Genomic DNA, 57,671 nt, shown 5'->3' with positions numbered 1-57,671 from the left:
TCTCCAAAATTGATCTGTAGGGGCGTGATTGATCACGCCCACCCGAAGGCGCAATGAATGGCGCCCTTCAAAATACAAAACACCTTGGGGCGCTCTCCCACGTTACCAACGGACAATCTCTCCGCCATCAAACACCTGACCGCTCCGGGCCTGCCGAACGTTGATGAAGATGTTGTTCTCCAGAATCCCCACCCGCTGGGCGATGCTGGCGGCGACGCACTTCAACATCTTCTCGATTGTCTCGGGCGGGTTGAAATCAGGGACCAGCAGATCGACGAGAAGGGGATGGGACTCTTTCGGCTGATTCGGTGCGGTCAGGCCGCCCGCCGCGTAGTGCCACGACTCAAGATATTCCCATGTGACCGTGACATGCGCGATCTCGATCCCCACCTGTTCCGAAAAATCCCGGCTCACCGCCGCCAAGAGGGAGGACATCTCCAGGTCTTCCTCAAAGGGAAGCGATTTGATGTGGATGAACGGCATGGTCGTTTCCAGTGGGATAATCCGGACCGGATCTCGCTTATTAGGAATTCTCTAAATTCAAATTGCCGTCGATGTATTTGAGATTAAACTTGATCAGGTCGATCTGCCAGCGGGCGCCTCTTTTTTCCAGATGGAAATCATAACTGCCGACGAATATCCGGGTGTTCCGGCCGGTTTTGTTCGGAAGATAGTGCATCGCGATTCCATAACAGAAGGCGGTCGCTTCTTTATCGGTGACCCTGACGATGAAATTCCCCGATTGATGATGAATCGCCTTGAGCGGCTTCAGCCCTTTTTTCCAAATGTCGGCAATCTCCTTCGGCGTCATCATCGCCGGCTCGCCCCCGGTCAAGGAGGTTATATCGAAGCGGACCCGCGGCGCAAAACATTTTTTCACCCAAACCCAGTCCCGCTGATCGGTCCCAATGAAGAGGCCGTTGATGGTCTCGATGATCTTTTCTTTTTCAAGAAGGGTTTGTAGGTCGTCCTGCATTGCCTAACTTCTCATTAGTGTGTGGCTCAACCTTAAATGAGTTCGCTATTACGAAGTTCGATCCCATGATCAGCACCTGAGGTGAACCGGATATTGGTCTCCCTTCTAACGTAGTCGTTACAATGCCGCACTCTGATAAGGTTGGAAGAATCCCATTAACAAGGGTCAGAGGTCCAGCTAACAAGAGGCCGGAACCTGTTCTGAGAATTTCCGCCGCATCAAAACTTGTATTCGAGTACTGATTTATCGAACGCCAGCCTTTAGTGAGATCGGAAACTATTTCGGAGAGTCTTGCAACCAAGACTTCCGCATCCGTCGTGGCAGAAGAGATATAGATGCTTCGCCATTCCTCAAGGTAATCCATCAGTAAGGGGTGATCATCATATACTGCTAAACTTTGGAACTCTTCAGCATAGAATGAAGATTCTTGCTTACCATTGAAATGGATACGGCACAGATTAGAGTCAGAAACAACAACATCCCAAAGTAGTTTGTCGCCGGACAATTCTTCCGGAGGCACCCAACGAGAATTTTTCGGGCAGACTATCCACAAATCACTTCTCCTCCAGCTCCTAGAGTTCCATCTGGTTTCCCTTCGGAGTCCATGATCCACGGAGAACCAATCGTACTCATATTCCATTTAAAGAAGACGCCGCCGATTCCGGTCACTCGGTTCATATCAATGCGCCTCAGCCCAATTGGCCGCCACGCCGATATCCACTGTCAACGGCGCCTTCAGCTGAATCACCCCCTCCATCTTCTCTTTCACCTTCTCCTTCATCAGCGGGATTTCGCTTTCGGGAACCTCGAAGATCAATTCATCATGCACCTGCAAGATCATCCGGCTTTTCACCTCGGCTTCCTGCATCCAGCGATAAATGTCGATCATCGCCTTTTTGATGATGTCGGCGGCGGTCCCTTGGAGTGGGGTGTTGACGGCGAGGCGTTCGCCAAGACCGCGGGTTTGGGTGTTGCGGCTGGAAAGCTCGGCGATGTGGCGGCGGCGGCCGAAGAGGGTGGTGACGTAACCCTGCTGGGTGGCGGTCTCCAGCATCTGGTCGATGAAGCGCTGGACCCCTTGGTAGTTTTCAAAGTAGCGGTCGATGTAGCGCTTTGCCTCGGTCTGCGAAACGCCGAGATTCGAGGCCAGACCGAACGGGCTGATCCCGTAAATAATTCCGAAGTTGACCGTCTTCGCGACACGCCGCATCTCGGAGCTGATCTCTTGTTTCGGAAGACCGAAAAGCTGAACCGCCGTCCGGGTGTGGACATCTTCGCCGGTCCGGAACGATTCGATCAACACCGGGTCCTCCGACATATGGGCCAAGAGGCGCAGCTCGATCTGGTTGTAGTCGGCGGAGAGGAGTTGATGCCCTGGCTCGGCGATGAAGGCCTGCCGGATGCGGCGGCCAAGCTCCCCTTTGATCGGGATGTTCTGGAGGTTCGGGTCTTTGGAAGAGAGACGGCCGGTGGCGGCGATCGTCTGGTTGAGCTGCGTGTGGACCCGGCCGGTCTCGGGGTGGATCAATTTGGGAAGGGCGTCGACGTAGGTCGATCTGAGCTTCATAAGCTGCCGGCTGTTTAAGATCTCCGCCGGCAGCTCGTGACGGACCGCGAGCTGAGTGAGCACTTCTTCATCGGTCGAGTAGCCGGTCTTGGTCTTTCGGATCGGCGGGAGGCCCAGCTTCACAAAGAGGATCTCGGCCAGCTGTTTGGGAGAGCCGATGTTGAACTCCTCTCCGGCCAGCCGATAGATCCGCTCGGTCAGATCAACGAGCTTCGCGTCGAGCTCCTTGGAGATCTCCGAAAGAAGATCGGCATCAATCTTCACCCCGTTGCGCTCAATCTCGGCCAGCACCGGGACCAGCGGCATCTCCAGATCGTTGAAAAGCGGGGTGAGCCCCTGCCCATCCAAAAGAGACGGAAGCAGGTCGGCCAGCTTGAGAATGGCATCGGCCCGTTGGCAAAGATAGGGGGCGATCCGCGAAGGCTGCGCTTCGATAAGAGGATGCGCTTTCGCCTCCTTGTCCCCGCCGGCCGCCTCGGTGGCGGTGGTCAGCCGCTCTTTGAGGTATTCGAAGGCGACCGTCTCCAGCGTGTGATCGCGGCGTCCGGGGTTCAGAAGATACGAGGCGATCATCGTATCGAAGGAAGCGTTTCGAAGGACGATCCCGCGCCGGCCCAAGACAATCTCGGCCAACTTCAGATCATGCCCGACCTTGATGATCGACGCCGACTCCAAGATCGTTTTGATCTCCGGCGGGAGCTGCTTTCGATCCTCCAGCGGAATGTAAAAGGCCTCCCCTTTCTCCGGGCAGAAAGCGATTCCGACCCACTCGGCCCGCATCGGCTCCTCGGAAGTAAGGAGCATGTCGACGGCGACCCGCGCTTTCTTTTGAACGGCGTCGATCTCTTTTCCCGCCTCGGTGAGAAGAAGAATCCGGTAACCGTCGGCCATCGTCGGCGGCGGGAGGGTCAGCCCCTTGAGGATGTTCGAAAACTCCATCTCATTGCAGAGGGGAATCAAGCGCTCAAAGTCGGGCGATTGCATTTGAAACCGCGCCGGATCGAACTCGATCGGGCAATCGGTGTCGATCAGGGCAAGCGAGCGGGAAAGGCGCGCCGTCTCCGCCTCCGCCTCCAGCGTCTGGCGAAGCTTCGGCTTCTTCACCTGATCGAGGTTTGCAAGAAGATGTTCGATCGTTCCGAACTGTTGGACCAGCTGAACGGCCGTCTTCTCGCCGATCCCGTTGACGCCGGGAATGTTGTCGACCGAATCGCCCATCAACCCCATGATCTCGACGACCTGGGCCGGCGTCGTTCCGAATTTTTCCAAAATCTCCTTCTCGGTGTAGTGCTTCTCCTTCATCGTGTCGTAGACGGAAACACCGGGGGAGATCAGCTGGAACATATCTTTATCGCCGGTCACCACGACCACCCGATATCCCTGGGCCTCCCCCTTTTTCGCCAAGGTGCCGATGAGATCGTCGGCCTCGAAGCCGTCCCCCATGATCACCGGAATGCGGAACGCCTCGACCATCCGGTGGATGTAGGGGATCTGAAGCGCGAGCGGATCGGGCATCTCCGGACGATGGATTTTATAGTCCTGGTAGGCGGTGTGGCGGAAGGTGGGACCCTTCGTGTCGAAGGCAATGGCAAGGTAGTCGGGCTTTTTGTCCTTGATGATCTTGAGCAACATTTGGGTGAAACCATACACTGCATTCGTCGGAAATCCGGTTGAGGTTGAGAGCTCCCGGATTGCAAAATAGGCTCGGTAAATATAGGAACTTCCGTCGATGATATAGAATGTTTTCTTTGCCATGGAAATCCTTCGGGAAAAAGTTCCACCTATCTTACAACGGCGGTGTGGAGGTGTCAATTTAAGCCGGGTACGTTTATCCGCGGCTCGATCTAATCCAAACGGCGTAGGCGCGCTCCTCCATTGGTAGCATTGACGCTTCCTCTCTTAATTCCTTAATCTAAATATAAAGAGTGTTTTTTGAGTTTCGGACCACTTAATCAGCGAAGGGCCTCTCGACGCGGTGAAGGACAGAACCTAACGCGATGAGGAGGTTGTTCTACCGACGTTTTGGGGTCCTTCGTTCCTCCGTTGTGAATCGATTCGGGCCATCCATTCACTTGAAGCCAAGGAGACCCCCATGAATCCAGCCAGGGTGACGATTCCAAATGAGCCGATCTCCCTTCACGAAGCAACGCTCCCCGGAGTTTTCTGCGGTCTGATCGGGGCCGCTTCAATGGCCGCAGTGGCAATGCTATTTGCCCTTTTTTTTCAGGGCGACCTCTGGCGCCCGATGAAGCTGGCGGCGGCAACATTCCTCGGCGAAGGGGCGATCGGCCCCGGTTTTCAATTCGGACCGGTCTTCCTCGGTCTGGCGCTTCACCTGACCCTGTCGGTGGCGCTGGGAGTCTTCTTTGTCTGGCTAGGAGGTTACCTGAGCGTCGGGGGGGCGATCGCCTGGGGGGTGATCTTCTCCCTTTCCATCTGGGTCATCATGCAATTCGGACTGCTTCCTGTGATGAATCCTTGGCTGGCCGCCGCGCCGCCGATCCCGTTTGCGTTGGCCCATATCGCGTTTGGAATCAGCTTGGGAATCTATCCCCGTTTTCTGAAAGCGGCGGCCGAGGCCCCGGCGGTTCGGCGCAAGGCGGCATGATTTTCGGTTCTATATAAATAAAGGTGGCGGTAGAAATGGTCAAAGGGGTGATTGCAGATGTAGATGGAACGCTGGTCGACAGCAACGACGCCCATGCGAGCGCCTGGCAGGAGGCGTTTCAGGAATTCGGAATCCAAGTTAAATGGGAAGAGATCCGTTGCGAAATCGGGAAAGGGGCCGATCAGCTCCTTCCCCGCTTTCTCACCCCGGAGCAGATCTCCGAGCTTGGAACCAAGATCCATAAGCGGAAGAAAGAGATTTTCAAGAATAAGTATTTCGACCAGATCCGGCCCCTTCCCGGCGTGATCCCCCTCTTCGAGCGGCTTCATCAAGACAAGAAAACCATTGTCCTCGCCACTTCCAGCGGGGGGAGCGAGGTCCAGCACTATATCCGTCTTCTTGGAATCGACCGCTGGGTGCGGGATGTCCTCTCAGGCGATGATGTCGCCCGATCCAAACCGTATCCCGACCTGTTTCATCTCACCCTCGATCGTTTTCATTGGAAATCCTCCGACGCGGTGGTCCTCGGCGACACACCGTATGATGTGGCGGCCGCCAAAGAGATCGGTCTCCCGACGATTGCGGTTTTGACGGGGGGATTTTCGGAGGAGACGCTTCGGAAAGCGGGGGCGGACGAGATCTATCCCGATCTCCCCGCTCTGTTAAAAAATTATGAATCGTCGATATTGGGTGTAAAAAATCGTTCAGCAGCGTAGTTCTTAAGGAGGTATTTTCGATGGCGCGCGCATTTGGAAGAAGGTCGATTATCCCGTCGGTGTTGCCTTCCCGCACCACCATGTTGTTAGCCGGTCTCACCCTCGGCATCCTGTTCGCACCGCGAAACGGCCGGAGCACCCGGACCCTGATCGCTCAGAGATATCATGACTGGATGGATCGAATCAGTGTGTGGCTTGAGAGTCTTGCCAAGAAGACGCGACAGCAGAGCACCCGCGTTCAGGGGGTGGTCTACCAGATGCGGGAGAGGGCGATTCCCGAGGAGATGATCGTCAGCGATGAAATCCTGGCGCAACGGGTCCGAAGCGAGCTGGGGCGCTTTTTCAATACGGCGATCATCGACATCGCCACACAGGAGGGGACGGTGACCCTTCGGGGGAGCATTCCCAGCGATCAGGAAAAACAAGACATCATCGATATGGCCCGAAGGGTCCGCGGGGTCCGCGATGTGATCAACCTCTTTTCATAAGACCGGCCGCCTCCTCCGCCGCTTTGGAAGGACCGATTCTCCTCTCTCCGTCGCGCTATTTGCGCATTGCACTTCAACCCCGGGTCTGCTAAAATGGCTTCCTTCAAGGCGGCGTACCCAAGTGGTTAAGGGAGCAGTCTGCAAAACTGCGATTCAGCGGTTCAAATCCGCTCGCCGCCTCCACTTTTTCCTCAGCCATTTCCGCTGTTCAAAGCTTCCTTCCTCTCCTCCTACAGACCGTTTCCTAATCGCGTCACGGTTCCAAAAGGCCGATCTCTCCGATCATCCGCCGCTATCGCCTTGGGAGGCGTTCACTTAGTTGACAGCCCCCCTTTTTATGCTACGATTTCACAATGAAGAAGAAGCGGAAGAAAGCGCCGAGCGTTCTGATCGCCGATGACAGCGCCTTCGAAGTTGATCAGATCAAGATCATGTTTGAGAAGATGGGCTTCGAGGTCTCCTGGACCTATACCGGCGGCGATGCGATCAAGCAGGCCCGGCGAAACCCTCCCGATCTGATTCTTCTCGACGTGGTTCTCCCCGATATCACCGGACACGATGTCTGCCGGCTGCTGCGCGCCAGCCCCGAGACGATGAACATTCCCCTCATCATGATCACCGTCCGGGATAAAACGGAGGATCTGGTCCTCGGTTTCGAGCAAGGGGCGAACGATTACATCACCAAGCCGTTCGATGCGCGCGAGCTCAAAGCGCGCGTCAACGCCTGCCTCCGGATGAAACAGCTTCAGGACGACCTGACACAGAAGAACGAGGAATATAAGATCCTTCTCAAGAACGTTCAGGAGCTCGCGATGACCGATCCGGTCACCGGCCTCTTCAACCGCCGTTATTTCAGAGAAGTCTTACAGCAGGAGTTCTCCCGCGCGCAACGATACGGCACCCTCTTTTCCTGCTTCATGATCGACGTCGATCACTTTAAACCGATCAATGACACCTATGGTCATGAGTCGGGAGACCGGGTCTTAAACGAAGTGGCGCGCTTGCTTCAGGTCCAACTGCGCGATGTCGATCTGATCGCCCGTTATGGCGGCGACGAATTTGCCGTTCTCCTTCCCGAGTCGGCCCGGGAGAAGTCCCGTCAGGTCGCGGAGCGGATCCGCGAAGCCGCCTACAGTCAAATCCACTCCTTTCTTCCCAAGCGGCATTCAGTGACCCTCAGCATCGGCATCTCCGGATTGCCCGATCCCGGCCTCCAACACCCCTCTCAGGTCATCGCGACCGCCGACTTTGCCCTCTACCGTGCGAAGCGCGCCGGAAAAAATCGAGTCGATATGGCCACCTTTCAGGAGATGGGAAGCCAACCTTCTCCCGAAGAGGAAGAAAAGCTGGATCAGCCCCACTAAAGGTCCCCTTTATTGACTTCACTCCCCTCTTCCGGTTATTTTCTCAACTCAAATGCACAAAGAATGTCGATCCGTTCAGCCGTTCGGGCAGGTTGCAAAAAGAGATCGGTTATGCTATAAATTACGGAAACTACGGGAAAAAATATGTCTATTTTAAAAGTCGCCAAACTGGGAAACCCCATCCTTCGGAGGGTCGCAGCGCCCGTAACCCCGGCCGATTGTCAAGATCCGAACTTCCAAAATTTTCTTGAGGATATGGTCGAAACGATGCGGAAACTCGACGGCGTCGGACTGGCCGCGCCGCAGGTCTTCGAATCGAAACAGATTGTCGTCATCGAAGCCAATGCCAACCCTCGTTATCCGGCTGCCCCCGATCTTTCACTTTTGATCCTTCTCAACCCGACCTTTACGCATCTGTCCGAAGAGAAAGTTGAAGGATGGGAAGGCTGCTTGAGCGTGGAAAACCTTCGGGGCAAAGTGCTTCGCTCGGCGCGGGTCGGCTTGAAGGCATTCAATCGCGACATGCAGCCGGTCGAAATGGAAGCCGAGGGCTTCCTCGCCATTGTCCTCCAGCATGAAATCGACCACTTAAACGGAAAGGTTTATCTCGACCGGATGAAAGATTTCTCCACATTGACCCATCTGGCTGAATTTGAGCGTTACTGGGTGAGAGATCCGGCGGAAGTCGGATAACCATGATCATTTTCTCCCCTTTGTTTTAATCTCCTGTCTCACCGATTCACCGGCAATCACGCAATCATTAATATCATCGAGTAGAATGCGCGTTAAACTGACGGTCCAAAAATTTAACCCCGACGTCGATCCGAAGCCTTACAAAAAGGACTACTTCGTCGAGGCCAGCCGGGGGATGACCCTGCTGACCGCCCTCTTAAAGATCAAGGCCGAGACCGACGGCACCCTCACCTTCCGCGCCTCCTGCCGGGCGGCGATCTGCGGCTCCTGCCTGATGCAGGTCAATGGAAGCCAAAAGCTCGCCTGCAAGCTCCCCCTCAAAGAAGAGCTCGAACACCATGGGAAAATCGAGGTCGGACCGATGGCGAACATGCCGGTGATCAAAGACATGGTCGTTCAGATGACCCCCTTCTGGGAGAAGATCAAGGCGGTCGATCCCTTCCTGATGACGAAGAACGGGGCGGAGGTTCCGACCGAAGCGTTGAAGGATATTCACGAGAAACTGCACAATGCCGACGGCTGCATAATGTGCGGGGCGTGCGTTTCGGCCTGCACCAGTTTCGAAGTCTCCCGCGGATTTCTCGGTCCGGCCGCATTGGCCAAAGCCTACCGCTTTCAGGCCGATCCGAGAGACCAAGCACATCTCCCTCGTCTGGAGGCGCTTCAGGGACCCGACGGAATTTGGGACTGCGTCCGGTGCAACTTCTGCGTGCAGGTCTGCCCGAAAGATGTCCGACCGATGGAGCAGATCGTGCGCCTTCGGCGATTGTCGATCGACGCCGGGTTCTCCGAATCGGTGGAGGCCAGACACATTACCGAGTTTGCCAAAGTGGTCGGTGAGGAGGGTCGGCTGAACGAGACGCGCCTGCCGATCTTAATGACGTGGGGAAATATCCGAAAGATGCTCCGAATCATTCCGCTCGGGATCAAGATGTTCTTGCACGGGAAGACGCCGTTTCCCTTCAAGCGCGTCCCGGGACGTGATGAAGTCCGGGCCATCTTCAAACGTTGGGAGAAAACGAAATGAAGTACGCCCTCTTCCCAGGATGCGCCTCCAAGGGAGCCACCCCCGAGCTCTACACCTCCACCATGAAAGTGGTCGGACGCCTCGGTCTCGACATCGTTGAGCTTGAAGCGTTTAACTGCTGCGGGGCCGGCGTGATCAGCGAAGCCGACCCGGATCTCGCCTACACCCTCAATGCCCGGACCCTCGCCACCGCCGAGAAGATGGGGATCAACAATGTCATGACGATCTGCGGAACCTGCCAGGGGATCCTGGGCGGGGCGAACAAGAACTTGCAAGAAGACGAGGTCCTGCGCGAACGGATCAACCGGGCGCTCAAGGACGCCACCGGGCTGGAGTACCACGGAACCGTCGAAGTGAAACATCTTCAGTGGATTTTGATCAAAGATTTCGGCTTGGACGAGCTGAGCAAGTTTATTACCCATCCTTTGAACGTATCGATCGCGCCGTTCTACGGCTGCTATATTTTGCGCCCTTCTCGCGCCACCGGCTTTGACGATTGGGAAAATCCGACCTCGCTCGAGAAATTGATCCGAGCTGTCGGTGCCTATCCGGTCGAATACGACGGCCGGACAAAGTGCTGCGGCTTCCCCGTGCTCCTGGAGAAAGATCAGATTGCGCTGAGCATGGTCGCGAAGAACGTCGGCGAGGCGAAGGAAAAAGGAAGCGACGCGATGGTCACCCCCTGCCCCCTCTGCCACATGAGCCTCGATATCTATCAGGACCACGCCGAAGACCGGCTTCAGCAAACCCGTCCGGACGAGACGCTCGGTGTTCCGATCCTCCACCTTCCTCAACTCCTCGGCCTGGCAATGGGCTTCTCACCCAAAGAGCTCGGGATGAAGCGACACCTTGTTTCCACCGCACCTCTGATTGAAAAAATACAGTAACAAGGCAGATTGATGGCGAGAACACAAATTCCGGATTGGGTTCCCCTTTTTCCCCTCCCGAATGTGGTCTTCTTTCCAAAGACCTATCTTCCCCTCCATATTTTCGAACCACGTTACCGCGAGATGGTCGAAGATGCCTTGGGCGGGGATCGGATGATCGGAATGGTCCTCTTGAAAGAGGGCTGGGAAATCAATTATGATGGGAACCCGCCGATCCATGAGACCGGCTCGGTCGGGCGGATCATTCGATCCCAACGGCTCGACGACGGACGATACAACATCATTCTCTATGGCCTGAAGAAATGTCTGATTCGGGGCGAACGTCACGACCGGAGTTACCGGCAGGGGCGAATCGAGACCGTTGAGGAGCCTCAGACCGAGTTACTCCTCGCGCCGCTCAAAGAAAAGTTGGTCGATCTGACGATGCGCTACCGCCAGAAGATGCCGGGGGCCGAGGCGTTGGAGTCGATTTTGGAAATCGGGCTTGAAGACGATGTCTTGGTGGCGACCCTCTCGGCGGGGCTTCCGCTGACGGTCTTGGAAAAACAGTTTTTGCTGGAAGCCGGAGACCTCTCACAACGGGCAAAACGTTTGGCGGAATTGATGGAGATGGGTCTTCATACCATTGGACAAACGGATGGACAAACGGAGGGATAGGTGACTTCAGAACTGAAACCGGGAGATGACGCTCCCCTTTTTATTCTCCCCTCCTCGGACGGGAAGAAGGTCGATCTGACCGCGTACCGGGGAAAGCGCCATGTCATCCTCTACTTTTATCCGAAGGATGATACCCCCGGCTGCACCAAGGAGGCGTGTGCTTTCCGAGATTCTTTCGCCGAACTGAAGAAGGCGAAGGCCGTGATCTTGGGGGTCAGTCTCGATCCGCTCGCCTCGCATCAAAAATTCGTTGAGAAGTATACCCTCCCTTTTTTGCTCTTGAGCGATACGGATGCCGCCGTTTCGAAAGCCTACGGCGTTTACAAGCTGAAGAATATGTATGGCCGGAAATTCTGGGGAATCGAGCGATCGACCTTTCTGATCGACCCGAAGGGGAAGGTCACCCATCTCTTCCGCCGTGTGAAAGTAGACGCCCATCTGGACGAGGTCCTCTCGGCGCTGAAGGAACTAAAAAGGGTTTGACATGCCGCGAAGACGCATGATATAGTTCGAAAATCATTTTCTTTTAACGCAACAAGGAGGTAGCCCTACCATGGCACTTTTGATCACCAGTGAATGCATCGCCTGCGCAGCCTGTCTGCCTGAGTGTCCGAACGAAGCGATCTTCGAGAACCGAAGCGACTGCGAATCAAAGGGATATAAATTGACCGGGGAAGACGGAGGCGGCCAGCTCGCTCACGCCACCAGCGACAACATCTACGTCATCACCTACGAACGCTGCACCGAATGTGTGGGCCACTTTGATGAGCCCCAGTGCGCGGCGGTTTGTCCGGTGTCCGACTGCTGCATCTCCGATCCGACCTATCCCGAAAAGGCCGATGTCCTTCTGGCAAAAGCCAAGTCACTGAATCCGGACAAGGAAATCGATCCGGCGCGTGTCTGGAGCGGAGTTCGGAACTAACGCACCGACGTTCGAGCGCAGCCTCTTAACTGAAAAAGGGAAGGCCCGATTAAAACCGGCCTTCCCTTTTTTTAGGCTCCATCCCCGCCGGGACGATTTACAATCGGTTCTTAAAGCAGATCACCAAATCGCGCACCGAGATGATCCCGACGATCTTTCCCTTGTCGGTCACGGCCAGGTGCCGCACCCCCTTCGTCGCCATCAGGTCGTTCGCCTCTTTGGCGGTCTTGTCGATATCGATCCCGATGACCGGCTGACTCATGATTCTTTCCACGGGAGTGGTGTCGGGATTGAGGCCGTCGGCGAGCGCCTTTCGGACAAAATCGGTCTCGCTCACAATCCCGATCCGCTCCATCCCCTCGCTGACCAGGAGGGAGCCGATTCGTTTATCCCGCATCTGTTTTGCCGCATCCCGTACCGTGGTCTTTGGGGAAATTTCCTGAAGATCCCGATGCATCAAAAGGGCCAATGGTGTCATCTTCTCCTCCCTAACGAATCGAAATGATTCTAATGGTTGGCATGAATCAATTGGGGAACAACCTCCGAGGCGCGCCCGATCAGAAGCAGATCCCGGTCTGCAATTTCCGAATCCACCATATTGATCTCGATCGTGAACGCCCCATGCTCCTTGGCGATCGATGCGAATGAAGCGGCGGGCTGAACGATTCCGGACGTTCCGATCACCAAGAAAACCCCTCCTCCTTGGCATGCCTCCAGACTCTTTTTCAGATGGAGCGTGTTAATCGCCTCTCCAAACCAGACCACATCGGGACGGAGCAATGAATGACAAAGATCGCAATGGGGAAGCCGGGGAAGCTCGAGGGAGCGGTTTTCCGTGATCCGACCGCAGCGCATGCAACGCATCCGCCAAAGGCTTCCATGCAACTCGATGATCTTCCGGCTCCCGGCCAGTGGATGAAGCCCGTCGACATTTTGAGTGATCAACGTGAAACCCGGACAGGCGTTCTCAAGTGAGACCAACGCTTCGTGCGCCGGGTTGGGACGTTTTTCCGAGATGATTTGACGCCGCCAGTGATACCACTCCCAGACAATCTCAGGATGTGATTCAAACGCCTCGGGCGTGGCAAGCTCTTCCGCCCGAAACTGCTTCCAGAGCCCCCCCTCTCCCCTGAACGTGGGAACCCCGCTGTCGGCTGAAATCCCGGCGCCGCTTAAAACGGTGATCGAATGGGCGGAGGCGATCCGATCCCGCGCTGTTTTGATTAGGCTTTCGGTGAGGATAGATCCTCCTCAAATGAATGGGTTGAGTATACCGAATCGTCTCCATGAAAACAATAAAATCAGATTTCTATTGACATCAAGGAGAATTCCTAAGTATTCTAAGCCCTTTGAGTGCCAAGAAAATATGGGGAGGAAAAATGAAACGAGGCCTGCTTCTGGTCAAGAAGGAGAGAGGACAACGGCGAAAAATGAGGGAAGCCCTTAAAGAGGGCCCGACCGCCTACCGGATCTATGAAGCGGAGACCCTCCGGCAGGGGCTTCGCATTCTCTCCAAGGAGAAGGTCGATCTGATCATCTACGACGATCCGGCCTCCACCCATCCCCCCGAAATGGATCTCTCCCCTCTCTCCTCTTTTGTCGATCAAAGAGTCGCCCAAGAGATTCCCCTTTTGCTGATCGGATCTCCCCACGATGCGCTTCAAAAACAGAAAGCGCTCGACAACGGCGCGTGGGATTACATCACCCGCCCCTACCGGATTCAGGATCTGGTCCTACGCGCCGAAGTCCTCTTGCGGATCAAAGCGACACAGGATAAACTCAAGCAGCGTATCCGGCAATTGGAACGTCTGTCGATCATCGATCCTTTAACCGGGCTTTACAATCGTAAATATCTGAAAGAATTTCTGCAGCGGGAGATTCGGCGGGCGGAACGGCAAAAGGGACAGATCTTCTGCATGATGATGGATGTCGATCATTTTAAGCGAATCAACGACGACTTAGGCCATCTCAACGGAGATCGGGTTTTGCAGGAGATCGGGACGATTCTCCGAGACCTTCTTCGGGGATACGACTTCGCCGCGCGATACGGCGGAGACGAATTCACCATCGTGCTGCCTCAGCGGATGGAAGAGAAGGCGGCGTTGGAGGTGGCCGAACGAATCCGCCGAACGATTGCAGATCATGTTTTCGGTTTACGAAAAGGAAAGAAGGGAGGGACCCGATTTACCGTGAGCATCGGCCTGGCGACCTTCCCTTCCCCCGGTATCGATACCGAAGAGACCCTCATTGCGGCTGCAGACGATGCCCTCTATGGCGCCAAGCGTTCCGGGAAGAACTGCGCCCTCATTCATCAACCAAATGAGCCGAATGAATTCGCCTGAAAATGACCGCACCCTTGACGCATTGATCCGACTGTTGGGAGAGGAAGCTGCCCACTTCGAGATCATCCGCCGACGATTGGTCGAGATAGGCTCCCCCGCCCTCCCCGCGCTGGAGCGGTGCGTGAGGGAAGGCGCTCCATTGATATCGGAGCGGGCCGTCCAGATTATCGAGTCAATCCGGCTTGAAGCGTTGGATGAGGAGTGGCAACGTTATGCCGAGAAAGAACCCTGCTCCCTGGAAGAGGGGGTCTTTCTCCTCGCTCGATTCGCCTACCCGGAGATGAATTCGGAAATTTATCGGACAAAGATCGATCGGATGGCCGAGGTCCTCCGGAGGAGGATTCAACCCGACTCGTCTCCCCCCGCGGTGATCCGGACCCTGAATCAGTATCTCTTCGAAGAGCTTCTCTTCTCAGGAAATCGCGAGAACTACTACCTCCCGGAAAACAGCTATATCAATACCGTCCTCGACACAAAGAAGGGGATTCCGATCAGCTTATCGGTGGTGATGCTCCTTCTTGCAGAGAGGCTGAGTCTCCCTCTCCACGGAATCGGGATGCCGGGTCACTTCCTGGTTTCCTGGTCGGATGAACGAGACGAAATTTACATCGATCCCTACCATGAAGGCCGGATGCTGACCCGCGGGGAGATTGAATCGCAACTCCCAGGAGACGAAAAAGGGCTCATCGCTCAATACCTCCGAAAGGTTTCCACACGCCAGATCATTACAAGGATGATCCGCAATCTCATTCACATTTATACTGAAGGGGGAGAAACGGAAAAAGGTTCCTGGTTGGAGCGGTTCCACAAACGGGTTCATTCGACTTAGTGGACGGCGCGAGGGAAAGAATCTTGCGCTAAAACGACGGAAATCTTAGGAGGGTTCTTCGTCGGGAAGATCTTCTTCCAAGGAGAGGTTCCAGTAAAGATAATCACGCCAGCTTTCCGGCGTCTTTTTAATCCCGATGGTGATCGTTAAGGAAGGGCTCCAGCTCGGCTTCTCCGGCTTCTTGATCAGCCGCATGTTCGCCTCGTCGGGGGTGCGTCCGCTTTTCCGATTATTACACCGGATACAGGCGGTCACGATGTTGGTCCAGGTTTTCTTCCCTCCCTTGGCGATCGGGACGACATGATCAAAGGTCAGCTCATCGGCCCGGAAGCGCTGGCCGCAATATTGGCAAGAATGTTTGTCCCTTGCGAAGATATTTCCCCGGGAAAACTTGACGACCCGCTGGTTTTTCTTGATTTTGACGAGTTCGAGAAGACGCAGCACGGAAGGAAGTCGGAAGGAAATAGAAACGCCTCGGATCTCCCGATCGTAAACCTCCAGAACCTCTACTTTCCCCTGGCACAAGAGAAGAATCGCTTTTTTCCAAGGGATGACCCGCAAAGGCTCGTAGGTTGCGTTTAATAGAAGGGTCATTTCCATACTGCCTCTTTAGAAATTATACCATGTTTACCCCGATGCACTCAGAGTAAAGCACTCTAAGGAAGAAATGCGGATAACGGACTGAGGATTGGAAAGTAAGAGGTGGGTTAAGATCTTCCGAACGGTACACAAGGAGGTCATCCGAACGAAGGTGAACCATCATTGGAGTGTTGGTGCCGAAGGGGGGATTTGAACCCCCACGGGTTGCCCCACACGCCCCTCAAACGTGCGTGTCTACCAGTTCCACCACTTCGGCAAATTTCGGCCATTATAATGACTCCGCATTATCCTGTCAAGCAATCCGCGATGAAAACGCCGTCATCAGTAATGAAAAAACGATGCGCCCTTTGATCGATCATAGCGTTGACTTGGGAAATGCTTTCTGATACCCTAAGCCCCGCTTATGGAAAACGGAACGATCGAACAGCTTCAAAAGAAAGCCACGCTCCTTCGGCGAGACATCGTGGAGATGATCACCGCCGCCGCCTCCGGACATCCCGGAGGGTCCCTCTCGGCGGCCGATCTGATCACGGCCCTCTATTTTAAGCTCCTCCGCCACAAACCGTCCGATCCGGAATGGGCAGACCGCGATCGATTCATTCTGAGCAAGGGGCACGGCGCCCCCGCCCTTTATGCAGCGTTGGCGCGGACCGGTTATTTTCCGGTTGAAGCGCTGAAAACCCTCCGGAAGCTCGGCAGCCCCCTTCAGGGCCACCCTGAAAAAGGAAAGCTCGCCGGCGTTGAAGCCTCCACTGGATCGCTGGGCCAGGGGGTCTCGATCGGGGCGGGAATGGCGCTGGCGGGACGGCTCGACCGGAAAGATTATCGCGTTTATGTCTTGATGGGGGACGGCGAAGCGAACGAGGGACAGGTCTGGGAGGCCGCTATGTTCGCCGCCCATTACAAGATCGATCATCTGACCGTGATCCTCGATTGCAATCGCCAGCAGTTGGACGGTTGGACGACCGAGATCCTCGACATCGAGCCGCTCGCGGACAAATGGCGGGCCTTCGGCTGGCATGTGATCGATTTCAACGGACATGACTTCGGCCAAATCTTAAACGCTTTCGACGAGGCTCAACGCACCGTCGGAAAACCGACGCTTCTCCTTGCCCGCACCATCAAGGGAAAGGGGGTCTCCTTCATGGAGAACAATCTCGAATTCCATGGCGTGGCGCCGACCACAGATCAGCTTCAGGCCTCCCTCAAGGAGCTCGACCGATGAATGCCAAGAGTCCTTCCGAAATGAAATCAGCCGTCCAGCGTGAGAAAAAGCTCGGCCTCGCAACGCGCGACGCCTACGGTCAGGTGCTGGTAGAGCTCGGCAAGGCCGATCCCCGGATCGTGGCGGTCGATGCCGACCTTTCAAAATCAACCAAGAGCGGTCTCTTCGGAAAAGCCTTTCCCGACCGCTTCTTCAACTGCGGCATCGCCGAAGCGAACATGGTCTCCGTGGCGGCGGGACTCGCCTCCTGCGGGAAAATCCCTTTCGCTTCTAGCTTCGCTTCCTTCCTTCTCTGCAAGTCGTTCGATCAACTCCGGATGTCGGTCGCGAATCCCTCGTTGAATGTGAAAATCGTCGGCTCCCACGGCGGGATCAGCTTGGGAGAAGACGGCGCATCGCAGCAGAGCGTCGAAGATTTCGCCCTTGCCTGCGCCCTGCCGAAATTTACCGTCCTCTCGCCGGCGGATGAGATCTCCTGCAGAGCGCTCGTCCGGCTGGCGGCGGAACATGTCGGCCCGGTCTACATCCGGACCGGACGGCCGAAGGCGCCGATTCTCTACACCGGATCAGAACATTTTCAGTTGGGACGCGCCAACAAGATTGTCGCAGGAGAGGATGTGACGATTATCGCCAATGGGCTTCTGGTGTGGGAGGCGTTGGTCGCTTCCGACATCTGCCGGGAGCGGGGGATCTCTGTCGCCGTGCTCGACCTGCATACCCTCAAGCCGATCGATGAGGCTGCCGTTATCGCCGCCGCCGAGGAAACCGGCGCGATCGTCACGGCGGAGGAGCATCTTCTCTCGGGAGGGGTCGCAAGCCGCGTCGCTCAGGTGGTCGCAGAGCACCATCCGGTGCCGATGGCCTCGGTCGGAATCGCCGACACCTATGCGGAATCCGGCACCCCGACGGAGCTGATGGAGAAATACGGCTTGACCGCGAAACACATCGTCCAAGCGGTCGAGTCGGTCCTGAAGCGGAAGAAATAAACCGTCTCGTCTTTCCCCAAATCCTCACACAAACCGGTCCGATTAATAAACCACTTCATAGATTTGAACCGGATGGCTCTTCCCTTTGAGCATGACCGGCTCAAGCGGGATCGTTTTCATCTCCCCTTGGACCGCCTTGAACGTTTCCGGGCAGATGAGGATCTTTTGCTTTCCGCTCTTCGATTGGATTCGGGCGGCGAGATTGACCTCATCCCCGATGACCGAATACTCCATCCGCTTCTCGGAGCCGATGTTTCCCGCGACCACATCTCCCGTCGCGATTCCGATGCCGATATAAATCGCCTCCGCCCCCCGCCGATCCCGCTCTTCATTCAACTCCAGCAGGGCCCGCTGCATATCGACGGCGGTCCGCACCGCCCGGAGTGGATCATCCGGGTGACGCAGCGGCGCGCCGAAAATCGCCATCATCGCATCCCCGATAAACTTATCGAGATTCCCTTCATGGGTAATGATGATGTCGACCATCACCGTGAAATACTCATTGAGCATGCTGACGATCTCTTCCGGCGCCAGCCGTTCCGACATCGAGGTAAAACCCCGAATATCGGCGAAGAGAATGCTGGCGCGCCGGCGCTCCCCGGTCAGGACGATATCCTTGGCCCCCAGCACCTTTTCCGCAACCTGGGAAGAAACAAACCGTTGAAAGGTCCCTTTAATTCTGTCCCGCTCCCGCAGTCCGGCGATCATGAAATTAAATGAGTTGGCCAACGCGCCGATCTCATCTTTATTCGGGATTTCAACATCCGCCGCGAGGTTCCCCTTGCGAACTTCCTCCATCCCTCGAACCAGCACCTGGATCGGCTGTGTAATCGACGAAGCGACCGCCACCGCCACCACCCCCCCCAGGACGACGAAACCGAGGGTCAGGCCGAGCGCCGTCCGCCTCGAAGAAGAGACCTCCCGCTCCACTTCTTCGAGGGAAAAGCCGACGACAACCTTTCCCCGCCCGTCGGGCTGAAGCCCAACCTCCACCGGAAGAAGGGATCCCCATCGGGATGGACCCGAACGCTCCTCCTTGATCGCCCGCGCGTCGGTCACTTCCGAGATTAACTCTTTTTCAGCAGACGCAATCTCTTCTTGTTTTAATAATCCTTTCAGCAGGGACTGATTGATCGAAGCGGCCTGCACCTTCCCAAGCTCGTCGAAGACAACGATGTAAAGCACATTCGGGTCGAGTTGGGGAACGAGGGGGACAAAACTTTTAGAGAGCGTCCAAGAGGGAACCCCGGGAAGGGGAATCAGGCTCATTGTTCCGGCCGTCTGCGCGATCCTCACCGCCCGCCTTTTCATCTCGCTTCTCAAGGTTTGCTCATGGCGCAGGCCGAAGAGAAAAGAGATCGAAAACATAATGACCAGAATGAGAAAGACAACCGGAAGGGTGAGTTTCAGCCGAAGACCGATCTGGAGAGGAAAAAGCTTCATCCGAACCTACCTGGTAAAAAGAACGCGGTGAGAAACCGAATTTTCCGGGAGCGCGCCGGACGAGGAGACCGCAGGGTCATCAACTGTCCCTCTCCGTAAAGGCTTAAAACAGATAACTCAGGAGGATTAAATAAGAGTAATCATAACCCAGCGTGAAATCGTTGATCAGAGCAATCCGAGCCGCGGTGGAGAAGAGGAACTTCTCTTGAAACTCCACTTTGAATCCGGGAATGACATCGACGCTCTTCTGTGTAGGGGTGTCGTTTTCGGAATCAAAAGAGCCTCCCCCCTGTCGGTAGGTCAGCTCCGTAAAAAAGGTGAAGTTCTCACCGAAGGAGCGGGCCAAGGCGGTATTCACGACGAGAAGGTCGGTCGGATCGACGTCAAACCTGTCCTTGAAGGTATATTGATAACCTGCCTGAACATGGAGATCTGTCATTCCCCAAAGAGAGACGGAATAAGCAAAGTCAAGCGCCACAACGGGATTCTCAGACCCTGCCTCATAACCCGATGGAAGACCCAGAGTACCGCGGACGGAAATGTTGGGATTACGAATCAGCGTGTACTTCGCTGAGAAGGAAGGGTTCGCAAGACCCCCGGTCTCTTTTTTGTCCGGAAAAAGATCGCTATCCAGACCAATGTGGAATCGATTGGTATCTTGAGAGAAAACGGCCGCCACCGAAAATCGATCGGTTACGCCGTAACCGACCAGGAAAACCTTTGAGACCAATTCGGCTGCGAAGTCGGGGCCGAATTGGTCTTCAATTTTATCTCCCTCGAACCGTGTGATCCGGGTGTTCTGATAAGCGAAGCTGAGGTTTCCTTCCCCCTCGTTGAAGCTGGGACTCCCGGTCATCGTAAAGAGCGGGGAAGCCTCATTGGTCTCCCCTCCCGAGATCCCCCCGATCCCGCCGATCGCCCCGAGCTGCGCAAGCGCTTGCCGCGATGATCCGAACGTGAGCATGCCAACCCAGATGATCAGGACGAGATAAGCAAATAACCGGTTTCGGATCTCTCTCCGTCGCGCCATGTCTTCCTCCAAAGAAGATTGATAACAGGAATGGATCGAAAGGACTCGCTTCCCATCCCATCAAGGAATGGTCAACATGGCACTCAAGTATAGCAAAAGATTCCGGATTGGCAATTTTTGGCAATTCGAGAGGACAAACCTGGAATGACAAAAGGGGGGCGTTTACAAGGATTCTTCCGGAGCGATGGATCTATCGGGGGGGGAAAGGTTGAAAGGATGCCTTCTCGCTGCTTCGGATCTGGATGGAGAGGCGATTGGTGATAATTTCACCGGTCCAGATATCTTTCCCCTTCTTCTCGACCCCCGCCGGCTTTTCTTTGTTGGCATAGGTGAGGCGAAGCCCATAGAGCCCTCGCTTCAGCGGATGGGGGGTCAGCTCGGAGAGGGGCGGGAGTTTCTTTCGAATCTCCTCCTCCGGTTTCAATTCAATAAAGTCGTCGACGGTCAACGGCTTCGGCGGATTGGTTTTAGTCTGCAGGAATCCGTGCGGCTCGGCAAAAAGCTCCCACTGAAGATCGCTGAACGGATCAAGCCGCTGGTTGACGACCAGGGGGCGGGTCGTGTTGTTCTTAAGCCGGATCGTGAGGCGGATCGGCTCGCCGAATTTGTAGATCGGTTTATCGGCATGGATATAAATCTCCAAATTCCCGTCTCGCCCGGACTCGTCCCCCGTCGCCGTCTCGCTTGCGAACAGAAGACTCAACCCGACGAGGAAAAATCGAACCCACCGAACTTGAAACGATGACATGATGTCTCTCCTGATCATTCGGCCGCCGAGTGAAACAATCCGTGGCGCCGGCTTCTTACGGGGAGGGCTGCATTCCTCTCCAAGCCTCTTCGCTCTTGGAGCGGTTCAACATCCGGTAGACGCGGCAGGGGATCGTCAGAAACACCCGATCAAGCCGGGCCATCATCCGCACCGCCGTATCGACGGCATACCGCTTCTCCGCCGGCAGCGGTTCGGTGACAACCCCTCCGATCGCCACCCCCTCCGCTCCCTTCAGGACCGACACCGGGATTCCTCCCCGGTCATAAACCGCCGAATACCCGACGAACCGGCTCCGCACCGCATAGGGATAGAGAAAGGGGAGAGGAGAATCAAACGGTCCGCAGAGGCCCGCATAGGCGACCGGCACCCCGAACGATTCCGCCAGCCGCTTCGGAAGGAGCTCCGGCATCCGGCTGATGCTTCGATTGACCGCCGTTTTGGCGAAGAGAAAACCACCCGCGGTGAAGTCCGGCCAAGCCGACGAAACAATCAGAAGGTTCACCTTGTTCCGAAACCGCTCCCAGATCTTCTGATCGAGCAGATCGGCGCAGATCCCGAAGCCGATCCGGCCGAGGGGGGTCTCGACCAGCAACGGCTCATCCCCTTTGGTGAAATAGCACTTCTCCTGAAGGGGAAGGCAGCGCTTCCGGTAAGAGGCAAGACGGCCTTGCGGACTGGTCAGCAAGAGGGTGTTGTAATGATTGCCGCCGTCCCGCTCGATCATTCCGCCGATCAGATAGATCCCTAATCCCTTTGCAAGACTTCGAAACCATCGGGCGGTCCGGCCGGAGAGATCTTCCCCGACCTTTAGGTTCTTCCAATCATAGCAATATCCGGTATTGAACAGCTCCGGTAAGACAATGATGCGGGCGCCGCGCGAGGCCGCTTCCCGAACCATCCGATCGGCCTTATTCAGGTTTTCCTCGACGTGATACGGAATCGAGGCCATCTGAATGGCGGCGATCGTTAAACGCTCGGGACCATTTTCCATCGAGGGCTCCTTTTGACAGAAAGCGCCGTCCATCAAATTCTCCCCTCTTCGTCATGATTTGAAGTGGAAAGCGCGTCTTTGCCGGTGTCCGACTGAGGCGGTTTTTGCGACGGTTGTTTTATGCGGTCCAAAAGAATCAGGATCGTGCGCGGGGAGGAGTTCCTTCCGGGAAGTTGCTTCAGATCCAATTCCGTGACGCGCTCGTCCCCCTCTCCCAGGTTTTCGCAAACATAGGCCGTCCGGTTCTCGATCCCCCGCGCCAGGAGCGCCTTGGCCAATGCGGCCGGGGTATTTTCCGCGTCGGTCAAAATGCCCGCCTTAACGGCATGCCGGACCGGTTCAATGACCCCTTCGATCGGCCGGTTCCGGACCGAGCCGAGATAGGCCTCTTCCCAGCTCTCTTTGATCCGGGCGAAGGCCAACTGCATGGCACTGACATTGGGGAGGATCTCCACCGCCTCTTTCCCAAGCTGCGCTACCAACCCTTGTGCGATTCCGTAAAAATTAGGATCCCCGGAGGCAAGGACCGCCATTTGGCGCCGGCCGAGATTCGATTGAATCATCTCGGCGATTTTTTTGAGGTCGGATTGAATCGGAATTTTCTTGGCATCGTGATTGGGAAAGAAGGCCAAAAGTCGCTCGGGGCCGAAGATCCACTCGGCATCCTGAAGCAGCCGCATCGCTTTGAGATTCATCGAGAGAACGCCGTCCTCCCCCACGCCGAAAACATGGACTTTCTCTTTTAGCGGATCACCCATCTGTAAGACGCATCCCTTCGGTGCAGGGTAGTCTATGCCGCACCGGCGATAAAAGTCAAGCGCCGGGGCGACGCGACGGGTCGTCCCGGCCTCTTCCTTGCCTTGAAAAGGGGAAAAGTTTGTGCTAACTTATCGTGCGAGGGAGGAGCCGATGGAAGAGGACGAAAAAGGGTTTCAGATCAGAGACCGCCGCGCTTACTTGAAGGAGACCGACCAGGATAAGCGGCCGGAGAAAGAGCATACGGAAAAACCGGCCTCCGCTCCGGACAAAGAGGCCCATGCAGCGTCTCCGAGCCGGGAGGAACACATTCATCCAGCAGAGGGCTCTTTTCCGGTTCATTTTTCCTCATTCATTCTTTCTCTCGCAACATCTGCGCTGATTCACCTGGGACAGGAGGCCAATCCCGCGACCGGAGAGAGGTCGGTGGAGCTGCCGGCGGCACGCCAAGTGATTGATCTGATCACCCTTCTCGAAGAGAAAACCAAAGGGAACCTGACCCCGGATGAGGAAAATCTCCTTCGACAGATCCTCTTCACCCTGCGCTTGAAGTTCGTCGAGGTAGAAAAAAAACGCCACCCCTGATTCGCCCTCCTTGTGAAGAGGTCAGGAAGGTCTCCCCCTTCCGTCGCCTCGGATTCGCTTCAATGTAAGGAGCTCCGTTTGTCAAAAAAGTGGATCCTTTTTCTTTTCGCGACCCTCTTCCTTTTGTTTTTTACCGTTCAGCTTGTCCTCCAAAGCGGTCTCTTCTCAGAGAAGGCGAAGGCCTATGCCGAAAAGGGGTTGGAGCGGTTGCTGGGACGCCCGATCCAAATCGGGGAGGTCGAACTTCGTTCTCTCTCCGCCTCGGTGGTGCTCAAGGGGGTCTCCGCCCGCCCCATCGGCGATGTCTCCCCTTTTTCGGCCCAAGAGATTCGGGTTTACTTCAGTCCTTGGTCTCTGCTGACCCAGTCGTTTTTCATCCGACAGATCGTGATCGAGTCTCCCTCGATCGCGCTGACGCCGGCGTTACTCTCTCAGCCCCCCTCCTCCTCGCGGGAGCAACGGGAGGAAGGCCCTCCGGCGGTCGTCGTTCGGACCGTTCGAATCAAAAACGGATCGCTTTCTTATCAGGGAGCCGGCCTGCTCCGCTCCCTCTCGCTTCAGGAGATCGAGGCGGAGATCCGGCCCGATCTGAGAATGACCCGATTCGAGATCGATCTCTCGGCGGAAACGGGGCGGCTTTCAACCGAGAAGGAGGAGAGAGCGATCGACCGGTTGGAGACGAAGGTCGCCTTGACTCCCGGAGCGGTCGAAATCCGGCAGGGCTCGCTTCTCTCGGGACGGGCGCACCTTCTGACCGAAGGGAAGGTCCATACGGGAGAGGACAATCGGCTCGACCTTCAGATCGACCTCCGTTTTCCCCTGGAGGAGGCGCCCGTTTCTCTCATCGCCGAAAGAAAACTCTCCGGCGAGGCGATCGTACAGGGGCACCTCACCGGCGCCTATCCCAATCTCTCCGCCGCGGGGAAGATCGCCCTTCCACAGCTTTCATCGGAAGGGACCGAGATCGGCTCCCTCCTCTCGGAAATCTCCTACCGGGATCGAAAGATCGTGATCTCTTCCTTCTCCGGCGAGCTGTTCAAGGGGACCTTCAGCGGGGAGGCGGAGGGCGATTTCATAAAGGAGACGCCCGCCTTCCGCGCCTCGCTTCAATACGGACGACTTCCTTTGGACAAGATGCGAAAACTTCTGTTGAATCTTCCGTCGGAAGTGGACCGGGCGCTGGAAGGGATTTTTCTCGACGGCGATTTCACTCTTTCAGGAAAGGGAGCATCCCCGGCCGATTGGGCGGGAGGAGGCCGTCTGGAAGCAAAACGGCTTCCCCTCTTCTCCCCTCCGTTTCGCGCCGAGGCGGGACGCCCGGAGAAATTGATTGCCCTGCTTCAAGAGGGAGAGATCCGATGGCGATGGTCGGAGAGTCGGCTGTCGGTCGATCAGGGGGAGCTCGCCTTCCCGAATGCGGAAGCGATCTTTCACGGAAATTGGAGCCAACAGCAGGGCCTCTCGATCGAGGTGGCCGCCCTGTCGGAAGAGGTCCAGGGATTGACCCGGGCCCTCGACCTTCCCTTCACCGGAGCGCTCCAGATCGAAGGCGCCCTCTCCGGAAAGATCGATCATCCCCGGATCGAAGGGACCGTTCTCCTCGATCGATGGACCCTTCAGCGTAAAACGATGGGGACCTTGATCTCTCACTTTATTCTCCAGGACCGGCGGCTTCAGTTAAAGGAGGGATCTCTGGAATCTCCGCCCGCCGCCGGGAAAAAGGCTTCCCCGGCTCCCTATCGGTTCAACGGCAGCATTCAGTGGGCCGATCCGAACGAACCGATGTTCGACCTTCAGACCAAGATCACCGCCGGCGATCCCCAGGCGGTTTTTGATTTCTTTCAACTCTCCATTCCCCTTCGGACCGCCGCGACCGGGACCCTTTCCATCAAAGGAAGTCCCCAGGCCTTCGCGGTCAAGGGGCCGCTGAGCTTGGCGCGGGGCTCGCTTTACGGCGAGCGCTTCGACCGGGGAAGGCTCGACCTGACGGTCACCGGGAAAGAAGCCCTCCTTCGCAAGATCTCCTTGGAGCGGGGCCCGGCCCGCGTCGAGGGTGAAGGAGAGATCCGATTCAACGGGACCTACCGGATGGCGGTGAAAGGAACCGATCTCCCCATTCATGAAATCGAGCTGATCCAGGCCCGGGCGCCGCTCCTTTCCGGAAAGATGGCGTTGGAGGTGGCCGGGGAGGGAAGTTTTAAGAAGCCGAACCTGGCGATTGTCGCCTCCGTCCAGGAGCTCCGATATGCCGATACGGAAGGAGACACCGGGACCGTTAAAGCCAATTGGGACCAGGGGGTCATCCGCCTGGAAGGAACGTTTCCCAAGAAAAACTTTTCCGCGAAGGGGGAGATCCAGCTGACCCCTTCGTACCCCTTTTCTTTCCAGGGCCGCTTTGCGCAACTTCGGATCGATCCTTTCATCCGGCAGTTTTTCTCGACCCCTCTCGCCGGGATCACCCTTCAGATGACGGGAGAGCTGGAAGGAGGCGGACAGCTCGCCAAGATGGACCAGGTCAATCTGACCGGAACGCTGACAGAGATCGCCGCCGACTTCGGCGGATACGCCGTCGGGAACGACGGGCCGATCGCCGTCAGATCGGAGCGAGGGGTCTTTGCCTTCGAGAACGCCCGGCTGAAGGGAGAAAATACCGCCCTAGAGTTCAATGGCGCGCTGACCCCTCTTCAATCGTGGGATCTCTTCGTGAAAGGAGAGGCCGATCTGAATCTGCTCACCTTTTTTTCCAGGACGATTACTTCCGGAAAAGGGAAGGCAACCCTCGACGTGCGGATCTCCGATCAGTGGAAATCGCCCCGTATTCTCGGCCAGCTCGCCCTTCAAGACGGCACGGTGCGAACGGTCCTCTTTCCCCAGTCGGTTCATGTCTCTTCTCTTTCGGTCGTCTTCAACGAACGGGTCCTTCTCCTGGAGACGTTCGAGGGAGAAATGGGCCGGGGACGGTTCCAGGCAAACGGGAAGGCCGATCTGGCCGGTTTCGGCGTCGGCCCGTTCGGGTTTCTTCTGGAGGTCGCCGACACCCGAATCAACCTTGCCAAAGATCTGACGGCGACGGTCGACGGCGAACTCCTCTTCCAGCGGGAGGGATCGGTCCAGACCCTCAAGGGTGAGATGGTCGTGAAGCGGGCGATCTACGATAAACGGGCCGATTTAAAATCAATGGCGGTCGAGTGGGTGCAGAAAACGGAGGAGACCTTCAGGGAAGAGACCCCTCTCTTCGGCGCCACGAAAATGAATATCCATCTCTACGGACAAGAAAACATCTGGGTCGACAACAATATTGCGAAAATTCCGCTCGAAATCGACCTTTTCTTGAAGGGATCGATCGACCGGCCGCTCTTAATCGGCCGGATCATGGTTCCGCGCGGTTTAATCTACTTCCGGAACAACGAATTCAAGGTCACCTCCGGCTCGGTCGAATTTTTGGATCCCCAAAAGATCGACCCTCGATTTGATCTGAAAGCGAGAACGGTGGTGAAGATGCCCGACAGCAAAGTGAGCCTCGATAAAGAGTACGCGATCGATCTCGGTCTTACCGGAAACCTCTCCAGGTTCACCTTGGCCCTCTCCTCCTCTCCCCCCCTTTCGGAGACCGATATCCTCGCTCTCCTCACCTTCGGAGTGACCACGGAGGAGTTCGCCCAAAGACAGGGGGGGGCCGCCAGCAGCGAGGCGACCAGCCTGATTCTTTCGGAGCTTCTGGAGGGAGCGGTTCCGAAAACAGGGGTGGTCGATCGAATCCAGGTCGACCCCTTTACCGGGGGGGCAAAGTCGTCGAGCGGCCCTCGGCTGACGGCTGAAAAACGGCTTCTGGAAGACCGGCTCTTGGTCACCTATTCGGCCACCCTCGATCCTTCCGAGGAGCAGCTGATCCGGATGATTTATGAGCTCGGCAAGAATGTGTCTCTGGTGGGGGAACGAGATCAAGACGGGCAGATGGGAGGGGATGTTCGATTCAGATTCGAGTTCCGATAATCGCGACAATCTGTCTTCTCATCGCCCCCCTTTTTGTTCATGCCCATTCTTGGGAAGGGAAGGTCATCCACCAGGTCAGCATCGATTTATCCGAGCGCTCCTCCGAGCCGGAGGTCTTCGAACAGATCGAACTTCGACCGGGACAGCGCTACCAGACCCGCCTCATTCGAAAAGCCATCGAGCGCCTCTACGCAACCGGCCGCTACCGCGACATCTGGGTGGAGGTCGAACCGGCGGGAGAGGAGGTCACCGTCAAATTCATCCTCATCGAGCGGCGGCTTCTCTCCTCGATCGACCTCTCCGGAAATTACTTTGTTTCCGAGGAGGAGATTCTCGGTGTGATCGGGATGAAGCCGGGGGACGAGTTTACGGAGGCCCGCTGGGAAAAAGCGCTCTCCGACGTGAGCTCGCTCTATCGAAGAAAGGGATACTTCCAAACCCGCTTCGCGACCGGCATCAAACGAGCCCCTCGCGATCGGAGAAGCGTTGATCTCTCACTCGACATTCGTGAGGGCGATCCGGCCAAAATCAGAAACCTCCGTTTGACCGGACAGAAAGAATTTTCAGACACCACAATAAGGCTTCGGATGATCACCTCCTGGCCGAAGGAGTATTATCGCTTCGACAAACTTGAAGAAAATATCAAAGGGGTCGAAGCATTCTATTATAGCGAGGGCTACTTGAAGGCCGTTGTCGGTCCGCCGATCCTCGAGTTTATTGAGCGGACCAATGAGGTCGACATCACCCTCCCGATCGCCGCTTTCAACAAGATCGACCTTCACTTCGACGGGCGGGGTCCCATGTCGGTGAAACAACTGGAGCCGCTGGTCCTCATCAAAGAAGAGCGGAGCGACGATTCGAGCACGCTCGAGCAGAGCGCCCAGGAGATTGAAGAATTTTACCGCAGAGCGGGTTATCCCTTTGTCCAGGTGACCGTCTCCGCCCTTCCTTTTCCGGAGGAAAACCGGACGGAGGTTCGCTTCAAGATCGAAAGCGGTTCCCGAACCCGCATTCGACAAATCAAATTCTCCGGCAACCACTCCTTTTCATCGGAGCGCCTGCGGGAGATCGTCCGTCTCCAAAAAGAAGGTCGCTTCTCGTCGAGTCTTTACACCCGCGAGCAGCTCGACGAGGATGCCTCCGCCCTGGTCCTCTTTTATAAGAGGGAGGGGTTCCGAGACCCGCGCGTCGCCCCCGAGATCGACTATGACGACACCCGAACCGACGCCACGGTCACTTACAAAATCGACGAGGGGATTCGAACCAGGATCGGCCGGATCACCCTTCAGGGGCATCAACGCCTGTCGGAGACAACATTGAAAAAAGCGCTCCGGGTCGCGCCGGAAGATCCTTATTATGAAGCGATCGTGAGGGAGGGGGCGCGCCAGCTCCTCTCCGCCTATGAAAAGGAGGGCTATCTTTACGCCTCCGTTCAGTCGCTCACCGATTTCTCCGAGGATCAGACGACCGCCGACATCACCTATGATCTCTCCGAGGGAGAGCAGGTCCGCGTCGGCCGGATCGTTCTCGATGGAAACCTGAAAACACGCGACCACGTTCTCCTCCGTGAGCTCGTCATTCGCGAGGGAGATCCTTATAGCTTCGACCAGATCCTCACGAGCCAGCAGCGCCTCTATCGAACCGGCCTCTTCTCGGGGGTCCGGTTCGAGCCGATTCGCTTCGAAGACAAACCGACGGTTCATGACCTCCAACTCTCCGTGACGGAACGCCCCAGCATCGGCGTGGAGTTCGGCGGGGGTTATGCCGACTTCGAAGGGGTCCGTGGATTTTTCGAGCTCTCCCATCGGAATCTCTTCGGCACCGGTCGAAGCCTCACCGCCCGGGCGCAGGGGAGCCGCATCCAGGAACTCTATACCCTGAGCTACCGGGAGCCGTGGTTTTTCTTTCGCGACACCGATGCCCATGTGGTGGCCGCCTATGAAGACCGGGAGGAGCGCACCTACGATCTGGAGCGGACCAGCGGCACCGTCGGCGTCGACAAAAGCTTCTCGAAAACCGTCAAGGGATCGCTCGTCTACCAATATGAACGGAACCGGCTGACGAATGTCGACCCGGATGCGCAATTGACCCCGCAGGATATCGGACGGGTCACGATCGGGAGCATCACCCCCTCTCTCATTCGAGACACCCGGGACGACCCTTTCAATCCCCGCTCCGGAACCTTGAACGGGATCACCGTCCAGGACGCCGCGCAAATCCTCGGCTCCGAGGCGCAGTTCGTCAAAACAACGGTCCAGAGCAGCTGGTATCAGGCCCTCTTCACGAGGTTCGTCTTCGCCTTCTCGGCGAGGGCCGGCGTGGCGCAGCGGTTCGGCGAGACCGAGGTGATTCCATTGACGGAGCGCTTTCTCGCGGGGGGGCGCAGTACGGTCCGCGGCTACGATCAGGACAAGCTCGGGGAGGAAGGGGTCACCATCATCAACGGGGATCCCACCGGCGGAAACGCCATGTTGATCTTCAACGAGGAGCTTCGAATCGCCCTCCCCCGATCGTTCGGCCTCGTCCTTTTTTTCGATCACGGCAATGTCTGGCTGGACCACCGGGATGTCCGCTTCTCCGACCTTAAATCGACCACCGGGATTGGCGTGCGGTATAATACTCCTGTGGGGCCGTTTCGGCTCGACTGGGGCTACAAGCTAAACCGTGAAGCCGACGAAAGCCCCTGGGCAATCCATTTCACCCTCGGGCACGCCTTCTAGAAAATCGAAACTTAGGAAACGAATGCGGTTCTCTACCAAAGAACGATGGCTCCTCCTCGGAATCGGGTTCCTCCTTTTTTTCTACCTCCTCACCCCCACGAAGAAAGAAAACGGCCCCCCGGATGAAAACGCGATCGATTCGTTGCCTCCTTCGATTGATATCGAGGTCTCCCGGCCCTCTCCCCCCGGCTCCGTCTCCCCCCCCTCCTCGGATCAAGCGGTTCCCCCCTGGGCGACGTTCAACGAAAAAGGGGTCGCCCTCTTCAACAAAGGGAGCTATCGGGAGGCGCTCGATCTTTTTCAACAGGCTTTCGCCCTCCAGCCGGAAGAGATCACTCTCCGCAAAAACGTCGCCCAGGCGCATGCGCAGCTCGGATGGGAGGCGATCCGGCAAAACGCCTTCGCCGACGCGGAGCCCCATTTTGCCGCTTCGATCGAGCAATTCGACAAGGAGGCCGCTTTCTATTTTGGGGCGGCGATTGCTTTCCATCGCCGTCAGAAGGAGCGGGACGCTTTTCGAATGCTGGAGATCGGGATTTCCCTTGATCCGGAGCAGGCGATCGCCTACAAGTTGCTCGGGGAGATTTATGAAAGCCGAAACGAATTCAAAAAGGCGATTGAAGCGTGGGAGAAGGCCTCTCGGCTCGATCCGAGAGACGCCGCGCTCTCGGCGAGAATGGAGAAGATGCGGCGGGAACACCGGCTCTTCTCCCAATTCCAGCAGGCGCAGACGCTCCACTTCAACCTTCTTTTCGAGGGACGGGAGGAAAAAGACCGGGCCCGCATGGTCATTCAGCTCCTCGAGCAGGCTTATCAAGAAATCGGGAGGACCTTTTCTTATTATCCCGACCGGACCATCCTGGCCGTTCTCTACACCGACCAACAATTTCGGGACGTGACCCAAAGTCCGGCTTGGACAAAGGCCCTCTTTGATGGTAAAATCCACCTTCCGATCGGGGGCCCGATCGAAAATGAAGCCTTGTTGAAAAAGGTGGTCTACCACGAATACACCCATGCGCTCGTTCACCAACTCTCGCGCGGCAAAACACCGACCTGGCTGAACGAGGGGTTGGCCCTCTACTTCGAAGAAGGGGGAAAGCTCGACCGAGATCGACTGACCCCTCCCCTTCTCCCGCTCGGCAGGCTCCACGGCACATTCATGGCGTATGATGAGCCGACCGCACGGCGGGCTTACGCACAGAGCCGCTCCGCGACCGCTTATCTGATCGATCGGTACGGCTTTTTTCGAATCAAGCTCCTTTTGGAGGGATTGGCCGATAACACCCCCTTTCCGAAAGCGTTTGAGCAGGTCTTTCTTATCCCTTACGCCGATTTCGAATTGGAGTGGCAGAAAAGGATGGGATCCGGATAGAAGTATGACGAAAAAAATGTGGTTCATCTCTTTTTTCCTGACCCTCCTCGTTGTTCCGGAAGGGCTCTTTGCCGCAGGCTCGGAGCGGATCAGGAATGTGGTCACCGAGGTCAAAAATCAGGAGATCGTCGTCACGGCGGAGCTGGTGGATGGATTCAACCGGGAGATCATCAGAGACATCCACGACGGCATTCCGAAAGATTTTTACTACTATCTCCTCTTGAAGCGAAAGCAGAAGAGCTGGTTTGATGAAGAGATCCTGGCCAAAACGATCCGTTACACGGTGAAGTACGACACGCTGAAGAAAAAGTACGCCGTTGTCCAGCGGGAGGGAGAACGGACGGTGGAAAACACGGTGGACGACCTCGAGACGATGAAACGGATTGTCTCGAAGATCGACCAGGTGAAGCTCGCCCCCGTCAGCGTTCTCAGATCGCGCAATCGCTATTATGTCAGCGTCAAATCGCAGATGAAGGCGGCCAAGCTCCCCTTCTATGTCGATTATTTTCTCTTCTTCATCCCCTTTCTCGAAATAGACACCCCCTGGGCCGATTCCGACTCGCTCTCAGTGATCCGGTGAGGGGAAGTGCTCAAGAGAGGCCGAATTCGTCTGAAGGGGACGTTCGGACCGCAGAGGAGACCGGGCTCGGCCTGAACCGATGAACGCATCCGATCTTGAAAAAACAGCGCCGCCGAAACCAAGGGGGGGGTTGCGTCCCGTTCTGATCACCGCCCTCTTTTTGGCCCTCTCGGTCTCCCTGACCGTCCTCTTTTTCAGAGGGGTCGAAGGACCCGCGCTCTTCTCGACCAATATCCTGGTCCTGACGTTGGTCAACGTCAATATCACCCTTGCCATTCTCCTGATCCTTCTCCTCTCCCGCAATCTGATCAAACTTTATTTCGAGCGCCGTCAGCAGCCGAGACGGTCGAGCTTCAAGAGCAAGCTGGTCGCCGCTTTCATCGGCCTCTCGATGATCCCGTCGATTCTCCTCTTCATCGTTGCCAGCGGTCTTTTGACGAGCAGCATCGAGAACTGGTTTTCGATCCAGGTGGAGAAGTCGCTCGGCCACTCGCTGGAGGTGGCGCAGGGGTATTATCAAAAGAGCGAAGAACATGTCTCCATGCTGGCCCAACAGACGGGGCGAACGATCCAGGAACGGAACCTGTTGGAAGGGCCTTATGAAGAATTGGCCCGGACCTTGGAAGCGCGTCAGAAGGAGTATGCCGTCGAGGCGATCCACCTCTTTACCCCCGCATTCCATCGCTTCGCCTCGACCGCAAAAGGGATCCCCGACCTGCCCAACGCTCCCTTTCCCGCCACCGACCTCCTTCAACGGGCGCTGCGCGCGGGCGAGCCGATCACGACGGTTCAATCGACCCACCGGGGAGACCTGATCCGGGGAATCCTTCCTCTTAAGACAAATGAACGGGTGGTCGCCCTTCTCGTCGTCGACTCCCGTATTCCCTCCTCCTTCGTCGGCAAGATGGAGGAGATTAAAAAGGCGCTGGAAGACTACAAACAGCTCAAGGCGTTTAAAAACCCGATCAAGGGGAGCTATATTCTCTCTTTCTTCATTATCGTCCTTCTGATCATCTTCTCGGCGACCTGGTTCGGTCTCTATCTCGCCCGCGGAATCACCGTCCCGCTCCAGAAGCTGGCGGAGGGGACCGAAGCGGTGGCGCAGGGCGATCTGGCAGTTCAAATCGATGTTCAAGCCAACGACGAGCTGGGGGTCCTGGTCGACTCCTTCAACAAAATGACGGCCGACCTCAAACAGACTCAGGAAAAGGTCAAGGAGGCCAATCGCTCCCTCACCGAGTCGAATCTGGAGCTGGAGAGCCGACGGGCCTACATGGAGGGGATCCTTCAAAACATCGCCGCCGGGGTCATCTCGGTCAATGAGAAGGGGATCATCACCACCTTCAACCCCTCGGCGGAGCGGATCCTGAACATCTGCGCCGCCGAAGCGGTCGGAGAAGCGTACATTCCGTTTTTCTCCTGCCGAAAATTGGAGCCGATGGCCGATCTACTCGACAAGATTCAACGATTCAAGAAAACCGCGCTGGAGGAGCAGGTCCATCTCGAAGTCCGGAAGAAGTCTTTGACCCTCCGGACCGCCGTCTCCCTGCTGCAGGGAGAGGATCAACGGGTTCTCGGCGGGGTGATCGTTTTCGATGATCTGTCCGAATTGATCCGGGCGCAGAAGCTCGCCACCTGGCAGGAGGTGGCGCAGCGGATCGCGCACGAGATCAAAAACCCGCTGACGCCGATTCAGCTCTCGGCGGAACGGCTGAGAAAAAAATACTATGAGCATTCGAGCGATTTTGATAAAATATTCGACGAGTCGACGCGGATCGTCATCAACGAGGTTCACGATCTGAAGAATCTGGTCGACGAATTCTCCAACTTCGCCCGAATGCCGGCCCCCCGGCCGACGCTTCAGAAGATCGAACCGATCTTGAAAGAGGTCATCGTCCTTTATCAATCGGCCCACAAAGATATCACGATCTCCGCTCAATTCGATGAGACGGCTCCTCTCCTCAACCTCGATCGCGAGCAGATCAAGCGGCTCTTCGTGAACCTTCTCGACAACGCCGTTGATGCGATGAACCGCGAAGGGGGCCTGAGCCTTCAGAGCAGCTACGACCAGGCGCAGCAGAAGGTCCGGATCGAGGTCGCCGACGAGGGATCGGGGATCTCTCCGGAGGATCTCGATAAGCTCTTCCTCCCGTACTTTTCCAGAAAGAAGACCGGAACGGGGCTAGGGCTGGCGATCGTCCATCGGATCGTCATCGATCACAACGGCCAGATCCGCGCCGTCCCGAGACAGCCGAAGGGGACGACGTTTGTGGTGGAGTTTCCTGTTTAATGAGAGCGTTGCTATGTCGGAAACAATTCTGATCGTCGACGACGAGCCTTCGATCCTCTCGACCCTCTCGGGGGTCTTGATGGATGAGGGGTATACCGTCGTCACCGCGGAGCATGGCGCGGCGGCGATTCGCCAAGTTCAATCTCAGCCGCCGGCGCTGGTTTTGCTCGATATCTGGATGCCGGAGCCGGATGGGATTGAAACCCTCAAACGGCTGAAAGTTCTCTTCCCCGAGCTGGTTGTCGTGATGATGTCGGGGCACGGCTCGATCGAGACCGCCGTCAAGACGATCAAACTCGGCGCCTACGACTACATCGAGAAACCGATCTCCCTTCAAAAAGTCGTCTTGATGGTGAAGCACGCCCTCACCGAATTTCGGCTCCGGCAGGAAAACCGCAGCCTCAAGCGGCTGGTGGAGAAGAAAAATGAAATGATCGGAGCGAGCCCCACGATCATCCGATTGCGGGAGCAGATCGGCATGGCGGGGCCGGCGCAGAGCCGCGTCTTGATCTCGGGGGAGAACGGCACCGGGAAAGAGCTCGTTGCCCGCGCGATCCACAGCCAAAGTCCTCGCCGCGCGCAGCCGTTTCTCGAAATCAACTGCGCCGCCATCCCCGAAACCCTGATCGAAAGCGAGCTCTTCGGCTACGAGCGGGGGGCGTTCACCGGAGCGAATCACCAAAAGAAGGGGCAGTTCGAGCTCGCCGACGGCGGGACCCTCTTTCTGGATGAAATTGCCGATATGGCGCTGGCGACCCAATCGAAGGTCCTCCGCGTTCTACAGGAGCAGGAATATTACCGGGTCGGCGGGAGCGAGCGGGTCAAGGTCGACGTCCGGGTCATCGCCGCCTCGAACAAGAACCTCGCCGAGGAGATCAAAAAAGGAACCTTCCGGGAAGACCTCTATTACCGATTGAACGTGATCCCGCTTCATGTCCCCCCGCTGCGCGAGCGGGCCGAAGATATCCCGATGCTGCTGGAATATTTTACCAAAGAGCTCTCGCAGGAGCAGGGGATCAAGCCGAAGCGTTTCTCTCCCGAGGCGATTGCCGTGTTGAAGCGGTATCACTGGCCCGGGAATGTCCGTGAGCTGAAGAATATCGTTGAACGTTTGATGATTATGGTCGCCTCGCCGGTGATCCTCCCACAGGATCTCCCCGAATTTGTGACCGAAGGGCTCCCTCCCGAAGACAACTCCTTCCCCCCCGTGGAGGGGGGCGCGCCCGGCTCGCTCAAAGAGGCGCGCAATGTCTTCGAGAAGAAATACATTCTTGCCAAGCTCCAGGAAAACAGCTGGAACGTCAACCAGACGGCGGAGGCCCTCCAGATCGAGCGCACCTACCTTTATCGCAAGATGAAGTTCCTCGGCATCGAGGCGCCGGGAGGGGAGTAAAGACCCGGCTTTGCCGAATCGTATTCTTTCCCTTCAAATCGAAAAGATCGTTCATGGCGGCGACGGCTTGGCCCGGCACGAAGGCCGCGTGATCTTCGTCCCCTACACCCTTCCGGGGGAGACGGTCGAAGCGGAAATCGTCCGAGAAAAGAAAGAATACGCCGAGGCGGAGATCGTCCGGATCATCACCCCCTCCCCCGAGCGGAGAGAAGCCCCCTGCCCGGTTTTCACGATCTGCGGGGGCTGCCAGCTCCAGCACCTCCCGGAAGAAGGGCAGCTTCGCTACAAAGTCGAGGCGATGCGGGAGGTCCTGGCGCGAATAGGGAAGATCACGTCGTATGATCTCCTTCCACCCATTCCTTCTCCCCTCCCGTTTCACTATCGGACCCGGACACAACTTAAGGTCGAGCGAGGCGAGCTCGGCTACTATCGGCAGAAGAGCCATGAAATCGTTTCGATCGACCGCTGCCCGCTTCTCATCGCCCCCCTGAATGCAGCGATTGAAGCGATGCTCCGCTCCCTCCAGCGCGACCGGCTCGAAGAGATCGAACTGCAGGCGCTCCCCTCCGGCGACTTTCTCATTGTCCTGCGCGGCGATCAGTTTCCGCAGGATCGCGCGGAACACTTCTACGAAACCGTGCGGCAAGCGCTTCCGTTAAAGGGGGTCGTCGTCGGCAACCGGCGGGGCTGGCATGTTTTCGGAGAGAATTTCCTGATCGACACCGTCCTCGAGAAGCGCTTCCGGATCAGCGAGCGCGCCTTCTCGCAGGTGAACCCCGCCGTCAACCGGCTTCTAATCGAAACGCTCCTCGATTGGTCCGCGCCGTCCGAGAACGATCGCCTCTTGGAACTCTACAGCGGGATCGGCAATTTTACCCTCTTCCTTGCTGAACGCGCGGGGAGGGTGACGGCCGTCGAAGGAAACCGCGCCGCCGTGGAGGACGCCCGACGGAATCTTCAGACCGCCGGCCTCACCAATGTCACCCTTCAAGTCTCTGCCTCCGAAGAGGGGGTGCGGCGCGCTGTCAAAGAGAAGAAGCCGTTCTCTCAAATTTTTCTCGACCCGCCGCGCGAAGGGGCCGGCAAAGCGGTCATGCAAGGAATCCTCTCCCTCGCGCCACAGAAAATCCTCTACCTCTCCTGCGACCCTGCCACGTTTGCACGCGACACACGAATCCTCCTCGACCGGGGATATCTTCTCAGAAGGCTCCAACCCTTTGACATGTTCCCGCAGACGGGGCATTTGGAATTGCTCGCCGAGATCGTTTGCGTCTGATCATCCACTGAACTCCTCCGGCCGAACCGGGTAGGTGAGGGCGCGCCGCAGCACCGCCAGGGTCGATTCTTTGATGCTCTTAAACGGCCGGAATCGAACCCTCGGGTCGGTCAGCTTCCCCTCGACTTCAAAGTAGGAGGCGATGAACATCTGGTCTTTGCCGAGCAAGATCGGTCCGGCGACGGGAAGCTGCTTGAGAATATCATCCACCAGCCGGAAGACCTGAACCCCCATCAAAAGATCGAACTCGTTCTTTACAAGATCGATCTTCCCATTGGCGATGACACGGACATCCTTACCGAAGAGAACGGTGTCGTGCAGCGCGACTTTCCCCCGCTCGATGCTCAAGCTTCCGGAGAGGACATCGTATTTGATCCCCTTTACATCGGGATCGGGAAGGGAGCGAAGATTCATCAATGCGAAAATCCGGGCCAACGCCCTGAACCGATAGATCGTCCCCTTCTCCAGGTAGACGATCAGATTTCCCTCCAGATTCTTTTTAAACTCCTGGAGATTATTCCCTTCGGTATTCAGGCCCCCCGCCATGAGTCCCCGTCCCGACATGATCGGCCGCTCTCCGTCTCCGCGAAAATCGCTCAGAAACGCGGCCACATTGATCTGCTCCAGCTTGGGGGTCAGCGCCAGCGCCACCGATCCGTCCCGCCGAAAATAGACCTGGGCGAAATCGGCCCTGAAGATCCCCCCCGCAAAATCGGCTTCGGTCTCCCGAAATTGCAGCGTCTTCTCCCGATAGATCATCGCGCTCTGCCAATTTAAGAAATCATACTCATTTATCTTAAGGTGATCGATCCGAAGCAGCCCGACTGCATAGCCACTCTCCTCATGATCATCCTGATCGGGCTCCGGGGAGATCGGCCTCGGCTCCTTCGGTCGGTCACCCGCGCGCGCAGCTTCCACCGCGTCGGGGGGAAGGCGGAGCGCATCCCAATCGAGGGTTGTGGCGTGAAGATCGAACTCGACCCCTTCCTCATAGAGGTCGGGCATCTTCCCGTTTCCCACCAGCCGGCCTGTCCCCCATCCCCCTTCGGCGCTCTCGATCAAAAGCTGTTTTCCCTCCACCCGGACGGTCCCTTTAATTTTCTGGATCGGCCGAAATGCGGAGAAGGGGGTCAGCGTTCCGTCGCGAACCAAAAGACGGCCATGGAATTCTGTCTGAGAGGGGGCCTTCAGGGGAATTTTTATCTTGAGATCGGTCTCAACGGAACCGCCGGTTTGGAGCCGCTTGAGCCGCTCGTTCCCGAAGCGTTTATACGCAACCTCCGCAGCATCCGAGAGGGAGACTTCTCCCGAGGTTTGAATCTCCAGTCGACCCTCTGTGAACGGTTTCAATAATCCGGTAGTCTTCGTGAGGGTGGAGTCCAAGAAATGTGTGTGGTAAAGGGTGATGTGCCCCTCCCGGCGATCATAACGCCACAAGGCTTGATCGACTGCAACCGGCGGAAGGTCTTTGGAGAGGGTGACGGAAATCTGTTTCGACTCTCCCGCCAGATGCGTTTCCGGCGAGCGAAACAGCCGGTGGAGCCGGAACAGGTCGGCGCCCGGCGCATCAATGGTAACCCAGCCCCACTCGAACACAAAAGAGGGAACCGCTTCGGAAAGATAGGGCTGAATCAGATCGGAGTCGAAACGAATGAGCGTCACGATGAAATGGGCTGTCTCTCGTGTGAAGCCTAAGAACCCCCCTTCCTCCTCCACGCTCCCATCCACCTGCAGATGGGTCGCCTTGTCGACCAAGATTCCTTGCCAGACGGAGGGGATATCGATCTTTACGCCCACCTTTCCATCCCAAAAAGGACGACGGATCCGGGCTTCTATCCGTTGGGCCGTCCATTCCACAGGGCCGCCGGAAAGAGCATGATCGAGGAGGGAAAGCCTCCCTTGCCGTAGAGTAACGATCCTCGATCGGTTCGCCACCTTCCATCCTTTGCCCGCTTCCCTTTCCCTCTTCGGAAGGAGATCCTTGAAGTTCCACTCCCCGTTCCGATCTCGAATCAGAGAGACGGTCGGCTCGATCAGATGAATCTCCACAATCTCCATCCGCTTCCAGAGGAGAGGAAGAAGCCGAAATCCGATTCGAATCTCTTGGACTTCTGCAATCGGCCGCGCTTCTTCCTCCGCCCCGATCACAACGCTCCGGAGCCGAATTTCAGAGCCTGTCAGGAACGAGACGCGAATCTCGTCGACGGAAAAAGGTCGGCCGATCGCTTGTTGTAATCGCTCGGAGAAAAAAGGGATGAGCCGATTGAGGGTGATCCATTCCGGGAGGACAAACAGAAAAAAGGCGAGCAGCAACAAAAAGAGGGCGGCCCAAGCCGGCCGCCGCGTCTCTCCCCTAAACCATGATTTATTTTTAATGGGGACCTCTCCTCGTATGACAGCCGCTTCGGCGGACTTCTCTTTTGCTGCTCTTGGAAGCGCCCCCGTCCCGTCCGATCAAAAAACGGGCAGACAGGACGGGGGGGCAGTAGACCAAAAAAACGGATGGCGTTGCGTTATGGAGGGGGACCGACGGTCCTTCTCCCGGTCAGAAGCTGAACAACGAGCAACACGGCGGCGATCACCAGCAGGGCATGGATCACTCCCCCCGCCAGGTTCAAGCTGAAGCCGAGCGCCCAGAGGATGAGCAGGATTACAAAAATGGTCCAAAGCATCGTGTCTCCTTTCAGCAAATCATGAACAATAATAAAGTTAAATTGCAAAGTAAGTGCCAGCCCATCCGTACACAAGATTTGCTTTTTGCCTTAATAAGGTGAGCGATCGTCATGAACATGCACCGATCACGCATGTGTGACTTGCAGCCCTGGGCAAGAAATGCGCGGCTCCAGCTCAGCAGATTGGATCATCGGCCTGACCGGATCCGAATGAGATAAGTCGCTCGTCTATCGAGAAGAAATCCGATGCGTTTTTACACAGAATACCGCTGGTTTCAAAACGGCAGGCATTACGGCAGAGGTTGAGAAGGCCGAGGGTGCATCGTCTCAGCGATGCACATCACGGCGGGGGGTTTATGTGGTCCGGCATCAAAAAAGTAGAGACGTCCCGGCGGGACGTCTCTACGAGGGTAAACAGATCGACCTATTTTATCTTAATGTTCTTTCACCGGGTAGATGTAGTAAAGCATCACGTAGGTGACTGTGCTCGTGACCAACGCGATCACGTAGAGGACCATCGTGAACGCCCCCATTTTTCGATGGCGCGTGGCGGCATCCGGGATCCATCGCTCGATCCCCCGTTCCATAAAGAGGACGCCGGCCACCAGACCGAAGCCGGAAATATAGACGACCAGCCGCCCCATCGATCCGCTCCAGCGTATGAGCGCAAAGAGGCCGAAGAGGGCCGCCGCCCCCGCGAGTGTATAGTTGAAGCCTTTTCTCCCCATCTTCAACGGCTCCACTTTCAGGTAGCGCTCACTCCCCTTTTTAAACGACGATCGGAAGCCCAGGACGATCATATAAACCGCCAGGACCAGACCGACCGAGATGACCAAGATGTGGATCGTCAGCATCGGCGAGAAGATATAATTGTAAACCCAATCAGGCCCTCCGAAGCCTTCCTTCCCCTCCAGCGAAAGGGCCCCCAATCCGCGTGCGAGATAGTAGAGGGTGAAGTAGCCGAGCATCGCGACCATCCCCCAGAGGGTCACCAGATGGTGGCGTTGTCCCTGATGCTTTTTGCCGGCATACCAACCATAGATAAAAAGCAGGGTGAAAACCCATGCCATGACCGACGAGATATCCGCCCCCCACGTTCCGTAGGGCGAGAGAAATCCGGGCGCGGTCAACATTTCCTTCATGGTCTCCTCCTGGTTACTTGATTGCCGTTAAAACGGTGTTCCGTTCCATCTCCGTCACCCAGTGGAATCCCGCCTTCTCCAACCATCCGCGGATTTCCGATCCCGAGAAGCAGCGCCCCTTTTCGGAATAGACCATCATATGGATGGAGAAAATCGCATTCCAGCCGGGGTTCGATGCATCTTCGTTCAGAAACATATCTTTGACGATGATCAGCCCGCCCGGATTCGCGGCGCGGGAGAGCTTCTGGAAGAGGGCTGCATTCTCCTCTGAAGTTTGATAGTGGAGGATGTCGGAGAGGAAGACGACGTCGAACGTCCCGGGGAGCTCGTCCCGGTTGAAGTTGCCGCCGACCAACGTGATCCGATCGCTCATCTTCTCTTTGTCGATATTCTTCTGTGTCGTCGCGAGGGTCTGCGGAAGGTCAAAAAGGGTCCCGTGCAGATGGGGATACCGCTTGCAGAAAGCCATTGAAAAGGTCCCGGCGCCTCCGCCGACATCGAGGAAGGTTTTGTAGCCGGAGAGATCGATCCGCTCCGCCAGGCTCGGGGCGACCCGTTTCGCCATTCGATCGAGGACTCGCAAAATCTTCTCCCCGACCTCCGGGCGGTTCATGAAAATATTCCCCTTCACCGGCGGCTTTCCGGTTCGCACCACCTCTTCCAGCTTCCCCCAGGACTCCCACTCTTCATCCTGAAGCAGCATCAGCTCCCCCATATAAAAGGGGCTGGTCTTCACGAGAAACTCCGCCACCACCGGCGTATTGGCGTAGCGTATCCCTTCGCGGTGGATGAGACCGATCGCCACCAGGGAATCAAGAAGACGTTCGAGGTTTTCAGGATCGGCCCCGATGGCCGACGCGATCTCCGCCGCCGTCTTCGGCCCGCTCCCCATCGGGGTATAGAGATCGAGCTTCACGGAGGTCAAAAAGATTTTCGCCTCCCAATAATATCCCAACTGGAAAAGCGACGGCGCCGAAATTTCCCGACCCATTAAAAATCCCCAAAATTTGAATAGGGGGAGTATATCGGGGTGGAAATCAAAGGTCAAGCGAGAGGGCGATTAGGAATGAGGAATCGCTCAATGAGGAATCAAGTGCAGAACGGTTGGGGGTAAGTTTTTGATTCCTGATTCCTAATTGAACAATTCGTAATTGATCTATGCTTATCCGACTTCCATCGGCGGGTATTTCTCGATGACGTTGAATTTCTCGATCTTCCACCGCTCCTTTTCCTTCTTCAATTTCCAGAAGAGAAGCGATTTCTGAAGCGACACCCCCTTCCCCTTCCGAACGCGGGCGGTCTGCATCAGCGAAAGATCGGCCTCATCACCCCGGACTTTCAATCCGAAAACCTGGAATTCGACACGGATCGGTTCGGCCCCTCCGAAGAGCTCGGCAATTTGCCCCTCAAACGCGCTTCCATCGGCAACATCCTGTCGAGAGAGGGCCCAATCCTGGCTCTGATAAGCGCGCCGCTGCCGCTCGATCAACTCGTGCAACAGTTCCTCATTGCTCTTCGCCCCGGCAGGAATCTCCTCTACTTTCGGTTGCGGAGGCAATCCCTCCCTCAATTTCGGGGAGATCTTCGCCGCGGCCGGGGACGCATCGGGGGAAGCCACCGGCGGAGGCGACATCGGGGTTGAAGAAGGATCGCTTTTGGAAGCCGATAAAACAGTCGTCTTTTTGATCTGATTTTGCTCCGGTTTTCCGTCGGGAGGAGGGGTCTTGATCGCTTCGCCGACCGCAGCCTGCGCCGGAGCCGAAGCCTCTGGTGAAACCGGCTGCGCTGCGGTAGAGAGAGGGGGGGCGATTTCTTCCTCGCGAGGAAGCGCGCTCTCTTTGGCTTCGATGTTCTCTTCCACCGCAGAAGCGGGGGAATCGATCGGATCGGGCCGCGTCGTAATGACGGGAGACGGCGCCGCCGGAGCCGAAGCGATCTGATCCGGTGAAGAGCGGTAGAGCGAAAAAAAGAGAACCCCCACAAAACCGGTCATCAGCAATCCGAAGAGACCCCACCAGATCGGCTGCCAAGAAGCTTTTTTCTCCGGAAGGACCTCCTGAGGGGGAGCGACCGTTTCCCCTGCGGGCGGATCCGAGACGGCGGGGAGGGAGACGACCGTCTCCACAACAGCCGAAACGGCGGGTGGCGCCGGTTCTTGAAAGGGCTCCGGAGAGATCGCCGGAACCGGCTGCGGGACCAAGGGCATCGGAGGCTCCAGCCGCTCGAAAAAAAACGGCTCGCCGGAAGGGGAGCCTTCCCCTTCGGTCGGCGCGAACCGCATAAAGGCCCGCCGCTCCGCCTCGATCTCTTTTCCGAAAAAAGCCTGGATATAGTTCGTCAAATTGAGCCGCGGATACTCGCCTTGCAGAATCGATTCAATCGGCGCGATCATTTCGCCCGCGGTTTGAAAGCGCGCCACCGGGTCGATGGCGAGGCCTCGGACCAAAATCGAACGAATCGATGCAGGAAGATACCCCCACGGTTGCATATCGGCTTTGACCGGTTCCGGGAACTCGCCGAGCAGCTCGCAGAGAATGGCCGAAGCGGCGAAGAGATCTTCTCCCGGCGTCCCACCCGGAATCTCCCCCCCCTTTTTTTCGGAGATCGACTCCGGAGCGCGATACCGTGAGCGAATGGCCGAACGGGGATCCTCCAGCCAGCCCAGGCCAAAATCGCCGATCCCTACTACGCCGTCATAGCCGATAAAAATCCGCTCCGGATGCAGCCCGCCGTGCGAGATCGGCTTTCCGGAGCGTCCCCCCAGACCGTGGGAAAATTGGAGCGCTTCAAGAAGCTGGCGGATGAGAAGCAGCGCCATCCCGGTCGGGATCGGAAGGGAGCGGCTTCGCGCCAGGAGAGTCTGGAGTTTTTTGCCGAAGAGATACGGTTGAACAAAATAAGGGACGCCGGCGATCACGCCGAGATCATAAATCCGGAGGATGTTCGGATGCCAGAGGGTGGCCGCTTGCTTCGCTTCGTCTAAAAAAAGGGAAACCCAATCAGTCCGGTGGATCACCAGCGGATGGAGCCGCTTCAAGACAACCGTCGTGTGCGGAGGAGACTCCTCCTGCGCCAGATAATTTTCAAGAAACGGGCTTCGCTTCAGCGGCCGGAGAAGCCGGTACTTTCCAAAGAGAGCGGCCGTCTTGCGCGGCTGTTTTTCACCCAGGAGTTTTTCCATTTCAAAAACCCAAATAATGCCCCACTATATCCCAAGCTGGTCTGAACTTTCAACCTTTTTCTTCCGGGAGGTCCCCTGCCGTTTTTCCTGGATCAAACGGGCTAAGCGGTCGGGGTCATTCCACCCTCAAGCGGCTTTTCGGCGAGACCCGCTTCCCGCTTGAGAAGACCGAGAAAAAGCGACTCAAGGGTCATCCAGCCGGCGCAGGCCGCCGTTAGAAGCGCCAGGTCGGTCGCAGGGGAAAGGGGAACTTGGAAGATGATCCGAAGGAGATAGGCGAGAATGAGAAAATAAGTTGCGGCCATCGTCAGGCCCGGCCAAATGAAAAACCGGACGAGTTGAACGATCCCCGGAAGAGCGGGGAGAAATCGGGTATAGGCCAGGGTGGCCATCAGGCCGATGACACCTCCGACCGCCAGCGTTTGATGAAGGGAATTTTCCAGAACCGGTCCGAGAAGCGCGCCGACCGCGCCCCCGATCACCACCGCCAGCAGAATCAGCAGGAGGTTCGAGACCGGCGCCGTCTGCGGGTGGCCGCCCCGTGTCCTAGGCCAGAAGAGCTCTCCGATCGGCCTCCCGTCGGGGAAGATGGTCCGCTGGCTCTTCTCCTGCCGCGCTCGCAGATACCCGATCTCGAATCCGTCCCGCGCGACGGCGCTGGCGACAAAGCTGATCAGCGCCGCCCGGAAGGATTGATAACCGAAGAGAAACTCCACGATCCCGAGGATCATCCAATAAAGCGCGAAAGAATAAAGAAAACCGACTTTCAAAGAAAACCATTTCATCTCATCGGGCCGCTCCCGCCAAATCTCTCGGAGCGGACGGCCGAATCCCTTGGCATAGGCATAAAGGCCGACCGGGATGCAAACGAGGGAGGAGAGAAGGCCGATCATCGTCAAAAAAATCACCCGCGTTTCAAAAAACACCAGATAGGTGATCAATAGAAACGGGGGGAAAACGGCGAATCCCGACAAAAGGATGATCCGCATCTTCAGACGCCGTGCGGCCCGGTCCATCAGTAAGTGGCCGTAGAGGACTCGCAATTTCATTCGATGAAGCATTTGAGTCATCGGGAGGCGGAAGGGGAAAAGCGCCTACCTCCCGTCCTTTATGGTGTCAATTGGATTTGAGTGACTTTCCCCAGCGACGAGAGGGGCTGGTCGAATTTTCCGTCATCTCCGACCGCCAAGATGACCAGCCGGTCGGGATGAAGATATTTCTTTGCCACCCTCAGGATATCTTCCTGGGTCACCTTGGCCACGTTGTCCCGGTATCGCTCCAGAAAGTCGCTCGGAAGCCCGTAATACTCCAGCGACATCTTCCGACTGACGATCTGCGCCGGGCTGGAGAACGAAAAGATAAACGAATTAAGGAAAGACTCCTTCGCCCGCTTCAGCTCCTCGTCCGTGACCGGCTCCTGGCGGATTTTTCGGATATGATCGAGGATGGTGGAGATCGCCTGATGGGTCGTGTCGACCCGGGTCTCCCCATAGGCGATGAAGACCCCCCGCTCGAAATTACCGGGGCGGAATATGCTTCCGACCGAGTAGGCAAGCCCGCGCTGCGTCCGGACATCGCTGAAGAGACGGCTGGTGAGCCCGCCGCCGCCGAGGATATCGTCGAGGATCGAGACCGCGAAGAAGTCGGGATTATTCTGTTTGATGCCGAGGTGGCCGATCCGGATCTGGGTCTGCGTGATCGGACGGGCGATCGCGTAAACCCCTCCGTCTTTCCGCTCGACCACCGAAGGGACCTTCGGAAAGTCGATCTTTTTCTTCTTCCACCCGGCAAAGGCGTTTTCAATCTTCGCGACGATCTCCTTTTTATCAAAGTCGCCGGTCACCCCGATCATTATATTGTTGGGGGCGAAATATTTCCGGTGAAAGGCGACCAGATCGTCCCGGACGATCGATCGGACCGTCTCCTCCGTCGCTTCGCGCCCGTATGGGTTGTCGGCGCCGTAGATCTGCTTGTTAAACTCGCGGCTCGCAATCGAAGAAGGCCGGTCGTTTCTGCGCCGGATCATTTCGATGGCGTTATTCTTCGCGATCTGAAGCTTCTCCTCTTCAAACACCGGGTTCATCAAAATATCGGCGAAGAGGGAAAGACCCGCATCGAAATCTTTCTTCAAGACGTCGAGCCAGGCCCCCCCGGCGTCGGCGCCGATCCCCACCGAAAGATCGGCCGCCATCTGATCGATGATTTCATCGACCTCGTCTCCGCTGTGGCGCTTCGTTCCGCCGGTCCGCATGATCGCCCCGGTCAACCCCGCAAGACTGATTTTGTCGGCCGGCTCGTAGATGCTGCCGGTCTTGACGATGACCTCCATCCGGATGAGCGGAAGCTCGCGATCTTCAAGCAGATAGAGGATCATTCCGTTCGAGAGGACCTGTCGCTCCGGCTTCGGCGGCTGAAACGCCGGCGCGGAAAAGGTCATCGCCCGCGGGTCGGGCAGCTCCGTTGCGGCGGGCGCCGGCGCGGCGGACAGAGAGGGAACAAGGGAGAGGCTCCAGAGAAAAACCAAAAAGATACCCGACAATCGATTCATTCTCCTTCTCATCGTCCCCCCTCCTTTAAAATCGGGAGGGCTTTCCCGCCCGGCTCCCCCGCAGGAAGCACTTGGACGAGCGTCGCCACCGTCCGGTTCTTCTTCGTAAAGTAGGTGCGGGCCACCCGCATCACATCTTCTCCGGTGACCTTCATGATTTTATCCCGGTTCCGGAGGATATACCGCCAGTCGCCGGCGACCGCCTCGAAATAGGCGAGCTGGCTGGCGAGACCGTTGTTCGATCGAAGCGATCGAACCAGGTCGGCATTCAAATTGGTGATCACCTTCTCCAACTCCTTCTCGGTCGGCGGCTCATTCTTTAACCGCTCCAACTCCTCGTAAATCGCCTCCTCCACCTCCGCGGCCGTATGCGGCGCGCGCGGGGTGGCGGAGAGGGTAAAAAGGTTTGCGTAGCGGGCGCCGGGGGTTCCGGAGCTCGAGCTGGCGCCGACCGCGATCTTTTTTTCGACGACCAACTTCTTATAGAGCCGGGAGGTCCTCCCGAGGGAGAGGAGGGAGTCGATGACGTCGAAGACCGGATCGTCGGGGTGTTCGAAGTTCGGCTTATGGTAGCCGATCACGACCTGCGGATTGGCCTCGTCCTCCACCTCGACCCGGCGCTCTCCCAACTGCGGCGGCTCGACCGTGACGACCGGCGGGGGGGGCGGAGCGGACGGAATCGACCCGAAGGTTTTCTCAAGCAGGGGAATCACCTCCGCCGGCTTGAAGTCGCCGACCATGGCGATGACGGTGTTGCTCGGGGTGTAGTAGGTTCGGAAGAAGCGCTCGGTCTGTGTGGCGGAGAGGGAGCCGACGTCCGACGGCCAGCCGATGGTCGGATAGCCGTACGGGTGGGCGATGAAGGCGGTGGCGAGAAAGGTCTCATAGAGTTTCCCGCCGGGATTCGTGTCGACGCTTCGCCGCCGCTCTTCGAGAACGACATTCCGCTCTTTGTAAAATTCTCGCAAAACGGTATTCGCCATCCGATCGGCCTCGATGGCGACCCAGAGGGGAAGGCGGTTCGACGGAAGAGAGACGACGTAGGAGGTGACATCCCGGCTGGTGGAAGCATTGAAGCCGACCGAGCCGTTCCGGTTGTAAAGCTCCGCCAGCTCGTTCGTCACCACCCATTGTTTTCCCTCCTTCTCAAGCGCTTCGAATTTCTCCCGAAGGCCCTTCAGCCGCTCCGGATCGCTCTCCGGACCTTTGGCTTCCTCCCGGACGATCTCCCGATTGAGCGCTTCCAATGTCTCAAGGAGTTCCTTTTCTTTCTGGTAATTAGAGGTCCCCAATCGCTCCGTCCCCTTGAAGGCCATATGCTCGTAGAGGTGGGCCACCCCGGTCATCCCATTGTGTTCATTCACCGAGCCGACTTTATACGTAATCTGGAATGAGATGATCGGCGCTTGATGGCGCTCCATCATCAAGACGGTAAGGCCGTTGGAGAGGGTATGTTCGACGACCCGATCGGCCAGACTTTGCGCCGAGGCGGCCGTCCCCGATAAATAGATGAAAAGAACGACAAAAAGATAAATCGATTTTTTCACAAAAACTCCTTTGCCCTTCAGGATTTAGACGAAAAGGCGTTTGAGATCGCCGACCGTTTCCGCGAAAAAGTCCGGCTTGGCCGAGCGGACCAGGCCGGGATCGCAGATGCCGTAGCCGACCCCGCATGATTTGATTCCCGCCGAGCGCGCCGCCTGAATATCGTTCACCGAGTCTCCGATCATCACCGCCTCCGAAGGGGAGGTCCTCAGGTCATCGAGCGTCCGCAAGATCATCTCCGGGTGCGGTTTTAAATTCACAATCGGCTCGCTGCCGAGGATTAAATTGAAATGCGGGCGGACCCCCAACCCTTCGATGATCCGGGTGGTATAGAGAAGCGGCTTGTTGGTGACGACCGCCTTTTTTTTCCCGTTAAAATGGGTCAAAACCTCCTCCATTCCAGGATAAAGGTCGGTCTCATCAAGAAGGTGTTTTAGATAATGTCCTTCGAAAATCTGCAGCGACTGCTGAAGCAAAACGGGATCGGCCTCTCCCAGCGAATCGAGAATAAGCCGGCGAACGCCGTTTCCGACATAGCCGTAGATCTCCTCCAAAGGTTTTTCAGGAAGACCGAGGTCGCGAAAGGTCAGGTTGACGGAGATGGCGAGATCTTTTTTGGAGTCGATGAGGGTGCCATCCAGATCAAAGATCAAGAGCGAAACCGGATTCATCCTGCGCTTTCTTGGAGGAACATAAATACCGCTCCCTCTTTGTTTGACGGGGCGCTTCACGATAAAGCGCTGCATGCACACGCTAATTGGGGTACTATAAGAGAATTGGAGAAAGTTTTCAATCCCCTATGGGGGGAGTCTCTGACTCGCCCCCCCTTTCCCCGGGCGACCCGACCTCCCCTACGAGCCCTCTTTCTCCTTTGAAAACAATGGAAGTGAACCTTGACAAGGCGGGGAAAAACCGCTAACCTGAAGGTTCGATTAAACCACCTTTCTCTTGTAAATCCAGGTGAAATTTGGATTTTCCGGTCGAAAATGATCAAGGAGGAAAGCGCCCCTTTCGCTGGCTGAAGTGGCTCCTTCTCTTGCTCCTCTCCCTCGTCCTCATCGCCGCATTCAGCGTCGGGGGGATCATCTGGTATTTTTCCAGGGACCTCCCCTCGCTCGAAATGCTGGGAAGTTATGAGCCGAGCCAGGCCACCCGGATCTACTCCGACGACAACCGGCTCGTCGGCCAGTTCTATATCGAGAAACGGGTCTTCGTTCCCCTCACCCGAATGCCGAAAGAGCTGATCCAGGCGATCTTAGCGGTGGAAGATTCCCGCTTCTATGAGCACGGCGGCTTCGACTACATCCGGATCATCAAAGCCTTCCTGACCAACCTGGAAAATATGCGAATTCGCCAGGGGGCCAGCACCATCACCCAGCAGCTGACCCGTTCGCTTTTTCTCACCCCCGAGCGGACGATGAAGCGAAAGTTGAAAGAGATCCTCCTCGCCCGGAAAATGGAGATGATGCTGACGAAAGATGAGATCCTGGAGATCTATCTGAATCAGATCTACTTCGGGCATGGGGCCTACGGGGTCCAGGTGGCGGCGCGGACCTACTTCGGGAAAGATGTCGGCGAATTACAGCTCGCGGAGGTCGCCTTCCTCTCCGGTCTTCCGAAGGCGCCGAACGACTACTCCCCCTATCGCCATCCCCAAAAGGCGAAGCAGCGCCAAGGGGTCGTCCTGCGGCGGATGGTGGATGAAAAATTTATTACCGAAGAGCAATACCGAAAATCCTACGAACAAGATCTTTTCTTTCAAAAAATGGTCCCCGACGAAGAATTGGCCCTCCATTTCCTGGAGCATATTCGGCTCTACCTCATCGCCAAATACGGCGATGACGCCGTCTACAAGGGGGGGCTCAATGTCTACACGACCCTCAACATCGACATGCAGCGCGCCGCCAATCGGGCCGTGAAGACCGGCCTCCGGGAGCTGGATAAGCGCCAGGGATACCGGGGGCCGCTCGGCAAATACGAAGAGCCGGCGGAAGCGTCCGAAATCGCCGTTTCTTCTTTGGTCGTAGGGGATATTTTAGAAGGACATGTCACCCAGATCTCCGATAAAGAAGGGTATGCTCTGGTCGAGGCGGGGGGGGTCACCGGGAAGATGTTGATGGAGGATATGGCCTGGGCCGCCCGCCGTCTGAAAGGATCGCGCCTGGAGGATATCCAGGTCATTGAGAAACCGAAAACGTCGGACATCGTCAAAGTTCACGACCTGATCAAAGTGAAGGTGAAAAAGGCCGGCAAAGAGGGGAAGGGGGCCTTCTTCAGCCTCGAGCAGGAGCCGGCTGCGGAGGGGGCGCTCGTTGCCATCGATCCGGCGACCGGGGCGGTCAAGGCGCTCGTCGGAGGATACGACTTCAGGCGAAGCGAATTCAATCGCGCGATCGTCGCGAAAAGGCAGCCCGGCTCCGCGTTTAAGCCGATCATCTATGCGACGGCGATCGAACGGGGGTTGACCCCGGCGAGCATGGTCCTCGACAATCCGGTGGTCTACACCGATGAGGAATTGGACACGGTCTGGAAGCCGGAGAATTACGAAGAAAAATTCTACGGACTGATCACCCTCCGGGAGGCGCTGACCTATTCCAGAAATCTTGCGACCGTCCGGCTATTGGAGCAGGTCGGGGTCCGGAACGTCATCGACTTTGCGAAACGGGTCGGCATCCAGAGCCCCTTGACCCGCGATCTCTCCCTGGCGCTCGGCTCCTCCAGCCTTACACTCACCGAATTAACCTCCGCCTATGCCGTCTTCGCCAATCGGGGTGTCCGCGTCGACACGACCTTGATCATCTCGGTGAGCGACCACAACGGCCGTGTCCTGGAGCATCGGGAGTTGGCCCCGCAACAGGTCGTCTCGAAAGAGACCGCTTATGTGGTGACCAACATGATGGAAGATGTGATCCAACGGGGAACGGCGCGAAAGGCGAAATCGCTCGGAAGGCCGCTGGCCGGCAAGACCGGGACGACGAATGAGTTCACCGATGCCTGGTTCATCGGTTTTGCCCCCAATCTGGTGGCGGGGGTCTGGGTCGGGTTTGACGATAATCGCCCCTTAGGAGATCGGGAAGCCGGGGGAAGCACCTCCCTGCCGATCTGGATGACCTTTATGCAGGAGAGTCTCTCCCGTTTTCCGGTCACTCCTTTCTCTATCCCTGACAATATCGTTTATGCTAAGATAGACCCGCAAACGGGGCTCCTTGCCCCTCCCGGTGAAGAGAAAGGGGTCGTTGAAATTTTTGTCAGGGGAACCGAGCCGAAAGAGTTCACGGTCGAGACCCCGACCCCGACCCAATTTTTCAAACTCGACGAAGAAGAGGCCTCGTTTTAAGAACCGTGAAGCGTGAGGCGGTAGCGTTGTCCTTTTCCCCTTCGACCTCACCCCTTACGTCGGTCATTTATTCTTTAAAGAAAAGGAGCAGATCATGTCAGTACGCGTGGCGATTAATGGATTTGGGAGGATTGGACGAAATGTCTTCCGAGCCGCGTTCGGAAATCCGAATCTGCAGATCGTGGCGATCAACGACCTCACCGACGCCAAGACCCTTGCGCACCTTCTCAAGTATGATTCGGTGCATGGAATTTTTGATCATAAAATTGAGGCGAAAGAAGATGCCCTGTTAATTGACGGCAAATCGGTCCGGATCACGAAAGAGAAAGACCCCGCCGCCCTCCCTTGGAAAGAAATGGCGATTGACGTGGCGGTCGAATCGACCGGGAAGTTCACCGATCGCGCCGGCGCCGAGAAACATCTCACGGCGGGGGCGAGGAAGGTCATCATCTCCGCCCCGGCGAAGAATCCCGACATTACCCTGGTTTTGGGGGTCAATGAAGAGAAGTACGATCCAAGCCGCCATCACATCATTTCGAATGCCTCCTGTACCACCAACGGCCTTGCCCCGGTCGCGAAGGTCCTGCTCAACCAGTTTGGAATTAAGCGGGGATTGATGACGACCATTCACTCGTACACGAACGATCAGCAGTTGCTTGATCTGCCGCATAAAGATTTGCGACGGGCGCGGGCGGCGGCGCTTTCCATGATCCCGACCACCACCGGCGCTGCCAAAGCGCTTTCGGAGGTTCTTCCCGATCTCGCGGGGAAGATGGACGGCATGGCGATCCGGGTCCCGACGCCGAATGTGTCGGTGATCGATCTGGTCGTGGAGTTGGAATCGGATGCCACGGAGGCATCGGTTCGGTCGGCCCTCTCGAATGCGGCTCAGAAAGAGATGAAAGGGATCCTTGAGTACACCGAGGCGCCGTTGGTCTCGAGTGATTTTAACGGAAACGCCCACTCCTCGATCGTCGACGGCACCTTGACCAAGGTCATCGGCGATCGAATGGTGAAGGTCATCGCCTGGTACGACAACGAATGGGGCTACTCCTGCCGCGTTCGCGATTTGATTCTGTACATCGCAGGACATAAATAAAATCGGTAGGGGCGTATTGCAATACGCCCCTACCACACATACGGTCCCCCTACGCACAGATGAAGGATCATACCCATGCACATGAACAAACTGACGATTGAGGATATCCCGATCAAAGGAAAACGGGTTTTCATCCGGGCCGATTTCAATGTCCCCCTGGACAGCGATCTTCATATCACCGACGATACCCGAATCCGCTCGACGCTTCCGACGATCAACTACGGCATCGACGAGGGGGCCATTCTCATTCTCGCCTCCCATCTCGATCGGCCGAAGGGGGTCGATCCGCGCCATTCGCTGGCCCCCGTCGCGAAGCGGCTCCAACGGCTTCTCGGGAAGGAGGTTCAATTCGCCCCCGACTGCATCGGGCCTCAGGTTCAAAACATGGTGGCCCGACTGAAACCGGGTGACGTTCTTCTCCTGGAAAACCTCCGTTTTCACCCGGGCGAAAAAAAGAATGACGAGAGTTTTGCCAAGGCATTGGCCGATCTCGGCATCGATGTCTATATCAACGATGCCTTCGGGGCGGTCCATCGCAGCCACGCCTCAACCACCGGTATCACCCAATTCGTCAAGACAAAAGCATGCGGGTTCTTGATGAAAAAAGAGATCGCTTATCTGGAAGGGGCGGTCGCCAACCCCGCCCGGCCCTTCGTGGCGATCCTCGGAGGAGCGAAGGTCTCCGGGAAAATCGGGGTGATCGAGAATCTCGGGAAGAAGGTCGATAAGGTGATCGTCGGCGGCGGCATGGCCTACACCTTTTTGAAGGCGATGGGAAACGATGTCGGCAATTCGCTGGTCGAAGATTCAATGCTCTCCTTCGCCAGGGAAATCATGGAGCATGCGGTCGAGCGGGGGATTAAATTCTATCTCCCGGTCGACTGTGTGGTCGCCACCAGCATGGATCCGGGGGCCGAGACAAAGCGGGTGCCTATTCAAGAAATTCCCAAGGGATGGATCGGGCTTGATATCGGCCCGGCGTCGGTTCATCTCTTCACTGAAGTGCTGACCAACGCCAAAACGATTCTATGGAATGGCCCGATGGGGGTCTTTGAAATGGATGCCTATTCGCGGGGGACATTTGCAATCGCCCATGCGGTCGCCAACTCCTATGCGTTGACCATCGTCGGCGGCGGAGAGACCGCCCTGGCGGTTCATAGAGCGGGCGAATCGGAGAACATTTCGTTCATCTCCACCGGCGGCGGGGCCGCCCTCCAGCTTCTGGAAGGAAAAGAGCTTCCCGGACTTTCGGTCCTTCCGGAAAAAGAAGGATAACCCTTGTAGGGCGACGCATGCGTCGCCCCTACGCAGACCCGGGCCATGACAGATGCGGACCCCCTGTTTTATCGCCAACTGGAAAATGAACAAGACCATCGGTGAGGCGCGGGAATATCTTCAAGCGGTGGAGAAGCGGTGGCCGCAGTTCCCCAACGCTCCCTGGGAAACGATCGTTGCCCCCCCTTTTACGATGCTGGCCCCGATGGCCGACTTTCTGAAAGAAAAATCGCTGCAGGTTGGATTGGCGGGCCAGAATGCCCATTTCGAGGAGCGGGGGGCTTATACCGGCGAAATCTCCCCGCTGATGCTTCGCGATGCCGGTTGCCGCTATGTGATCATCGGCCACTCGGAGCGCCGGACCTACTTCGGCGAAACGAACGCGTTGGTTCATAAAAAGATTGGGGCGGCGTTGCGGGCGGGGCTGATCCCGATCGTTTGCGTCGGCGAAACCCGCGAAGAGCGGGAAGAAGAGCGGACGGGGGAAGTGATTGAACGTCAGCTGAGGGAGGCATTGGATGATCTCCGGCCGGGCCCCTCGGACTGGATCATCGCCTACGAACCGGTCTGGGCGATCGGCACCGGGCTGACCCCGCAGCCGTCGGAAGCGGAGGAGGTCCACCGCCGGATCCGGGACTTTTTCCGCTCCCTTTCGGAAGGAGAGGAGGCCGACACCCCGCGTATTCTTTATGGCGGGAGCGCAACAGAGAAAAACATTGAGGCCTTCATGGAAGAGGCCGATATCGACGGCGTCCTGGCGGGGGGCGCCAGCCTCTTTGCCGAGTCGTTTTGTAATATGATCGAGCTGGGGGTCAAAACCAAAAATAAATAAACCGAACCGGTAGGGGCGATCCTTGTGATCGCCCTTCTCCGGTCAAAATCAGGGCGAATACAAGATTCGCCCCTACGAGTAAAGGAGCACCCATGTACACACTGATTGCCATCATCCATATCATCGTCTGCCTCATTCTCATGGCCGTTGTTCTGCTGCAAGCCGGCAAAGGGGCCGAGATGGGGGCCGCCTTCGGGGGATCGAGCCAAACGATCTTCGGCAGCCGCGGCGCCGCCACCTTCTTGAGCAAACTGACCGTGGGAGCGGCCATCCTCTTTATGGTCACCTCGTTGAGTCTCTCGATCTTGAGCCGCGAGCGCTCGATCGCTTCATCGATCGTCGACACCGACACGAAAGATGAACTTATTCCCAAAGAGGTCCCGGCCCCAGGCGGTCCGAACACCCTTCCGGCCGATCCTTCGGCCAATTCTTCGGAAGGAGCGCCGGCCGCGCCGACCCCTGAGTCCGCCCCGGCGAAATAGCGAACCGTTCTTAAAGATGGGGCCGGCCACGGCCCCATTGAGTTTTGTCTCAAAAATCAGTATGATCGTGCCTTAAAGGCATGAACCTTCTTTTTGTGAAAAAACTCGTCTCATCGCTGATCCTGCTCACGCTCGTCGGATGCGCCGGACCCCCGTTGAACAATCCTTATCCTCGACAGGAAGAGGGGGAGAATATCCTCTACTCTTCCTTCAGCGAGCGGCCGAAGCACCTCGACCCGGCGCAGTCGTACTCCTCCAACGAAATCATCTTCACCGCGCAGATCTACGAGCCCCCCTTCCAGTATCACTACCTGAAGCGCCCCTACACGCTGGTCCCCTTGACCGCCGCCGAGATGCCGGCCCCCGTTTATCTGAACGCCCAAGGAGAGCGGCTCAACGCGGAAGCGCCGGCGGAGCAGGTGGCCTTCAGCCTTTACGAGATCAAGATCCGGCCGGGCATTCGTTATCAGCCGCACCCCGCCTTCGCGCACGATTCGGGGGGTCGAGCTCTTTATCACACCCTCGGCCCTGAAGGGCTCGACCGGATCTCCTCGCTCGGCGATTTCGAGCAGACCGGCAGCCGCGAGCTGACCGCCGAAGATTATGTTTACCAGATCAAGCGGCTGGCTCACCCGAAGATCCACTCCCCGATCTATGGCTTCATGTCGGATTATATCGTCGGCTTGCGGGAGCTCGGCGAAACCCTTCGGAAGGCGCAGGAGAAGGCCGAGCCGGGGGCCTTCCTCGACTTGCGGGAGTATCCTCTCTCCGGTGTCGAGGTGGTCGATCGGCACACCTATCGGATCAAGGTCGTCGGCAAATATCCGCAATTCCTCTACTGGCTGGCGATGCCCTTCTTCGCCCCGATCCCGCATGAAGCCGACCGGTTCTACTCGCAGCCGGGATTGATCGAAAAAAACATCACCCTCGACTGGTATCCGATCGGAACGGGGCCGTACATGCTGACGGTGAACAATCCGAACCGCCAGATGGTCCTGGAGCGAAACCCGAACTTCCACGGCGAGACCTATCCGACCGAGGGGGAGCCGGAAGACCAACCATCGGGCCTCCTGGCCGACGCCGGCAAGCCGCTCCCCTTCATCGACAAGGTCGTCTTCACCCTGGAGAAAGAAGGGATTCCGATCTGGAACAAGTTCCTCCAAGGCTATTACGACAGCGCCGGGATCGCCTCCGACAACTTCGACCAGGCGGTCCGGATCGGCGGCCAGGGAGACGCCGACATCACCGCGGAGATGAAGGAGAAAGGAATCCGGCTGATCACCAGCGTGGAGACGAGCACCTTTTACCTCGGATTCAACATGCTCGACCCGGTGCTGGGGGGAGATTCCGAATCGGCCCGCAAGCTCCGCCGGGCGATTGCGATCGCGGTCGATCAAGAGGAGTCGATCGCCATCTTCCGGAACGGACGGGGCATCGCGATGCAGGGCCCCCTCCCGCCGGGGATCTTCGGCTACACGGAGGGCGAGGCCGGGATTAATCGTTATGTCTACGATTGGGTGAACGGCCGGCCGCAGCGAAAACCGATCGACGCCGCGCGGCAGCTTCTGGCCGAGGCCGGCTACCCCGGCGGCCGCCACGCCAAAACCGGACAGCCGCTTGTTCTCAACTTCGACACCACCGGCACCGGGCCGGAGGCGAAATCGAGTCTCGACTGGATGCGGAAGCAGTTCGAGAAGCTGAACATTCAGCTGGTCATCCGGGCGACCGATTACAACCGCTTTCAGGACAAGATGCTTAAGGGAACGGCGCAGATGTTCCAGTGGGGATGGAACGCCGACTATCCCGATCCGGAGAACTTCTTCTTCCTCCTCTACGGCCCGAACGCCAAGGCGGGGAAAAACGGGGAAAACGCGACCAATTACGCAAACCCGGAGTTCGACCGCCTCTTCGAGAAGATGAAGAATATGGAAAACACGCCGGAGCGGCAGGCGATCATCGACCGGATGCTGGAGATCGTCCGGCGCGACGCCCCCTGGGCCTCCGGCTTCCACCCGAAACAGTTCGGCCTCCATCATGCCTGGCGCCACAACATCAAGCCGAATCTGATGGCGAACAATACCTTGAAATATGGGAAGCTCGATCCCGATCTCCGCGCCCGACAGCGCCGGGCCTGGAACAGGCCGGTCTGGTGGCCGGTGGCGGTGATCGTCGCCGTTCTCGTCGTCGGAACCCTCCCCGCGGTGGCGACCTATCGGCGCAAGGAACAGGGGGTCCCCCGATGATCGGCTACCTGATTCGCCGGATTCTCTATGCCTTTCCGATTCTGATCGGCGTCAATCTCCTTACCTTCCTCCTCTTTTTCGTGGTGAACACCCCCGACAATATGGCCCGGATGCATCTGGGGATGAAACGGGTGAACCAGGAGGCGATCGACAAGTGGAAGGCGGAGCATGGCTACGACAAGCCGACCCTCTTCAACCCCGCCGCGGAAGGGGCCGAGAAGTTCACCAAG

50 protein-coding genes and 2 tRNA genes (1 of these 52 cut by a window edge) are annotated in these 57,671 nt (G+C 57.1%); 30 read left to right on the top strand and 22 right to left on the bottom strand.

Annotated elements, in window-relative coordinates; translation table 11 throughout:
• Nucleotides 1-102: 102 nt before the first annotated feature.
• The 4 genes from MCM46_10250 to polA form a co-directional block, all read right to left on the bottom strand.
• Nucleotides 103-483 (bottom strand): hypothetical protein, encoded by a 381-nt coding sequence (locus MCM46_10250; protein MCG3112187.1) that lies wholly within the window; start codon nt 481-483, stop codon nt 103-105.
• Between the two features lie 40 nt (nt 484-523).
• The gene (locus MCM46_10245; protein ID MCG3112186.1) at nt 524-976 is read right to left on the bottom strand and encodes a nuclear transport factor 2 family protein; all 453 of its coding nucleotides are present in this window, start codon (nt 974-976) and stop codon (nt 524-526) included.
• On the bottom strand, nt 948-1,529 hold the full coding sequence (locus MCM46_10240; GenBank protein ID MCG3112185.1) for a hypothetical protein: 582 nt from the start codon (nt 1,527-1,529) through the stop codon (nt 948-950). The genes MCM46_10245 and MCM46_10240 overlap by 29 nt, the downstream gene beginning before the upstream one ends.
• Before the next feature lie 126 nt (nt 1,530-1,655).
• Nucleotides 1,656-4,298, bottom strand: a complete 2,643-nt coding sequence (gene polA, locus MCM46_10235) for a DNA polymerase I (GenBank protein MCG3112184.1) — start codon at nt 4,296-4,298, stop codon at nt 1,656-1,658.
• 337 nt (nt 4,299-4,635) lie between these two features.
• Here polA and MCM46_10230 point away from each other — a divergent pair, with 337 nt between their 5' ends.
• From MCM46_10230 to MCM46_10180, 11 genes are all read left to right on the top strand, one after another.
• On the top strand, nt 4,636-5,151 hold the full coding sequence (locus MCM46_10230; GenBank protein MCG3112183.1) for a hypothetical protein: 516 nt from the start codon (nt 4,636-4,638) through the stop codon (nt 5,149-5,151).
• 23 nt (nt 5,152-5,174) lie between these two features.
• Nucleotides 5,175-5,867 carry an HAD family hydrolase gene (locus MCM46_10225; protein ID MCG3112182.1) on the top strand — a complete coding sequence of 231 codons (693 nt, stop codon included), beginning with the start codon at nt 5,175-5,177 and terminating at the stop codon, nt 5,865-5,867.
• 20 nt (nt 5,868-5,887) lie between these two features.
• On the top strand, nt 5,888-6,355 hold the full coding sequence (locus MCM46_10220) for a BON domain-containing protein (GenBank protein MCG3112181.1): 468 nt from the start codon (nt 5,888-5,890) through the stop codon (nt 6,353-6,355).
• 107 nt (nt 6,356-6,462) lie between these two features.
• Nucleotides 6,463-6,538, top strand: a tRNA-Cys gene (locus MCM46_10215).
• Between the two features lie 170 nt (nt 6,539-6,708).
• Nucleotides 6,709-7,719 (top strand): diguanylate cyclase, encoded by a 1,011-nt coding sequence (locus MCM46_10210; protein MCG3112180.1) that lies wholly within the window; start codon nt 6,709-6,711, stop codon nt 7,717-7,719.
• A gap of 144 nt (nt 7,720-7,863) precedes the next feature.
• Nucleotides 7,864-8,412 carry a peptide deformylase gene (gene def, locus MCM46_10205; GenBank protein MCG3112179.1) on the top strand — a complete coding sequence of 183 codons (549 nt, stop codon included), beginning with the start codon at nt 7,864-7,866 and terminating at the stop codon, nt 8,410-8,412.
• A gap of 85 nt (nt 8,413-8,497) precedes the next feature.
• On the top strand, nt 8,498-9,439 hold the full coding sequence (sdhB, locus tag MCM46_10200; protein ID MCG3112178.1) for a succinate dehydrogenase iron-sulfur subunit: 942 nt from the start codon (nt 8,498-8,500) through the stop codon (nt 9,437-9,439).
• The gene (locus tag MCM46_10195; protein ID MCG3112177.1) at nt 9,436-10,326 is read left to right on the top strand and encodes a CoB--CoM heterodisulfide reductase iron-sulfur subunit B family protein; all 891 of its coding nucleotides are present in this window, start codon (nt 9,436-9,438) and stop codon (nt 10,324-10,326) included. The genes sdhB and MCM46_10195 overlap by 4 nt, the downstream gene beginning before the upstream one ends.
• Before the next feature lie 12 nt (nt 10,327-10,338).
• Entirely contained in the window at nt 10,339-10,983 is a 645-nt protein-coding gene (locus MCM46_10190; protein MCG3112176.1) for an LON peptidase substrate-binding domain-containing protein, read from the top strand.
• Entirely contained in the window at nt 10,984-11,466 is a 483-nt protein-coding gene (bcp, locus tag MCM46_10185) for a thioredoxin-dependent thiol peroxidase (protein MCG3112175.1), read from the top strand. It abuts the gene before it with no gap.
• A 70-nt stretch (nt 11,467-11,536) separates the two neighbouring features.
• Nucleotides 11,537-11,905 carry a 4Fe-4S binding protein gene (locus MCM46_10180; protein ID MCG3112174.1) on the top strand — a complete coding sequence of 123 codons (369 nt, stop codon included), beginning with the start codon at nt 11,537-11,539 and terminating at the stop codon, nt 11,903-11,905.
• 97 nt (nt 11,906-12,002) lie between these two features.
• On the opposite strand, the gene MCM46_10175 is transcribed toward MCM46_10180, so the two are convergent.
• Together MCM46_10175 and MCM46_10170 are read right to left on the bottom strand one after the other, a co-directional pair.
• A complete protein-coding gene (locus MCM46_10175) occupies nt 12,003-12,383 on the bottom strand; it encodes a CBS domain-containing protein (GenBank protein MCG3112173.1) in 381 nt (126 codons plus the stop codon).
• A gap of 29 nt (nt 12,384-12,412) precedes the next feature.
• The gene (locus MCM46_10170; protein MCG3112172.1) at nt 12,413-13,090 is read right to left on the bottom strand and encodes an NAD-dependent deacylase; all 678 of its coding nucleotides are present in this window, start codon (nt 13,088-13,090) and stop codon (nt 12,413-12,415) included.
• A gap of 194 nt (nt 13,091-13,284) precedes the next feature.
• On the opposite strand from MCM46_10170, the gene MCM46_10165 reads away from it, so the two are divergent.
• Together MCM46_10165 and MCM46_10160 are read left to right on the top strand one after the other, a co-directional pair.
• Nucleotides 13,285-14,247, top strand: a complete 963-nt coding sequence (locus tag MCM46_10165; GenBank protein ID MCG3112171.1) for a diguanylate cyclase — start codon at nt 13,285-13,287, stop codon at nt 14,245-14,247.
• Entirely contained in the window at nt 14,234-15,076 is an 843-nt protein-coding gene (locus tag MCM46_10160; GenBank protein ID MCG3112170.1) for a transglutaminase-like domain-containing protein, read from the top strand. The genes MCM46_10165 and MCM46_10160 overlap by 14 nt, the downstream gene beginning before the upstream one ends.
• 45 nt (nt 15,077-15,121) lie before the next feature.
• Here the strand turns inward: MCM46_10160 and MCM46_10155 are convergent, their stop codons facing one another.
• The gene (locus MCM46_10155; GenBank protein MCG3112169.1) at nt 15,122-15,676 is read right to left on the bottom strand and encodes an HNH endonuclease; all 555 of its coding nucleotides are present in this window, start codon (nt 15,674-15,676) and stop codon (nt 15,122-15,124) included.
• Nucleotides 15,677-15,847: 171 nt separating this feature from the next.
• Nucleotides 15,848-15,932 (bottom strand) — tRNA-Leu (locus MCM46_10150).
• Between the two features lie 147 nt (nt 15,933-16,079).
• Between MCM46_10150 and MCM46_10145 the strand changes: the two genes are divergently transcribed.
• Both MCM46_10145 and MCM46_10140 read left to right on the top strand, forming a co-directional pair.
• Nucleotides 16,080-16,901 carry a transketolase gene (locus MCM46_10145; GenBank protein MCG3112168.1) on the top strand — a complete coding sequence of 274 codons (822 nt, stop codon included), beginning with the start codon at nt 16,080-16,082 and terminating at the stop codon, nt 16,899-16,901.
• Nucleotides 16,898-17,887 (top strand): transketolase family protein, encoded by a 990-nt coding sequence (locus MCM46_10140; GenBank protein MCG3112167.1) that lies wholly within the window; start codon nt 16,898-16,900, stop codon nt 17,885-17,887. Before MCM46_10145 ends, MCM46_10140 begins: the two co-directional genes overlap by 4 nt.
• Before the next feature lie 42 nt (nt 17,888-17,929).
• On the opposite strand, the gene MCM46_10135 is transcribed toward MCM46_10140, so the two are convergent.
• The 5 genes from MCM46_10135 to cbiE all read right to left on the bottom strand — a co-directional run bounded on the left by MCM46_10135 (nt 17,930) and on the right by cbiE (nt 22,878).
• Entirely contained in the window at nt 17,930-19,330 is a 1,401-nt protein-coding gene (locus MCM46_10135; protein ID MCG3112166.1) for an adenylate/guanylate cyclase domain-containing protein, read from the bottom strand.
• A gap of 103 nt (nt 19,331-19,433) precedes the next feature.
• Nucleotides 19,434-20,360, bottom strand: coding sequence for a hypothetical protein (locus MCM46_10130; protein MCG3112165.1), 927 nt, complete (start codon nt 20,358-20,360; stop codon nt 19,434-19,436).
• Nucleotides 20,361-20,550: 190 nt separating this feature from the next.
• Nucleotides 20,551-21,108 carry a hypothetical protein gene (locus MCM46_10125; protein MCG3112164.1) on the bottom strand — a complete coding sequence of 186 codons (558 nt, stop codon included), beginning with the start codon at nt 21,106-21,108 and terminating at the stop codon, nt 20,551-20,553.
• 55 nt (nt 21,109-21,163) lie between these two features.
• Complete coding sequence (locus MCM46_10120; GenBank protein MCG3112163.1) at nt 21,164-22,120, bottom strand: carbon-nitrogen hydrolase family protein; 957 nt, start codon at nt 22,118-22,120, stop codon at nt 21,164-21,166.
• Between the two features lie 32 nt (nt 22,121-22,152).
• Nucleotides 22,153-22,878: a precorrin-6y C5,15-methyltransferase (decarboxylating) subunit CbiE gene (gene cbiE, locus MCM46_10115; GenBank protein ID MCG3112162.1), complete on the bottom strand. Its 726-nt coding sequence runs from the start codon at nt 22,876-22,878 to the stop codon at nt 22,153-22,155.
• A gap of 151 nt (nt 22,879-23,029) precedes the next feature.
• Here cbiE and MCM46_10110 point away from each other — a divergent pair, with 151 nt between their 5' ends.
• The 8 genes from MCM46_10110 (at nt 23,030) to rlmD (ending at nt 37,085) form a co-directional block, all read left to right on the top strand.
• Nucleotides 23,030-23,461, top strand: coding sequence for a DUF1844 domain-containing protein (locus MCM46_10110; protein ID MCG3112161.1), 432 nt, complete (start codon nt 23,030-23,032; stop codon nt 23,459-23,461).
• A 78-nt stretch (nt 23,462-23,539) separates the two neighbouring features.
• Nucleotides 23,540-27,454 (top strand): translocation/assembly module TamB domain-containing protein, encoded by a 3,915-nt coding sequence (locus MCM46_10105; GenBank protein ID MCG3112160.1) that lies wholly within the window; start codon nt 23,540-23,542, stop codon nt 27,452-27,454.
• A 218-nt stretch (nt 27,455-27,672) separates the two neighbouring features.
• A complete protein-coding gene (gene bamA / locus MCM46_10100; protein MCG3112159.1) occupies nt 27,673-30,174 on the top strand; it encodes an outer membrane protein assembly factor BamA in 2,502 nt (833 codons plus the stop codon).
• 22 nt (nt 30,175-30,196) lie between these two features.
• Nucleotides 30,197-31,546 (top strand): tetratricopeptide repeat protein, encoded by a 1,350-nt coding sequence (locus MCM46_10095; GenBank protein ID MCG3112158.1) that lies wholly within the window; start codon nt 30,197-30,199, stop codon nt 31,544-31,546.
• A 4-nt stretch (nt 31,547-31,550) separates the two neighbouring features.
• Entirely contained in the window at nt 31,551-32,126 is a 576-nt protein-coding gene (locus MCM46_10090; GenBank protein ID MCG3112157.1) for a DUF4390 domain-containing protein, read from the top strand.
• 130 nt (nt 32,127-32,256) lie between these two features.
• Nucleotides 32,257-34,416 carry an ATP-binding protein gene (locus MCM46_10085; GenBank protein ID MCG3112156.1) on the top strand — a complete coding sequence of 720 codons (2,160 nt, stop codon included), beginning with the start codon at nt 32,257-32,259 and terminating at the stop codon, nt 34,414-34,416.
• A gap of 13 nt (nt 34,417-34,429) precedes the next feature.
• Nucleotides 34,430-35,809 carry a sigma-54 dependent transcriptional regulator gene (locus tag MCM46_10080; protein ID MCG3112155.1) on the top strand — a complete coding sequence of 460 codons (1,380 nt, stop codon included), beginning with the start codon at nt 34,430-34,432 and terminating at the stop codon, nt 35,807-35,809.
• A gap of 10 nt (nt 35,810-35,819) precedes the next feature.
• The gene (gene rlmD, locus MCM46_10075; protein MCG3112154.1) at nt 35,820-37,085 is read left to right on the top strand and encodes a 23S rRNA (uracil(1939)-C(5))-methyltransferase RlmD; all 1,266 of its coding nucleotides are present in this window, start codon (nt 35,820-35,822) and stop codon (nt 37,083-37,085) included.
• On the opposite strand, the gene MCM46_10070 is transcribed toward rlmD, so the two are convergent.
• The 9 genes from MCM46_10070 to MCM46_10030 all read right to left on the bottom strand — a co-directional run bounded on the left by MCM46_10070 (nt 37,086) and on the right by MCM46_10030 (nt 48,844).
• Entirely contained in the window at nt 37,086-39,398 is a 2,313-nt protein-coding gene (locus MCM46_10070) for an AsmA-like C-terminal domain-containing protein (protein MCG3112153.1), read from the bottom strand. It abuts the gene before it with no gap.
• A gap of 200 nt (nt 39,399-39,598) precedes the next feature.
• Entirely contained in the window at nt 39,599-39,757 is a 159-nt protein-coding gene (locus tag MCM46_10065; GenBank protein MCG3112152.1) for a lmo0937 family membrane protein, read from the bottom strand.
• 434 nt (nt 39,758-40,191) lie between these two features.
• Nucleotides 40,192-40,899 carry a DUF420 domain-containing protein gene (locus MCM46_10060; GenBank protein MCG3112151.1) on the bottom strand — a complete coding sequence of 236 codons (708 nt, stop codon included), beginning with the start codon at nt 40,897-40,899 and terminating at the stop codon, nt 40,192-40,194.
• A 13-nt stretch (nt 40,900-40,912) separates the two neighbouring features.
• Nucleotides 40,913-41,890: an acetylserotonin O-methyltransferase gene (locus MCM46_10055; GenBank protein MCG3112150.1), complete on the bottom strand. Its 978-nt coding sequence runs from the start codon at nt 41,888-41,890 to the stop codon at nt 40,913-40,915.
• A 171-nt stretch (nt 41,891-42,061) separates the two neighbouring features.
• The gene (locus MCM46_10050) at nt 42,062-44,080 is read right to left on the bottom strand and encodes a protein kinase (protein ID MCG3112149.1); all 2,019 of its coding nucleotides are present in this window, start codon (nt 44,078-44,080) and stop codon (nt 42,062-42,064) included.
• Between the two features lie 101 nt (nt 44,081-44,181).
• Nucleotides 44,182-45,129, bottom strand: coding sequence for a hypothetical protein (locus tag MCM46_10045; protein MCG3112148.1), 948 nt, complete (start codon nt 45,127-45,129; stop codon nt 44,182-44,184).
• A 59-nt stretch (nt 45,130-45,188) separates the two neighbouring features.
• Nucleotides 45,189-46,640 carry an insulinase family protein gene (locus tag MCM46_10040; GenBank protein MCG3112147.1) on the bottom strand — a complete coding sequence of 484 codons (1,452 nt, stop codon included), beginning with the start codon at nt 46,638-46,640 and terminating at the stop codon, nt 45,189-45,191.
• The gene (locus MCM46_10035) at nt 46,637-48,175 is read right to left on the bottom strand and encodes an insulinase family protein (GenBank protein ID MCG3112146.1); all 1,539 of its coding nucleotides are present in this window, start codon (nt 48,173-48,175) and stop codon (nt 46,637-46,639) included. The genes MCM46_10040 and MCM46_10035 overlap by 4 nt, the downstream gene beginning before the upstream one ends.
• A gap of 24 nt (nt 48,176-48,199) precedes the next feature.
• Nucleotides 48,200-48,844 carry an HAD-IA family hydrolase gene (locus tag MCM46_10030; GenBank protein MCG3112145.1) on the bottom strand — a complete coding sequence of 215 codons (645 nt, stop codon included), beginning with the start codon at nt 48,842-48,844 and terminating at the stop codon, nt 48,200-48,202.
• Nucleotides 48,845-49,140: 296 nt separating this feature from the next.
• Between MCM46_10030 and MCM46_10025 the strand changes: the two genes are divergently transcribed.
• The 7 genes from MCM46_10025 to MCM46_09995 all read left to right on the top strand — a co-directional run.
• The gene (locus MCM46_10025; protein ID MCG3112144.1) at nt 49,141-51,510 is read left to right on the top strand and encodes a PBP1A family penicillin-binding protein; all 2,370 of its coding nucleotides are present in this window, start codon (nt 49,141-49,143) and stop codon (nt 51,508-51,510) included.
• Between the two features lie 94 nt (nt 51,511-51,604).
• On the top strand, nt 51,605-52,609 hold the full coding sequence (gap, locus tag MCM46_10020) for a type I glyceraldehyde-3-phosphate dehydrogenase (GenBank protein MCG3112143.1): 1,005 nt from the start codon (nt 51,605-51,607) through the stop codon (nt 52,607-52,609).
• Between the two features lie 75 nt (nt 52,610-52,684).
• On the top strand, nt 52,685-53,884 hold the full coding sequence (locus MCM46_10015; protein ID MCG3112142.1) for a phosphoglycerate kinase: 1,200 nt from the start codon (nt 52,685-52,687) through the stop codon (nt 53,882-53,884).
• Nucleotides 53,885-53,969: 85 nt separating this feature from the next.
• Complete coding sequence (gene tpiA / locus MCM46_10010) at nt 53,970-54,716, top strand: triose-phosphate isomerase (protein MCG3112141.1); 747 nt, start codon at nt 53,970-53,972, stop codon at nt 54,714-54,716.
• A 92-nt stretch (nt 54,717-54,808) separates the two neighbouring features.
• A complete protein-coding gene (gene secG, locus MCM46_10005; protein MCG3112140.1) occupies nt 54,809-55,198 on the top strand; it encodes a preprotein translocase subunit SecG in 390 nt (129 codons plus the stop codon).
• A 95-nt stretch (nt 55,199-55,293) separates the two neighbouring features.
• Complete coding sequence (locus tag MCM46_10000) at nt 55,294-57,441, top strand: ABC transporter substrate-binding protein (protein MCG3112139.1); 2,148 nt, start codon at nt 55,294-55,296, stop codon at nt 57,439-57,441.
• Nucleotides 57,438-57,671, top strand: partial view of an ABC transporter permease gene (locus MCM46_09995; protein MCG3112138.1) — the start only. Its footprint extends 744 nt past the window's final position; only the first 234 of its 978 coding nucleotides appear in the window; its start codon is at nt 57,438-57,440; the stop codon falls past the right edge of the window. Before MCM46_10000 ends, MCM46_09995 begins: the two co-directional genes overlap by 4 nt.

The organism is Candidatus Manganitrophus morganii (assembly GCA_021651055.1).
In the GTDB taxonomy this organism is placed as follows: domain Bacteria; phylum Nitrospirota; class Nitrospiria; order SBBL01; family Manganitrophaceae; genus Manganitrophus; species Manganitrophus morganii.
Note: the sequence above shows the minus strand (reverse complement) of the source record. Positions and strands in the feature narration are given on the sequence as shown.

Bases quoted from the DNA above. Each gene is read 5' to 3' on its own strand.
- MCM46_10250 (MCG3112187.1), bottom strand. From the start codon at position 483: ATGCCGTTCATCCACATCAAATCGCTTCCCTTTGAGGAAGACCTGGAG.
- MCM46_10245 (MCG3112186.1), bottom strand. From the start codon at position 976: ATGCAGGACGACCTACAAACCCTTCTTGAAAAAGAAAAGATCATCGAG.
- polA (MCG3112184.1), bottom strand. From the start codon at position 4,298: ATGGCAAAGAAAACATTCTATATCATCGACGGAAGTTCCTATATTTAC.
- MCM46_10230 (MCG3112183.1), top strand. From the start codon at position 4,636: ATGAATCCAGCCAGGGTGACGATTCCAAATGAGCCGATCTCCCTTCAC.
- MCM46_10220 (MCG3112181.1), top strand. From the start codon at position 5,888: ATGGCGCGCGCATTTGGAAGAAGGTCGATTATCCCGTCGGTGTTGCCT.
- MCM46_10210 (MCG3112180.1), top strand. From the start codon at position 6,709: ATGAAGAAGAAGCGGAAGAAAGCGCCGAGCGTTCTGATCGCCGATGAC.
- def (MCG3112179.1), top strand. From the start codon at position 7,864: ATGTCTATTTTAAAAGTCGCCAAACTGGGAAACCCCATCCTTCGGAGG.
- sdhB (MCG3112178.1), top strand. From the start codon at position 8,498: ATGCGCGTTAAACTGACGGTCCAAAAATTTAACCCCGACGTCGATCCG.
- MCM46_10195 (MCG3112177.1), top strand. From the start codon at position 9,436: ATGAAGTACGCCCTCTTCCCAGGATGCGCCTCCAAGGGAGCCACCCCC.
- MCM46_10190 (MCG3112176.1), top strand. From the start codon at position 10,339: ATGGCGAGAACACAAATTCCGGATTGGGTTCCCCTTTTTCCCCTCCCG.
- MCM46_10180 (MCG3112174.1), top strand. From the start codon at position 11,537: ATGGCACTTTTGATCACCAGTGAATGCATCGCCTGCGCAGCCTGTCTG.
- MCM46_10175 (MCG3112173.1), bottom strand. From the start codon at position 12,383: ATGACACCATTGGCCCTTTTGATGCATCGGGATCTTCAGGAAATTTCC.
- MCM46_10165 (MCG3112171.1), top strand. From the start codon at position 13,285: ATGAAACGAGGCCTGCTTCTGGTCAAGAAGGAGAGAGGACAACGGCGA.
- MCM46_10160 (MCG3112170.1), top strand. From the start codon at position 14,234: ATGAATTCGCCTGAAAATGACCGCACCCTTGACGCATTGATCCGACTG.
- MCM46_10155 (MCG3112169.1), bottom strand. From the start codon at position 15,676: ATGGAAATGACCCTTCTATTAAACGCAACCTACGAGCCTTTGCGGGTC.
- MCM46_10145 (MCG3112168.1), top strand. From the start codon at position 16,080: ATGGAAAACGGAACGATCGAACAGCTTCAAAAGAAAGCCACGCTCCTT.
- MCM46_10140 (MCG3112167.1), top strand. From the start codon at position 16,898: ATGAATGCCAAGAGTCCTTCCGAAATGAAATCAGCCGTCCAGCGTGAG.
- MCM46_10135 (MCG3112166.1), bottom strand. From the start codon at position 19,330: ATGAAGCTTTTTCCTCTCCAGATCGGTCTTCGGCTGAAACTCACCCTT.
- MCM46_10130 (MCG3112165.1), bottom strand. From the start codon at position 20,360: ATGGCGCGACGGAGAGAGATCCGAAACCGGTTATTTGCTTATCTCGTC.
- MCM46_10125 (MCG3112164.1), bottom strand. From the start codon at position 21,108: ATGTCATCGTTTCAAGTTCGGTGGGTTCGATTTTTCCTCGTCGGGTTG.
- MCM46_10120 (MCG3112163.1), bottom strand. From the start codon at position 22,120: ATGGAAAATGGTCCCGAGCGTTTAACGATCGCCGCCATTCAGATGGCC.
- cbiE (MCG3112162.1), bottom strand. From the start codon at position 22,878: ATGGGTGATCCGCTAAAAGAGAAAGTCCATGTTTTCGGCGTGGGGGAG.
- MCM46_10110 (MCG3112161.1), top strand. From the start codon at position 23,030: ATGGAAGAGGACGAAAAAGGGTTTCAGATCAGAGACCGCCGCGCTTAC.
- MCM46_10095 (MCG3112158.1), top strand. From the start codon at position 30,197: ATGCGGTTCTCTACCAAAGAACGATGGCTCCTCCTCGGAATCGGGTTC.
- MCM46_10090 (MCG3112157.1), top strand. From the start codon at position 31,551: ATGACGAAAAAAATGTGGTTCATCTCTTTTTTCCTGACCCTCCTCGTT.
- MCM46_10080 (MCG3112155.1), top strand. From the start codon at position 34,430: ATGTCGGAAACAATTCTGATCGTCGACGACGAGCCTTCGATCCTCTCG.
- MCM46_10065 (MCG3112152.1), bottom strand. From the start codon at position 39,757: ATGCTTTGGACCATTTTTGTAATCCTGCTCATCCTCTGGGCGCTCGGC.
- MCM46_10060 (MCG3112151.1), bottom strand. From the start codon at position 40,899: ATGAAGGAAATGTTGACCGCGCCCGGATTTCTCTCGCCCTACGGAACG.
- MCM46_10055 (MCG3112150.1), bottom strand. From the start codon at position 41,890: ATGGGTCGGGAAATTTCGGCGCCGTCGCTTTTCCAGTTGGGATATTAT.
- MCM46_10050 (MCG3112149.1), bottom strand. From the start codon at position 44,080: ATGGAAAAACTCCTGGGTGAAAAACAGCCGCGCAAGACGGCCGCTCTC.
- MCM46_10045 (MCG3112148.1), bottom strand. From the start codon at position 45,129: ATGAAATTGCGAGTCCTCTACGGCCACTTACTGATGGACCGGGCCGCA.
- MCM46_10040 (MCG3112147.1), bottom strand. From the start codon at position 46,640: ATGAGAAGGAGAATGAATCGATTGTCGGGTATCTTTTTGGTTTTTCTC.
- MCM46_10030 (MCG3112145.1), bottom strand. From the start codon at position 48,844: ATGAATCCGGTTTCGCTCTTGATCTTTGATCTGGATGGCACCCTCATC.
- gap (MCG3112143.1), top strand. From the start codon at position 51,605: ATGTCAGTACGCGTGGCGATTAATGGATTTGGGAGGATTGGACGAAAT.
- MCM46_10015 (MCG3112142.1), top strand. From the start codon at position 52,685: ATGCACATGAACAAACTGACGATTGAGGATATCCCGATCAAAGGAAAA.
- tpiA (MCG3112141.1), top strand. From the start codon at position 53,970: ATGAACAAGACCATCGGTGAGGCGCGGGAATATCTTCAAGCGGTGGAG.
- secG (MCG3112140.1), top strand. From the start codon at position 54,809: ATGTACACACTGATTGCCATCATCCATATCATCGTCTGCCTCATTCTC.